Genomic DNA, 56,123 nt, shown 5'->3' with positions numbered 1-56,123 from the left:
TTATCGGTGTCCACCGTCGCCAGATCGACGATGTCGCCATAGTCGGCGGTCTTGACCTCGGCGTCGATTTTCAACTGCTTCACCACATCGGTGACCCAGCCCGCGCCAAAGCTCTCCCAGGCGAGCATCTCGACCTTGCGCGCACCCAGCAGGTTCCACATCGCCATCTCGACCGCGCCAGTGTCGGACGCAGGCACGATGCCGATCTTGTAGTCTGCGGGGATGCCCAGAACCTCGCGGGTGCCTTCGATGGCGGCGAGGAGCTTTTCCTTGCCGACGGCAGCGCGGTGGCTGCGACCCAGAGGCGCGCCAGCGAGTTTGGACAGATCATAGGTGGGGGGTTTGGCGCAGGGGCCAGAAGAAAAACGCGGATTGGCCGGCCGCGATGCCGGTTGTGCAATAGCCATAAATGCTACCCTTCCAGATAAGCGCCCCTCGTTGGGGAGGGGTGTCCCACCAACAGCGATATGCGGGGGTGCGATTCCGCGCAACTGGGAAAATCGACCGTTTGCGCCGCTTTGGAAAATTTTTGCGACCCCGGATGACGCCAATCGGAAACTTTGGCGGATAGCTGCGGAAGGCCCTCAACAATGACAGGTAGTTGTTGCCGGCAGAGTCCAACTGTGATTCAGTAGTGAGGCCCGCCGACGTTTCATGCTTAATCCGGGAAGATTAGCAGCCCTTTTTGGGCTTAGAACGTCGGTGTGGCTTAACCGGTACCGTTTTCGGTCCAGGCTTTTTGGTTGCTCTTTCGGTTCGCGTTACCGTCTTGCACGTTTTGACCATTTCACATCACCTCCTTTCGGTAGCAGATGCTACAAAATGTAGTGTGTGCCGACGGGCCTCAGTCAAGATGATCCCTGAAGCACCGTCATTTGACAACCCCCTATTCGTTCACCAAGTGTTCTGGTGGCTTTCCTCAAAGTAGGCGGTAAACAACCGAAAAGGTTCAGAAATCGCCCCCTGCCTCGCGAAGGAGTTAATCATGTTCGTCGCCACCCTGCTCGTGAACCCTGCCAATCCGACGCTAGAGCCTTCATTGGTCGAGTCGCTGAGGAACGCTTGGGGCGGTGGTGAGGCCCACTGGCTGAACCCCGGCATTGCGGCGGAGTTCACGCTGGAAGCGCTTCCCGACAATCAATGGGAGGTCTGGAGCGATCTGCAAGGCATGGGCGTCGATCTGGTCCTGCAACCCACTGAGGGACGGCGCAAGAAGATGCTGCTGGCAGATATGGACTCAACCATGATCCAGCAGGAGTGCATCGACGAACTGGCGGATGAAGCGGGTGTTGGCGCGCGGGTCAAAGACATTACCGCCCGCGCCATGAACGGCGAATTGGATTTCGAGGGCGCGCTGACCGAACGCGTTGGATTGCTCATGGGCCTTTCCGAATCTGTGATCAGTGAGGTTCTGGACAACCGCATCACCTTTATGCCGGGGTGTCGCGCACTCTTGGCAACGATGAAAGCCGATGGGGCATACGCGGCGCTGGTTTCTGGTGGATTTACCGCCTTTACCGCGCGTGTCGCGGCAGAACTGGGGTTTGACGAAAACCGCGCCAATACTCTGATCGTCGCGGAGGGCACGCTGACAGGCGAGGTGGGCCACCCAATCCTTGGCCGCGAAGCCAAGGTCCAAGCGCTCGAACAGATCACTGCGCGCCTTGGTATTTCCGAGGCAGACGTGATTGCGGTCGGCGATGGGGCCAATGATCTTGGCATGTTGACCCGTGCGGGGGCAGGCGTCGCGCTGCACGCCAAACCCTCGGTCGCGGCAGAGTGCAACATCCGCATCAATCACGGTGACCTAACGGCTCTCTTGTATGTGCAGGGCTATAGCCGGGACGCTTTCAAAGGATAATTGAATGTTCGAAGTCACCTTCGAGGTGCTGCTGCTGTTGATGGCAGCGGGCTTTGCCGCTGGTTTTATTGACGCGGTCGCCGGTGGCGGCGGGCTCATCACAGTGCCCGTCCTGCTCATTGCGGGGGCAAACCCGGTCACGGCGCTTGCGACCAACAAGATCCAGGGGCTGTTTGGCGCGGCCACGGCGGCGATCACCTATGCCCGCGGCGGCCATGTGGATCTTCGCACACAATGGAAACCTGCGGTAATCGCGTTTTTCGCCTCCATCGGCGGGGCGCTTTTGGTGTCGGTGCTGCCGGTCAATCTGATCCGCTACGCCCTGCCGGTCCTTTTGATCGGAATCGCAGTGTTTTTTGCCACCAAGAAGGGGCTGAATGATGTGGACCGCGCACGCCGTTTGTCGCCTGCGGTGTTTGCGGCCACCATGGTACCGCTTTGTGCAGCATATGACGGTTTGTTCGGTCCCGGTGCGGGCAGTTTCTATATGCTCGCCTTTGTGGGGCTTGCAGGCTACGGAGTGCTCAAGGCGACCGCGCACACAAAGCTGTTGAACTTAGCGTCAAACGCGGGCGCGCTGGCGGCTTTTGCGGTTGTCGCAACACCGTGGTGGTTCACCGGCCTCTCCATGGGTCTTGCTCAGATCGCAGGTGCGCGAGTTGGAGCGGGACTTGCTCAAAAACAGGGGGCAAAGGTGATCAAGCCGCTGTTGGTTCTGACGACCGTCACCCTTGCCCTGAAACTGATCTGGGATCTTCTGTAATCTGCTAAGTCTGGGCAGTTAGAACTGCAGGCCGGCGGCGGGGCGCATGTCGCCACAGTGGATGCCGTTCCAATTGGTAATTGGCGCACTCATATAGGACTTGGCCGAGGGGCTGTTGCCATCGAGCGCGCCAAGACTCACCAGTAAGGTTGTGATCGCGTTCTCAGCCGCGCGCGTGGTGCCATCCACGACTTTCAGTGCGATCCCCAGCTCTTGCTCGGGGAGGATGGCAACAAACACGCCCTCCGCCCCTGTTTTTACGGAAACCTTACCGCCCATATCCCGCATCAAAGCCGTGCAGGCGCGACCTTCGCCAGCCACCAGCTCCGGATGTAGTGCCATGGCTTCGCGCAACTGTACCGCCGCATCATCGGCGCGCCCGTTGCGGGTGTGTGCCGAAGCAAACCAGCCCATGGCGCGCGCAAGTCCTGTAATGCTGCATGCAAAATTAGGCGCAGAGCACCCGTCTATGCCATATGTGGGGCTGGTCTCTCCGGTGGCTTCTTCAAACGCCTCTTGGCAGGCCTGCTGTACCGGGTGGTCGATCTCCACATACTCAGATCCCGCTCCCAAGTGCTGAGAGAGCGTTAGGAAACCTGCGTGCTTTCCCGAGCAGTTGTTGTGGATTTGGCACGGGCTGTCGTCATGTTTGATAAGACTATGCAGCACCTCACTGTCACGCGGTTTCTGTGCGCCGCAGCGCAGGTCACCCTCACCAAGGTTCAACTGTTCAAGCCAATTGCTGACCCGGTCAATGTGGATGCGCGCGCCGTTATGAGAGGCGCAAGCCAGCGCGAGTTGCTCGCGCGTCAACCCGTAGCGCGCCGCAGCCCCCGAGGTCAAAAGCGGAAGTGCCTGTACCATTTTACAGGAACTGCGTGGATAGATCACCTGTTCCGGGTTGCCCCAAACGCGCACAACCTCCCCTTTGCCGTTGCAGATCACGGCATGGCCGAGGTGCTGGCTTTCGAGCAGGCTACCCCGCCAAATTTCGGTAAAAGGTGCAGGGGCGATCGGACTGGTCATAGGCTTGGCTCTTTGTTTTTAGGAATTTTAATCGCAGCAGACATTCAAAACCCCGGCTTTTCAAGGAAAAGGCGGCAAAAACCTGCCAAACCCAGCAATTGCGCATGGCCCTCGTTCCGCTAATATGCTTGTGTCAAGGATCATGAGGCATGGGCACAGACGGTGTGCAAAACACCGCACACAAGGCCCGGAGACAATTGAGGAAGACAGTCTTGGAGGCGGGACGTATGGCATTGAAACTCCGTCGCTTAGCAGGCGCGCTTATGCTGGCTGGCATGGCCACCACCGCAAGCGCACAGCAAGCAACGACAGATAACCGCGTGGGTGCGCATGTGGATTGGAGCGTCTTTGAAGAGACCTCTCCGCGCGAGTGCATAGGCGTCTCGGCACCGAAAGAAACGGTGAACACCCGCGATGGCCGCGTGGTCGCCGTGCGTCGCAGTGAAATTCGATTGTTTGTGTTTTATCGCCCGGATGGCGGCAACAAAGGTCAGGTTACCTTTACCGGAGGCTATCCTTTCGCCCCCGGTTCTACAGTGAATATGAAAATCGGTGATTCCGAATTTGAGCTGTTCACCGAAGGGGAATGGGCATGGCCTGCAACGCCGACCGATGATGCCAAGATCATCACCGCGATGAAGCGGGGATCAGATGCATCGCTAACCGCACGATCCTCGCGGGGGACGCAAACCAAAGATACCTTCTCTTTGCTTGGCTTCACTGCAGCGATTGAAGACGCAGAGAAGCGCTGTTCCGGCTGAGGCGCAAGCGATCAAGACCGACATGAGGCGGCGAAGCGCGGGCTTCGCCGTTTTCTTTTGCGAGGCGCTGCCTCGCGCTCCGGGATATTTTGGGTTAGAAGAGATACGTGGCCTGTTGCCCCATGCATAGCAGGGTTGAACGAGAATCCTTTTGATCTTGGGCCGATCTCCTATATAGAGCCGCATCCAGCCCCGTTTTGACACAAGCCAGCGAGACCCGTCTCATGACAGCCTCAGCGCCGATCACCCAAGATGTTCTGACCCTGCCCCGCAAGGAGCCGGAAGGTGGCAAGATAAACCTTGTCGGCCTGACCCGTGACCGCATGCGGGAAGTGCTGATGGAACATGGCACGCCGGAAAAACAGGCGAAAATGCGGGTCGGTCAGATCTGGCAGTGGATCTATCAGTGGGGCGTGCGTGATTTCTCTGAGATGACCAACCTCGCCAAGGCGTATCGCGCCCAGCTTGAGGAAACATTCGAGATCCGCATTCCTGAGGTTGTGTCGAAACAAGTCTCAACCGATGGCACCCGAAAGTATCTGGTGCGGATCAATGGTGGCCATGAGGTCGAAGTGGTCTACATCCCAGAAGATGATCGCGGCACGCTGTGTATTTCGTCGCAGGTGGGATGTACGCTGACCTGTTCCTTCTGTCACACTGGCACCCAGAAGCTGGTGCGCAATCTGACGCCCGCTGAGATCATCGGTCAGGTGATGATGGCGCGTGATGATCTGGAGGAATGGCCGACGCCCGGCGCACCCAAAGACGAGACTCGTCTGTTGTCCAACATTGTGCTGATGGGCATGGGCGAGCCTCTCTATAATTTTGAAAACGTGCGTGATGCGATGAAGATTGCGATGGACCCCGAAGGGATATCGCTGTCACGCCGTCGCATTACCCTGTCGACCTCAGGCGTGGTGCCCGAAATCGCCCGTACTGCAGAAGAGATCGGCTGCTTGTTGGCGATTTCGTTCCACGCCACCACCAATGAGGTGCGCGACGTGCTGGTGCCAATCAACCGGCGCTGGAACATTGATGAGCTTTTGCAGTCCTTGGCGAATTACCCCAAAGTGTCGAACTCCGAGCGGATCACCTTTGAGTATGTGATGCTGGATGGGGTGAATGACTCTGATGAGGATGCGCACCGGCTGTTGGAGCATATCAAACGCTACAACATCCCGGCAAAGATCAACCTCATTCCCTTCAATGAGTGGCCCGGAGCGCCCTACAAACGGTCGTCAAACAACCGTATCCGGGCATTTGCGAACATCATCTATCAGGCCGGTTACGCCTCTCCGATCCGCAAGACGCGTGGTGACGACATCATGGCGGCCTGCGGTCAGTTGAAATCCGCCACAGAACGCGCTCGCAAGAGTCGTAAACAGATCGAAGCCGAGGCGGGCATGGGCCAAAACTGAGCCTCGCCAACACAACTGAGATCCTCCGAGGCGCTGCGAATAATCGCAGCGCCTTATTCTTTCCCAATTTTAGCAAAATTTGCGCCACCTGAGGCCGACAGTCTCAGAATCAGAAACAGTACACGGAAACAATCTCCGGACAGCAAATAGAGCAAAGGGCAGAATGATGATTGGACAACAGACCGCGCAAATGGATGATGGTATTCTCTCGTTGGTACGTGAGGAACGGCGTAAAGCACTGAGCCCGCGTGAATGGCAATTTCGCCTGCGTGGCTATGGATATGCCATCCGCGACGAGGACGGCACACAGGTGCTGACGCGTCTGCCGCGCGGTGAAGCCGTCGGAGTTTTGCCTGCGGACATGAGCTGATCGGTCGTCAGGTTTTCCAAATTCTTATGGTCTGACGCGCTCCCGACGTTCCCACAAACGTTCCCATCCCACCCACAAGGGAAAACGACATTTGACCATAGGTTTCCGCCCTTTCGGGCGGACCCGCGCGCCGGGCCCCATGGGCCCGGCGCGCGGTCGTCTGGCGCTACTCTTGCGACCAAATTTCAGGTGTTGCGGTGACGCTTAGCGCTCGCGACCGGGCAGGTTTTGACGTGCAGGGACCGGGTTCCATGCGTCAATCGCCTCGATCGCCTCATCTGCACTTTCGACAAATTTAAACAGATCAAGATCCTGTTCGGAGATGGTGCCCGCGTCCGCCAGCGCCTCCCAATTGATGATCTTCTCCCAGAAACTGCGACCAAAGAGCAGGAACGGCACCGGTTCCATGCGACCTGTCTGGATCAGCGTCAGCGCCTCAAACAGCTCATCCAGGGTGCCAAATCCACCCGGAAAGACGCAGATCGCCTCCGCACGCATCAGGAAATGCATCTTGCGGATCGCAAAATAGTGGAAGTTGAAGCAAAGCTCAGGTGTGACAAATTCATTCGGAGCCTGCTCGTGTGGCAACACGATGTTGAGCCCGATAGATTCACCTTCGGCATCTACCGCGCCACGGTTTCCAGCCTCCATCACACCGGGCCCACCTCCTGTCACAACCACATGACGACGCCCGCCAGAAGCCTTGGACTTCTCGGTCATCTTGCGCGCGAACTCGCGTGCCTCATCATAGAAATGACTAAGATCCGCGAGCGTCTGAGTACGCGCTTTATCCTTGTCGCGAGGGGCCGGTATGCGAGCGCCGCCGAACATCACGACGGTGCTCTCGATGCCTTTTTCATCAAGCATCAGCTGCGGCTTCAGCAGTTCCAACTGCAGCCGCACTGGGCGCAGTTCCTCACGGCACAAGAAACCCTCATCCGCGAAGGCTAGCTGATAGACTGGCGACTGGGTCTGCGGCGTAACGGGTACATGTTCGGCGCGGCTACGGTCTGCGCGGGCATCGGGGAAACGGCTATTGCGGTCGTCACTCATATCAAATCTTGCCTGTTCTTTGATCCAAAAGGTCAGACCCTGTCATAGCCCGAGCGCCTTCCTCAGGCCAGCGCTCAAATCCTGTCATCTATCCCCTTGCCTCCTGCGAGCATTTCCCTAGGGTTCGCCGCAAACGCACTGAGACGAGGTACGACGATGGATTGGACAACCCAGATTTCCGGCGCGCACAGCAGAATTGCCGCGCATGTGGTGGAAACCCCAACCGTCTCGGTGCAAAGCTTCGGCCTCGCCTTCCCGGTAGAGTTGAAACTCGAACATCTTCAACATGCGGGCAGCTTTAAGGCGCGCGGCGCATTCAATACGTTACTGTCAAATCCCGTCCCCGAGGCAGGTCTGGTTGCAGCGTCTGGCGGCAATCATGGCGCGGCCGTCGCCTTTGCTGCGCGAGCATTAGGGCACAATGCCAAAATCTACGTGCCGGAAATTGCCGGACAGACTAAGATTGACCTGATCCGCTCGACGGGTGCGGATCTGGAGGTTGTTCCCGGAGCCTATGCAAATGCGCTGGAGGCCGCACAGGATTGGGAACTGCAGACAGGTGCCATGCAGATCCATGCCTATGATGCGCCCGCAACGGTCGCGGGACAGGGCACTCTTTTTGCGGAATGGGAAGAGCAAGGGCTGGATGCAGACACCGTGCTGATCGCGGTTGGTGGCGGCGGTCTCATTGGAGGCGCATTGGGGTGGTTTGAGAACCGTCGCAAAGTGGTTGCGGTGGAACCTGCTACGTCCTGCGCACTAAAAGCAGCCCTGATGGCAGGCAAGCCTACTAATGTTGATGTTAGTGGCATTGCCGCCAATGCGCTGGGCGCTCGGCGGATCGGCGATATCTGTTTTGATCTTGCTCACAACGCGCGCACTCCTAGCGTAATTGTTCCGGATGCCGCCATTGAAGCGGCGCAACATGCGCTCTGGCGCGACCATCGCCTGCTGGTGGAGCCTGCGGGGGCCACGGCTCTGGCCGCATTGATGTGCGGCGCGTATCTGCCCGCACGTGGTGAGAAAGTCGCGGTGCTCTTGTGCGGTGGCAATATTGACCCTGAACCCCTAAGCGATCCCGCCACACAACTTGATGTCTCCTTCACCTAAGGGCCGGAAAGTCTTGCGGCATTGGTCATCGCACCCTATCGAACGGACATGAGTGAAACCGCCGTCGACAAGATATTTCGCGCCTTGATGGAACGGATCGTGACCGGCGATCTGCCCGCGGGTGAGAAACTGCGGCAGGACCATATCGCGCGCGATTTTGAAGTGAGCCATGTGCCGGTACGCGAAGCTTTCTTGCGACTGGAAGCAAAAGGGCTTGCAAAATCAGTGCCCCACAAGGGGATGCGTGTCACCGAGCTGGAACCCACAGAGATCAGAGAAGTGATCGAAATGCGGGTTGCCTTGGAGGTTCTGGCACTGACACATGCCCTGCCCCGCCATGATGATCAGACCTTGGCAGAAGTGGACGCAGCCCGCGTCGCCTGCGACGGCGCGCGTGACATGATCACTTGGGATCGCTGCAATCGCCGGTATCATTTTGCATTGCTCGTGCCATGTGGGATGCCACGACTGCTGTCATCGATCGAAGACCTTCATATCACTGCGGCCCGGCATCTCTTTGCCTATTGGCGTGACCGTTGGGTGTCGCGCCCAGACAGCGATCATGCCGCTCTACTGGAAGCTGTCAGGGCACAGGATTTGACACTGGCCTGTGATATCCTGCGCCGCCACCTGCGGCGGGTCAGCTAAAGATAGCCCCCACACATCTGCTTACCTGCCGCTTCACCCGCGCGTATGGGCGTGTTCAGGGCATGACGCATGTGGCTTTTGCGGCTATAAGCGCCCGAATCCAACAAAAACCCGGAGCCGGAACACATGTCCAACGCGCAGCTGGAAACCGCAATCGAGGCCGCCTGGGAGGCCCGTGACACCATCACCCCCGCCACCAAAGGCGAAACCCGCGACGCTATTGAGGCAACCCTTGCCGCACTCGACAGCGGCAAACTGCGTGTGGCGGAAAAACAGGACGGCGGTGACTGGCACGTGAACCAGTGGGCGAAAAAAGCCGTATTGCTGGGCTTTCGCCTGAAAGACATGGAAGAGCAATCCGGCGGCCCGCAGGACTCTGGCTGGTGGGACAAGGTCGACAGCAAGTTCAAAGGCTGGGAAGCGTCTGACTGGCAATCCGCAGGCTTTCGCGCGGTGCCGAACTGCATCGTCCGCAAATCCGCCTATATCGCCCCCGGTGTGGTGCTGATGCCGTCTTTCGTGAATCTCGGCGCCTATGTCGACGAAGGCACCATGGTTGATACCTGGGCCACAGTCGGCTCCTGCGCGCAGATCGGCAAAGGCGTGCACCTCTCTGGCGGTGTCGGTATCGGCGGCGTTCTGGAACCGATGCAGGCTGGTCCAACCATCATCGAGGACAACTGCTTTATCGGCGCGCGTTCTGAAGTGGTCGAAGGTGTGATCGTGCGCGAAGGTTCCGTGCTCGGCATGGGGGTCTTTATCGGCCAGTCCACCAAGATCGTTGACCGCGAAACCGGCGAAGTGATGTACGGCGAAGTACCGCCCTATTCCGTCGTGGTCGCAGGTTCCATGCCCTCCAAGAATGGCGTCAATCTCTATTGCGCGGTGATCGTGAAGCGCGTGGACGAAAAGACCCGCTCCAAGACTGGTATCAACGAGCTTTTGCGCGACTAAATCCGCATCAAAAGCGGACCCATCACAAGCAAGTGATATGGCAGGCAGCTTCGGCTGCCTGTTTTTTTATTTCTCAAATTATTGTTTCTGTAGAATATTATTAAAGTTACGGTAGATTATTGAGTGGGCCGTCAATAACCGCCCGGCTGAAATAGGCTGAAGGAGGCACACCAATGTCCGAGTCTTGGAAACCCACAGACTACCCCTCGCTAAGCCCCTACCTCGTCTGCCACGACCCGGAAGGCACGATATCATTTCTGCAAACGGTGTTTCATGCGCATTTATTACGCCGCTATGATCATCAGGATGGCAGTTTAATGCACGCCGAAGTGCGGATTGATGACAGTATCATCATGATCGGTGGCTTACCTGATGCCGATGACAATGACGCACATGTGCATCTTTATGTCCCTGACGTGCAGGCCACATTTGATCGCGCTGTTGCTGCTGGAGGAGAGATCATTCAGGAGCCGCTGCGCAAACGGGGCAGCGACGATATCCGTGGCGGCATAAAGGGGCCGAGTGGCACAACCTGGTGGTTGGCAACTCAGACCCCTCTTTGAGCGCACGAGTACAAGCCTCATGCATATGCGCAAGAGGGTGATCCCTCTTGCGACAGTCTTATCATTCGAGGATGCCGGGCAGGTTCAAACCATGCTCTTTGGCGCAGTCTTTGGCGATGTCGTATCCCGCATCCGCATGACGCATGACACCTGTGGCAGGATCGTTCCACAGAACCCGACCGATGCGACGATCTGCGTCCTCGGTCCCGTCACAGCAGATCACCACGCCGGAGTGCTGCGAAAAGCCCATACCGACGCCACCGCCGTGGTGCAGTGACACCCATGTCGCGCCAGATGCGGTGTTCAGCAGTGCATTCAACAGCGGCCAATCCGACACCGCGTCAGAGCCATCCATCATCGCCTCGGTCTCACGGTTCGGCGATGCCACAGAACCAGAGTCGAGGTGGTCGCGGCCAATCACAACCGGCGCGGACAACTCGCCATTGCGCACCATCTCGTTGAACGCGAGGCCAGCCTTGTGGCGGTCGCCCAGACCAATCCAGCAGATCCGCGCCGGCAGGCCCTGAAAGGCGATCCGCTCATCCGCCATGTCGAGCCAACGATGCAGGTGCTCGTTCTCGGGGAACAGCTCCTTCATCTTGGCGTCAGTCTTTTTGATGTCCTCGGGATCACCCGACAGCGCACACCAGCGGAACGGGCCAATCCCCTGGCAGAACAGCGGGCGGATATAGGCGGGCACAAAACCGGGGAAGGCAAAGGCGTTCTCAAAGCCCTCTTCCAGCGCCATCTGACGGATATTGTTGCCGTAGTCGACTGTTGGGACGCCCATATCGTGGAACGCCACCATCGCCTCAACTTGCGCCCGCATCGAGGCACGCGCGGCTTTCTCGACTGCCTTTTTGTCGGTCTCGCGCTTCTCTTTCCACTGTGCCATGGTCCAGCCCTGCGGCAGGTAGCCATTGACCGGGTCATGTGCAGAGGTCTGATCGGTAACGATATCGGGGCGCATGCCGCCCGCTTTGGCGCGCTCCACCAGTTCGGCGAAGACATCCGCCGCATTGCCCAAAAGGCCCACGGATTTCGCCTCGCCCGCCTTGGTCCAGCGGTCGATCATCTCCAGCGCCTCGTCCAGCGTCTCGGCCTTTTCGTCGAGGTATTTGGTCCGCAGGCGGAAATCGATCGAGTCAGGGTTACACTCCACGGCCAGACAGCAGGCACCAGCAAAAACAGCCGCCAGCGGCTGCGCGCCGCCCATGCCGCCGAGACCACCGGTCAGAATCCATTTGCCCGTAAGATCGCCCCCATAGTGCTGACGACCCGCCTCGGCGAAGGTCTCATAGGTGCCCTGCACGATGCCTTGGGTGCCAATGTAGATCCAGGACCCGGCGGTCATCTGGCCGTACATCATCAGGCCTTTTTTATCGAGCTCGTTGAAGTGATCCCAATTGGCCCAATGCGGCACCAGATTGGAGTTTGCAATCAACACACGGGGCGCGTCCTTGTGGGTCTGGAAAACGCCAACAGGCTTACCCGACTGCACCATCAAGGTCTGATCTTCATCCAGATTCTTTAGCGTTTCGACGATTAGGTCGAAATCCTTCCAGGTGCGCGCGGCGCGGCCAATGCCGCCGTAGACCACCAATTCATGCGGGTTTTCAGCCACATCGGGGTGCAGGTTGTTCATCAGCATCCGGATTGGTGCCTCGGTCAGCCAGGACTTTGCGGTGATCTCGGTGCCAGTGGCCGGATAGATGTCGCGGGTATTCTTGCGGGGATCGCTCATGCGGGCCTCCATTCAGTCAGATCGGTGAGAATTTGAGTCAGATGCGTGCGCAGCCGGTCGGCGCGGGCGGGGTCATAGCTCCAGGGCGGGGTCTCGTCGCAATAGGTGGCTTGGGCGAGTTCCATCTGGATCGCGTGCCAGCCCTCGCCGGGACGGCCATAGTGGCGCGTGGTCCAGCCCCCCTTGAACCGACCGTTCAGCACAGAAGAATACCCCTCCGCACGCTGACAGTGATTAAAGACCATCACCTCAAGATCGCGCGCGCAGGTGGTGCCGAGGTTGGTGCCGACGTTGAAATCCGGTAAGCGGCCATCAAACAGGAACGGAATGTCACCCCGGATCGAGTGGCAATCATACAGAATGGCAAAGCCGTGGATGCCTGCGACCCGTTCCATCTCTGCCGTGAGCGCGGCATGATAGGGTGCGTGATAGGTCTCGCGGCGGCGGGCGATTTCCGTCTCATCCGGCTCACGAGTCCAGATCGGGTTGCCATCAAAGTCTGTCAGCGGCACCAGCGTGGTGGTGTTCTGACCGGGATAGAGGCTGACGCCTGCGGGATCACGGTTCACGTCGATCACATAGCGATGGATGGGGGTGCGCACGGTGGTCACTCCCTCCACCAGATCCGCATAAAGGTCGTGAATATGCCAGTCCGTATCGGCAAGACCAAGACCACGTTCGTTCAGATCCTTGGCAACCTCTGCGGGCACCTCGGTCCCCGTATGCGGCAAACCAAGGACCAGAGGTGAGGAACCTTGCGTGACCTCGATCATACCGCGACCTCCACACCTGCGGCCTGAGCCACGCGACCGGCGCGCACCATGGCGCTGGCGGCTTCGATCTCAGGCGCGAGGTAGCGATCTTCGCCTAGGCTGGGGATTTCGCCACGCAGCATGGTCAGCAAATCCTGCAACCGGGCGGAGGTTTTGAGTGGCGCGCGCGCCTCCACACCCTGCGCGGCGCAGAGCATTTCCACCCCGAGGATCACCGAGAGGTTCGCTGTCATCTTCGCCAGACGCAGCGCGCCGTGGGCCGCCATCGATACATGATCTTCCTGGTTTGCAGAGGTCGGCGTGGAATCGGTCACGCAGGGGTTTGCCAGATGCTTGTTCTCGCTCATCAGCGCCGCGGTGGTGACCTCCGCGATCATGAAACCGGAGTTCAGGCCGGGGTTCGGCGTCAGGAAGGGCGGCAGATCGTGGCTCAGGGTAGGATCGACCATCAAGGCGACCCGGCGCTGCGCAATCGCGCCGATCTCTGCCACGGCGAGCGCGATCTGATCGGCAGCGAAGCCCACATATTCGGCGTGGAAGTTACCGCCCGAAACAATCCGACCAGCCTCGACCAGCACCAGCGGGTTATCGGTCACCGCGTTGGCCTCAATCTCCAGCGTGCGCGCGGCCATGCGCAGCACGTCAAGTGCCGCGCCCACCACCTGCGGCTGACAGCGGATGCAATAGGGATCTTGCACGCGGGTATCGCCCTCACGGTGGCTTTCGCGAATTTCCGACCCGTCCATGATGTCGCGCATCACCTGCGCCACATCGATCTGCCCGGCATGACCACGCAGCGTGTGGATGTCGGCCACCAGCGGTGCGGTGGAGCCCATGATCGCATCGGTCGTCAGAGACGCAATTGCCATGGATGCCCGCGCCAGATCCAGCGCTTGAAACAGCCCAGCCAGTGCGCAAGCGGTCGAGAACTGCGTTCCGTTGATAAGTCCAAGGCCTTCTTTCGGCCCCAACACGATGGGGTGCAGGCCGGCGCGTTTCAACGCTTCGGCTCCGGACAGACGTTCGCCTTCAAACGTCGCCTCACCCTCACCAATCATTGCCGCAGTCATATGCGCCAGCGGAGCAAGGTCGCCCGATGCGCCCACAGATCCTTGCGACGGCACAACCGGGGTCACTCCACGCGCCAGCATCTCCTCAATTTGGTTGATGACCAACCAGCGCACACCCGACGCACCGCGTCCAAGCGACAGAAGCTTCAACACCATCATCAACCGCACTTTGTCTTCGGCCAATGGCTCACCGACGCCGCAGGAATGGCTGAGGATCACGTTCCGCTGAAGTGTCGCGGTATCTTCGGATGCGATCTTGGTCGAGGCCAGTTTGCCAAATCCGGTGTTGATGCCATAGACGGGCGCCTCACCTGCCGCAGCCTCGGCCACCATCGCGGCTGCCGCTTCGACACCTGCGCGGGCAGAGGCTGCCAGACGTGCGGGGGTGCCATTGCGCCAGATCTGCTCCAACGTGGAGAGGGTTACGGTGCCGGGGATCATCTCAATCATGTGCGAACCTCCAGTTTGCCGCCCATGACGCGGGCATGCAGCGGGTTAAATCCAATGCGATAGGCTAGTTCTGCCGGGCGAGCGACGTCCCAGACCACAAGATCTGCGCGCAGACCGGGCGCGATACGTCCCCGATCCGACAGGCCCAGCGCGCGGGCGGCATGTGTCGTTACCCCGGCCAATGCCTCTTCGGGTGTCAGCCGGAACAGGGTGCAGCCCATGTTGAGCGTCAGGAGCAACGAGGTCAGCGGTGAGGAACCAGGGTTACAATCAGTCGCCAAAGCCATGGGCACGCCATGGGTGCGGAAATGCTCCATCGGTGGCAATTGCGTTTCCCGGATCGTGTAGAAAGCACCGGGTAAGAGCACTGCAACAGACCCGGAGGCCGCCATCGCGCGGGCGTCTTCCTCGGTCGCGTATTCCACGTGATCGACGGACAATGCGCCGCGCTCCGCCGCCAGCTTGCTGCCCCCTTGATGGGACAGTTGCTCAGCGTGAAGCTTCACCGGCAGTCCCAGCTCGGCTGCAACGTCAAAGACACGCGCCATCTGTTCGGCAGAAAAGGCGATGCCCTCGCAAAAGCCATCCACCGCATCCACCAGACCCTCGGCATATACAGCGCGCAAGGTCGGCAGACAGACCTCATCCAGATATTCATCCGCACGGCCTGCATATTCCGCCGGGACCGCATGCGCGCCGAGGAAGGTGGTCTTGACCGTTACATCCCGCAGTTCGCCCAAACGGCGCGCCGCGCGCAGCATGTTGAGCTCAGTGTCGCGATCAAGCCCGTAGCCGGATTTCACCTCGACCGAGGTCACACCCTCAGCAAGCAGCGCATCCAGACGAGGCAGCGCACCAGCAACAAGCGCGTCCAGATCCGCCGACCGGGTTGCCGTCACCGTGGATACGATACCGCCACCCGCCTTTGCGACTTCCTCATAGCTTGCCCCATTGAGGCGCATTTCAAACTCGCCCGCGCGGTCACCGCCAAAGACAATATGCGTGTGGCAATCGATCAGCCCCGGCGTCACCAACCGTCCGCCCAGATCCTCATGCGGCCAAGTTTTATACTCCGCCGGAAGGGAGTCTTCAGGACCGCACCAGACGATTGCAGCGCCATCGATGGCGACGGCCCCCGCTTCGATCATCCCATATGGCGCGCCCGGCTCCATCGTTGCCAGCCTGACTCCACTCAACACGTATTTGTCGCGCATCTCGCCCCCTCAGAATCCTCTTGCTCCACAAACGGTATGCGCTTATTCTCATTATGTCTATACATAAGAGGGCCAGATGCAGACAATTTTTGCCGCAACCGCCTGCCTGCCCGAGGGCCGGGTTCAGGATGTCCGCCTGACCGTTGAAGGCGGCAGCATCACACGTATTGAGAGCGCCGCCATCGCCGCACCCGGAGATATGCGCGTCGATGTCCTGCTGCCGGCGCTTGCGAACTTGCATTCTCATAGCTTTCAGCGCGCCATGGCTGGCCGCACAGAATATCGCGCGGGTGGGCAGGACAGTTTCTGGACATGGCGGGAGCTGATGTATCGCTTCCTCGACCACCTCACGCCCGAACAATACGAGGCCGTGGCGGCGCTGACCTTCATGGAGATGCTGGAGGCTGGCTACGCGTCTGTCGGCGAATTCCACTATGTCCATCATCAGCCCGGCGGTGCGCCCTATGAGAACCTCACCGAACTCAGCCAGCGGGTGATGGCGGGCGCTCAACACACCGGCATCGGCCTCACACATCTGCCTGTGCTCTACACCTACGGTGGTGCAGAAAAACAGCCACTTGCGGGCGGGCAGCTGCGGTTTGGCAATGATGTTGAGCGTTTCTCGCGTCTTGTCACCGAGGCCCGCGGTGCGGCGCAAGAGCTCGGGGACGACACGCGCGTCGGTATCGCGCCGCATTCCTTGCGGGCCACCTGCCCCGAGGATCTTGCCGCGGTGTTGCCGGTCGCCACCGAAAACCCCATCCATATCCACATCGCCGAACAACCGCGCGAGGTGGCCGAGATCAAGGCATGGCTCGGCGCGCGCCCGGTGGAATGGCTACTCGCGAATGCACCCGTCGATCACCAATGGTGCCTGATCCATGCCACCCATATGACCGACGAGGAGACCCGGCGCATGGCAAAGTCCGGCGCCGTGGCGGGCCTCTGCCCCGTGACAGAGGCAAACCTCGGCGATGGCCCTTTCAATGGACCGGAGTTTCTGGCGGAGGCCGGGCGCTTTGGCGTTGGCTCGGATTCCAACGTGCGGATTTCATTGGTCGAAGAGTTGCGGACGCTTGAATACTCACAACGCCTCCGCGATCTGGCGCGCAACGTGCTGGTTCCCCACGAAGGCTCCGTCGGTGAAACGCTCTATCTGGGCGCGGCCAAAGGTGGGGCACAGGCGCTTGGCCGGAACGCCGGACGGCTGGAGGTTGGCGCGCTTGCGGATCTCGTTGCGATTGACCGCAACCATCCCGCCCTGTTTGGCTTACCAGAGGCGCAAATTCTGGATGGGTTGTGTTTTGCCGCTGATGACCAAACCGTCACCGATGTCTGGGCGGCCGGTCGTCACATGGTGCAAGAGGGACGCCACATCGCCCGTGACGCCATCGTCAAAACCTACCGAACGGCAATCACATCGCTTCTTGCAAAGCTTTGATCTGAACATGCAGCACCGTGCCCTCGACCACACCTTGGGCCGGTGCCTCCAACTCGCAACCTTGGGCGGCGACGAAATGATCCCTGCCAAGGTGAAGCGCGCCGTCGATCACAAAGACCAGATCACCCGCCTGCCCAGCAAAATCCCCTTGATGCACCTGAGCCTTCACCTGCACGTACTGAGGGTCACAGATCACGTTCACGGCACGGCACGGGCCATCAATCAGCTGCGCCTCCAATGCCAAACCTCCGTCAAACTCCAGCGGTGTCAACGGCTTGGCCTCTCGCTCCGCGTCTGTGCTGTGCAAACGCAGCCCTCTACCGGCGATGATGGTATGAACACGCCACAGCCCGGAAAACGCAGAAAACGGCCCATTTTGCGCAATCTCCGCAAGGCTCAGACGCCAGATCATGCCGTCCGCCCCTTCGCGCACCGCAAGCTCTCGCGTGGTGCCGCCACCGTTCTTCCATGGCATCGGTTCGATCTGCGCAGCGTCAAAGCGCATGGGCTCTCCTTTACAAGTGCAGTTTAATGCAGACATAATGACATTTAGCCAGAGTTATTATTCAGCGCGGAGCCCTGAAGTGCAACAACAGAAGAAAACCAGCTTTCAGGATGTGCGTGACGAGGTTATGCGCCGGATCGAGGCAAGGGTCTGGGATCAGGGCGCGCTCCTGCCGACCGAGGCCGATCTGGCAGAAGAGTTTGGCTGCGCCCGCGCCACTGTCAACCGCGCACTGCGCGAACTTGCAGACCGCGGCATTATTGATCGCAAGCGCAAGAGCGGCACGCGTGTTGCGACGCTCCCGGTCAAACAAGCCAAACTAGAAATCGCCACCACCCGCCGGCTCGTGGAGGAGCGTAACGCCACCTATCGCTATGCGCTGGTATCCCGCAAAATACAGGCTGCGCCCGGGTGGCTCAGTTCACAAATGAACCTGCCTGTCGACACGCGGGTTTTGCACATGGAAGTGATGCATTACGCGGACGGCCAGCCCTTTCATTTTGAGGATCGCTGGATCAATATTGCTGCAGTTCCTGACAGTGAAGCAGCAGATTTTTCCGAAAAGCCTCCGGGTGAGTGGTTGCTGGCTGCGGTGCCGTTCTCCAATGCGGAGGTCAGCTTCTTTGCCAGCGCAGCGGACTCTAAAATTGCGGATTACATGGCCTGCGCCACGGGCACTTCACTGTTTCAGATGGAGCGTTCCACTTGGTTTCAAGAGCAGCCCGTGACCTTCGCCCGAATGAGCTTTCATCCCGGTTACCGCATGCGCAGCCGTTACTGACCCTCTCCAAGCAACGCACGCGTTTCATATGATTTGAGCGTCGGGCGTTTCATGTTCTGATAAGTTTGCCATTTGTCGCCCATCAGATCGAAAAACTCTGCCCGCGTCTCGGCATCCAACCCGCCAAGACTGGCGGCACCCGGATGGTAGCTTTCGCTTTCCAGACCGTTGCCGCGGATGATTTCATGCTGATCGAACAGGAGATGGAAATAGGTCACAACCTGCCCATCCGCGCGGCGCTGGATGGTTTTGTCGTTGATCAGATGATGTGCCGGAACCAGCACCTCTTCCTGTCCAAAGAGCATCTCGGCCGTTGCCGAACACAGCAACACGCGATGACTGGGTGAAAGCTCAATTGCGTCATGACGGCCCAACGCATTGGCAGCGATACGCACCGGAGCGTGCTTGCCGAGAGCTGTGCGCGTACTGCGTCCGATCCAGCGCAGCTGCTGACCACCATTATCGCGGGTTAGAACCGTCATACCGACTTCAAGTTCTTCGACCGCGACAGGCCCATCGGATGTGTCGATCAACGTCCCGGCTACGAAACAAGGGGTGGTTGTCAGATCGACAAACCCGACGTCGGTGTTTCCTTCGTCATCTGCAACTGTGTAGGTGAAAACCGAGGTTTCGTCCTCATCCACATCTGCCTGACCGGTGATCTCGAGAGTGCCATCAGCGTTTAGGGTGATAATTTCACCATTCGCCAGCGTTACCGAGCTGCCTGCCGTCACCGGCTGGTTGTTAATATGGGTGATCGTAAGCTGCGCGCCGTTGCTTTGATCGTCGTTCGACAGCACGTCGAGGGTGGTGGAATCGCCTTCCTGTACCGTCACCTCATCGTCACCAGCGACCAGTGCAGTCTGAACCGAGTCTCCTGCAATCAAGAGGTTGGAATCATAAGACGCATCGCCACCGTCAGCGATGGCAATCTTGATGTGGTTTGTGACCCCGGGGTTTACCGGCGCTGTCAACTTTAGAGTAACGGTAAACCCGTCCATCTCGGTGTTGTACGGATCAGAACCAGCCGGGTTATCAACATAGAGATCCTGATTGGACGTGTTGTTGATGTTGTTAATGGTGACGTTGCCATCACCCACCACCAACTGCGCCTCGACACCGTTGACCCAGACCGAGACCGCATCGTTATACCCAGAATTGACATATTCGAGGTATTCTTCCGACGAGAAAACAAATTGCATCGTCAGGTTCGAGCCTTCGGGTACGAAGTCTGCCTCAAACACGGCGGCGTCATATGTGGTGCCGCCTGCAATCGCGTCTAAGTCCGAATCCCCTGCGGTGCCGTGACTTGTCGATCGCCCCGACGAGGTATTCGTATTGGTGCTGCCCGAACTGTTAGTAAAGTCGGTTGCCCGTCCAGTGGACAGGATTACACCGGTATCCGAGGGGGTTACCCCCGGAGCAATTGTATCGCCATTGCTGTAAATACCGGATGCGCTGCTCGCACCGGTATAGCTAGCTGACTCGATTTCAATGCCGTTACCGAAAATGGCCTCAGCCATTTGTTCAGCGCTAGCACTGGTATCAATTGGTAGTTCTTGAGCCGTTGGCATAACGCTCTCACCCAAAATTTACGTCTTCACCCCTGCGCAAAATTAGCGCGTGGCGAATTTGACTCTGAAAGGTGGTCAAATTGTGGCAAATTCCCTGTCGGTTTGTAAACAAATTGGTTTGACCTTACCCGGCGCTCCCGTCTAATTCAGGCCCATGACACAGAAAAAGCCCTCCCGTCAGCAGGTCTATACCTTGCTTGTTCAAATCGGCCGCAAAGAGGGCGATGGCCTGCCGCAGGACGCCACCGGCGCTGCCCTCATGGTATATGCCTCAGGCGTTGATGAAGCCGAAGCCGTGCGCGAAACCGTTGCGATCCTCAAGCAGGCAGATACTGCTCCGCTGGATGTGACCGGCTATGGCACAATTGCCGAGCGTGAGGCCGAAGGGCATGATATTCCTCAGGAAGAACGCGATCTCATGCAACGTGCTTTGGATGAGAATGCTGTGATCGTCGCTCAGATGACTCCGTTTTTTGGCGATGAGCTGAGCGCTATCGACGACAGCAACGCGCCGCACTGACTGAACACAACACAGCTATCCAATACGAGTTACGCTGGGTGTGCCAGCGTAACGGACCCGCAGGTTATGCAAGATCAGGATCTGCGCCCGAACCACTTACGATAGATCGTCTCGTAGCTACCGTCTTCCTGCATCTCAAGCAGTGCGCGGTTGAACGGCTCCACCATTTCGGACCCCTGCGGGAAAATGATGCCGTAGTATTCGGTCAGGAACTTGCGCCCCATCACATGCCCGATCCCGGCCCCATCGGTTCTCACATAGTGATTGAGCACCGGTGCGTCGAACACAACGATCCGCGTTTCACCCTGCTCGAAATCCTCCAGCATTTTGTCGAGCCCCGGAAAGGCAACATAGTCGATTTCACGACGGTCCAGAAACCCGGCGGCGGTTGATCCCTGAATGGTTCCAACCCGTTTGCCATAGAGATCATTGACCGAGTTCACCGACCCGTTGATCGCCTCAACCGTCATCGCAGCAGTGATCTTGGCCACAAAGACCGAGACCACGAACAGCGAAGACAGGACCAAAAGAACGCCGAAGATGCGGCCCAGAAAGCTGCGCGGCACACGTTCTTCGAAGCCACCGTTGACCACCAGATTGAGCGCCCACCAAAAGGATGGAAACCATGCATCCTTGAGCGGTCGATCGAAATAGGGCTGTGCGCGGCGTTCAAACATCCACATCAACATGCCGCCCACCAACAAGAGCACAAAGGCGATCCCAATGGCTGCAAAGAGATCCCACGACAGCAGTGCTGACATCAGGCTCGGTTCAGATACGTCCTCCTGATGCAGCATGATCTGCAGACCGCTTTCAAAGATTGGCTGGCTGAAATCCATCACAGCCTCACGGCTCGCAGTGATTGAGATATTGGCCGCAGCCATATCCGCTTCGCCGCGCTCAACCTCTTCTAGCATCTGAGCAAAACTGTCGACGCGGTTAATCTGAGTATCCCATCCCAGTCGACGTGAGACCTCGCGCAGCAGGTCCATTGTGAACCCAGCCTCTTGCCCGCCAACTGGCATCGAAAATGGCGGACGCGTGACAGTATTCACCACCACTTCCTGCGCGCGGAGCGGCAGGGCGGGCAGGGTCATCAACAAGGTGATGAAACAGAACCAGAAGGAACGCAGGGTCATGGAGCGGATCTCGCTATAAACAGTGAGTCTGCCTTAGAGGGGCTGTGGGCGATTTTTCAAGCCCCCAGTGCTCAGGCGGTGCGATGTTCTGCAAGGATTGCGGCATCAAACGCGCGCACGACAGGGTACCGAGGCTGGGCATGCTCAGGAAGCGCATTGCGATCCAATTTTGACAAAAGGCTCGCAGCGAGCGCGGAGCGGTCGCGCCGGATGCGGCCCAAAAACAGGCTCTCCACCCCCAAACCTGCGGCGAGAGGAACCTCATGCCCCGGTAGAACAACCTGAGTGTATGTCACAAGCGGCCCCGACGGCGTCACCCGATTGGCAGTTCGTGTTGCCGCAAGCATTTCCGCCGGAGCGAGCACCGCCTCGCAGCCAAAGAGATATTCAACCTCCGACCCGGTCAGCACCATCCGTTGGAAAGGCGCAACAGTGATGTCCTGCGTTAGGCCAAAGTAGGGCGCGCGCAGCCTGACAGGGCAAAAACTACCGTATGCAGGCACTTCACGCTCGATCATATGCAACACGGGAACCAAATCTCCATTGGCACAGCGCAAGAGATCCCCCCGGCGCACCGCCCCGATTGGGCGCAGACCGGTTTCCGTCTCGACGGGCGTGTCGGCAAACAGCCCCGGCATAGGGCCAACCGGCTCTGGCTTCGACGACAGCGCGATATATTCAACACCCGGCGCAATATAGCTTTGCGGAGCTCCCTCTAGCAGAGCTTGCACATCCGCGAGTCGCCATGGACGCGGTGACGGAATATCCGCTATCTCTGCGCGTCCCCCCTCTGGCCACTCAAGCGCCAACTGACCACAAAACGCCGGAGCGTCCCAGTTATAGGTCAGACGCACCCGGTCCGCGCGACCTCGCTTGGTGGGATTTACTGTCTTGTGCAAAACCGCGCCATATTGCTCCAGCACCAAATTGATACCGCCACCCGGAACTGCCGACAGCTGAAAGCGCATCGGCCAGTCGCCACCCCGCTCAAACAGGATCAGGGGTTCGGGTTTGCGAAGCTCGGGCAGGCTGACCTCAAGCACGAGCGCACCACGCGCCAAAAGCGCATCAGCTTCGCGCAGCAAAAGGCAGCTATGCTCCCCCTGCGGTGTCAGCCCGGCCGGGTCAAAATACTGCGCCTCGCGATGCCACAGGCCCAGCCAGCTCATTCTTGCGTACCCTTGGGGGCGCCGTCATCTTGCCGTCTGTCACCTGCCATCATGCACCTCGCCGCGCGTCAATGTCGTGCCCCGGGCGGCACGTTAATCGGCCTTTTTGGTGCCCGGGGCGTCCCTCAGTTTCAGTTCCGATGTTCCCGGTCAGGGACGCCGCGCGGCGCAGGTCAGAAAGGATGCGGCAAGTTTCATCGGTGAATCGGAGATTCAACGGCGCACATCTGTTCGTTTTGTCATCCTGCTCGTCGCACGTCCGGGCGATCTTCTCGCCGTCCCGTTCCATGCCTCGGTCTGTTATTCCGCCCACCTTATCACGCCCTAACGGACCTGTCAGGAGCCCGATTGTTTGGGATACGACCACACGAGCATTTCCGCCACAGGTTCCAGTACATAGCGATGGCAATTGCACCTCTACGCCAATTCGCGCTAGGTCATCTTCGATATTTCAGGAGGACACCGCATGACCGCCACCGATCCCGTCCAGTTGACCGCAGACCTTGTGCGCTGCCCTTCGGTCACCCCCACTGAGGGCGGCGCTCTGGTGCTGCTGGAACGCCTGCTAAGCGGCGCAGGCTTCGCTTGCACGCGGGTGGACCAGGGAGAGGTCTCCAACCTCTTTGCACGCTGGGGCGACAAGGGTCATGCAAAGACATTCGGCTTTAATGGCCACACCGATGTCGTTCCCGTCGGTGACGCAGCCGCGTGGACCCATGACCCGTTTGGCGCCGAAGTCGTGGAGGGGGTGATGTATGGTCGGGGCACCACCGACATGAAATCCGGCGTTGCGGCCTTTGCCGCCGCCGCCATCGACTTTGTGCGCGAGACACCGCCCGATGGCGCGGTCGTTCTGACCATCACCGGCGATGAAGAAGGCGACGCGGTAGACGGAACTACCGCTTTGCTCGATTACATGGATCAGGCAGGCGAAAAGATGTCTGTCTGTCTGGTGGGGGAACCCACCTGCCCGAACCATATGGGGGAGATGATCAAAATCGGCCGCCGTGGCTCTATGACCGCATGGTTCACGGTAACGGGCGTGCAAGGCCATTCGGCCTATCCACACCGCGCCAACAATCCGCTGAATGGCCTGTCACGTCTGATGGATCGGCTCGGCAGTCATCAGCTTGACGAGGGATCCGAGCATTTTGACGCTTCAACACTGGCCATCGTCACCATTGATACAGGCAATCCTGCAACCAATGTGATCCCCGCCCAAGGCCGCTCAGCAGTCAATATCCGCTTCAATGATCTCCACTCGGGCACATCGCTCACCAACTGGCTACAAAGCGAAGCAGACAAAATAGCCGAAGAATTTGGTCTCAAGGTCGAAATGAAGATCCAGATCTCTGGCGAGAGTTTTATCACCCCTCCCGGCGATCTGTCGGAACTGGTCTCAAAGGCAGTGCAGACCGAAACCAACCAAGTGCCCGAACTATCGACGACGGGTGGCACATCTGATGCGCGTTTCGTCAAAGCACATTGTCCGGTGGTGGAATTTGGCCTTGTGGGCAAAACCATGCATCAGGTGGATGAGAATGTCGAAGTGGCGCAAATCCACCAGCTGAAATCTATCTACACTCGCATTTTGACGGATTATTTCGCATGAGCCTTTCGATTGACGTGACACAGGACCTCGAAGCCTGTCTGAAGCTGCGGTTTGAGGTTTTTGTGGATGAGCAAGGCGTTCCGGTCGAAGAGGAACGTGACGCGCTGGATGACACCGCTACGCATCTGTTGGCGTTGCAGGATGGCACTCCCGTGGGAACCGCACGGATCGTGTTTCAGGATGACACCGCCAAGATCGGGCGGGTCTGTGTGGTAAAAACTGCGCGCGGGACAGGGCTTGGTGCAAAACTGATTGAGGCCTGTGTCAATGTTGCCCGGAACCAAGCTGGGATCACCCGAGCCAAACTCGGTGCACAGACGCATGCCATTGGCTTTTATGAGAAACTTGGATTCGAGGTCTACGGACCTGTTTATCTCGATGCGGGCATAGATCACCGGGATATGGTGAAGCCCTTATAAGGCCTTCATCCGACTGCGCCGGGTCAAAGGCTCGGAGTGCGTATAGCCAGAAAGCGTTTGATCTTTTGAGCATGACGTCCCGTGCGCGCCATGCTACGGCAGAGCTATGGCGCGTATACCGACAAAGGCCGAGATTCTGGAATGGATCTCCGCCCACCCGACCCAGACTTCTAAACGTGACATTGCCAAGGCTTTTGGCATCAAGGGCGCTGAGCGGATCGACCTCAAGCGCGTTCTGAAGGAATTGGAGGCCGAAGGGCACCTGGAAAAGCGCAAGCGCAGTTACACCGATCCGGATCGTTTGCCGCCGGTTACAGTCCTGCTTGTCAAAGCCCCTGATGACAATGGCGATCTCTTTGCCCAGCCGCTGGAATGGCATGGCGAAGGGGTGGAACCCATCGTGATGGTAATCCCACGTGCGTCTGATCCGGCTTTGGGTGAAGGCGACCGTATCCTCGCACGCCTGACCGTGGTGCAGGAAGAGGATCACAACTATGAGGCCCGCCTGATCCGTCGCATCGGGACCAACCCGAAGCGCATTCTGGGTATTTATCGCCAAGGGTCAGAAGGCGGGCGTATTGTTCCCATCGACAAAGCGGGCTCGAACGAGTGGCAAGTGCCCGAAGCAAACACGCATGGCGCGAAGGACGGCGAATTGGTCGAGGCAGAGCTTGCCGGACCAAAGGCCCGCATGGGTTTGCCCAAAGCGCGCATCGTCGAACGGCTCGGCGATCCGTCCGCCCCCAAGGCGGTGTCGCTGATTGCAATCCACCAGCATGGCATTCCCGATCACTTCCCCGATGCGGTTGTTGCCGAGGCTGACAGCGCCAAACCAATGGGCCTCAAGGGGCGCGAAGATCTGCGCGACCTGCCGCTGATTACCATCGACCCTGCCGATGCCCGCGACCACGACGACGCCTGCTTTGCCCACGCGGATGAAGATCCCAAGAATCCCGGTGGCCATGTGATCTGGGTCGCGATCGCCGATGTCGCAGCCTATGTGACGCCCGGTTCGGCACTGGACCGCGAAGCACGCAAACGCGGCAATTCCAGCTACTTCCCTGATCGGGTGGTACCGATGCTGCCGGACCGGCTTTCGGGCGATCTCTGCTCTTTGCACGAGGGTGTGCCACGTCCCTGTCTGGCGGTGCGCATGCAGATCGACGCCGAGGGCAACAAGTTCGCGCACCGGTTTGTAAGAGGGCTAATGAAATCACAGGCCTCCTTGCACTACGGCGAGGTGCAAGACGCCATGGATGGTCGCGTCACCGCGCGCACGGAGCCATTCCTGGACGACGTCATAAAACCACTTTATGCCGCCTACGAAGCGTTAAAAGCCGCCCGTGCGGCACGCCAGCCACTGGATCTCGACCTGCCAGAGCGCAAGATCGTGCTCGACGACAAAGGTAAGGTGGCATCCGTCAATTTCCGTGATCGCCTCGATGCGCACCGGCTGATCGAGGAATTCATGGTGCTGGCCAATGTGGCTGCCGCCGAAACCCTGATCAAAAAGCGCCAGCCGCTGTTGTTCCGGGTGCATGAAGAACCCGCTCAGGACAAACTGGACGCGCTGCGCGACACGGCGCAGGCGGCGGGTCTGAACCTTGCCAAAGGGCAGGTGCTACAAACTCGGCACCTGAACGCATTGCTGAATGCTGCTGCGGGAACCGATGATGCGGAACTGATCAATATCTCCACGCTGCGGTCGATGCAGCAGGCTTATTACTACCCGGAGAATTTCGGCCATTTTGGTCTGGCGCTGCGCAACTATGCGCATTTCACCTCGCCGATCCGCCGCTATGCCGACCTGATCGTTCACCGCGCCCTGATAACGGCCCATGGGTGGGGCAAAGACGGGCTTTCGGCTGACGAGGTCGAACGGCTGGAAGACACTGCGACGCATATTTCCGCGACCGAGCGGCGCTCGATGCTGGCGGAGCGTGATACCACGGACCGCTATCTTGCATCCTATCTAGCGGAACGCGTGGGCAATGAGTTCACCGGTCGAATCTCCGGCATCGCTCGCTTTGGCGCATTTGTGAAACTGGATGAAACCGGGGCCGACGGATTGGTGCCAGTGCGCTCAATCGGACGGGAGTATTTCCACTTCGATGCGCAGGCTGGCACATTGATGGGGTCTGACACCGGATTGATCATAACCATCGGCCAGCGGGTGACGGTGCGCCTGACCCAGGCTGCACCGGTGACCGGCGGGTTGGAGCTGGAATTGCTGGCCCTTGAAGATGCGGAACTGCCAAAAGGGCGCGGCGATGCCGGCAAAGGCGGTCGACGTCGCAGCCCTGCGGGCCGCACCGTGTCTCGCAGCAAGGCCGCAAAATCAAAGCACAAGGCGGCCAAGGTAAAACGCAAGGTGACCCGCAAACGCAAATAACCCGGTCACGTTGCCCGTGTCTGCGATTCACACCTGAGGTATTGCGCTCCGCTTTGCGGATCGCCGGGGGGCAGGCCGCGCCTTCGGCGCGGCCTGCCCGGCCCAAGGGGCGCCCTTGTATTTCAATGCAAAGGCGACGCGCGGGAGCGCCCCCGGCCCCTATCAGATGTCATCAACTGCGCCAAACTTACGCCGCCTGCGGGAGTGTCAGCGCGCCCTGCTCCATCACGCGGAAAACATAGGCCAAGAGTTTACCGTGGCCCTGTGTCACCTCAACTGCCTGCGGCGCAGCAGGTGCACGGGACAGGGCCTCAATCATCGGCGCGGTAGAACAATCGGCGGCGGTCATCTGATCTCCAAACAAGAAACGCTGATCGCCCAAGATACTCTCAATCGCCGTTAAATCCTGCTCCAGTCGCTTCAAACGCTCCGCCCGGTCGAACCGCGAATGCCCTGTGAAGTGCAGACCGTCCAAAACTTTGGCGCGAAACCCATTTACTGGTTCTTCCGGCACACCAGCAAAAACCGTCTGCAGCATCCCCGCCCAGCCGTCATCTTCGAGCCAACGAGCACACATAAGCTGCAACCACAGCGACTCGTCCACCACGCGGATGAGCGCGCGTGATTGACCCTTTTGAACAGCACTGAGCCCTGCATCGAACTCTGCGCCCCGGTCCTCAAGAAAACGACGGATACCTTCGCTGTCCGGGATCAATGTGCCCGTGTCATCACGCACCACCGGCAGTTTTGTATGGGGCATCCGTGCGAGTTCAGCAGGGTCGTGCACATCCTGCCGCTGCCACTCCTCACCGGACATCTGCAGCAGCAGCGCCGCTTTGGTACAAAACATGCTGTAGCTGTAAAAGCCGTCGCCACCACCGTGGGTCAATAGGGTCAACATCATCTCTCTCCATTTGGGATGTGATGAGGATGTGCTACACGGGCCTATTGACAGATTTTGTCATTAGGGGAAGGCACACTCAACGGATGACCAAGACAGAACGCCTCTTTCGTCTGATGCAAACCCTTCGCCAGCTGCCACCACCAGTGACAGCGGAGCAACTCGCACGGGATCTTGGCGTTTCGGGTCGGACCATTCACCGCGATATCGATGCGCTTCGGGCTTTGGGTGCCGTGATCGACGGGGCCGCAGGATTTGGGTTCACCCTGATTGAGGATGCGACTCTGCCGCCGCTCGGGTTTGGAGCCACAGAGCTGGAGGCGCTGGTCTTGGGTCTGTGCGAGGTTCAACAAAAGGGTGATCCCGATCTGGCAGAGGCAGCCCGGACCGCCCTCAGAAAGCTTCGCGCCCGCCTGCCGCAAAGTCAGGCCGACAGGCTGCAACACGCTGTACTTTCGGCACATAGCTTTGCCCCTCCCCTCACCCCGATGGTGGACGCCGCAGTGCTGAGGCAGGCCACATGGGATGAGCGCCAAGTTGGGTTTGATTATGTGGATGCCAAAGGCGACGCGACCCAGAGGCAGGTAAAACCGCTTGGGCTGGTCTATTTCGACAAGTCCTCAGTCCTGGTTGCATGGTGCCTGTTACGGCAGGACTTCCGTGTGTTTCGTCTGGACCGCATGCGTTCATTGGTGGTGACTGAAATCTCCTTTCGGCCCCACCGCGTCAGACTCTACCGCGAGGCACTCGAACATTTGCGCAACCAGACCTACAGCTGACCGGCGAGGCTATGCTGAGGGACGCACTGTCGCATCAGAGCGCTTTTGCACCGACGCCTCTCGCGTTACAGTTGAGACAAGAAACAGAGCAGGTGTTGAGGTTGATTATGCGCAGCTGGATAAGGACAGCGCTGTGGCTCGGGGCCGTTTTACCCGCAGGTGCGGCGCTGGCAGCGACTGAAAACAAGATCGAATTGCAGGGCACACCACGACCGCTGGAGCGCCCTGCCCTAGACAATAGTGATGCGGCAGCTCCGATACAGCTTGCCTCGGCAACCACGTTGCGACCTGTCGCCCGTACGAATGTGGCGACGGCTGCCGAGAAGGCTCTTGCGACTGCGGGTGAAACCAGTGGTAGCGCAGCCTTTCCGGCGTGGATCAAGGAGTTCCAGGTGCGCGCGCAAGCGCAAGGCATCAGCGCATCGACACTCCGGCGCGCGTTTGAAGGGGTGACGTATGACCCCTCTGTCATCAAGCGCGATCGTAACCAGTCTGAATTCAGCAAGACAATCTGGGAATACCTCGACAGTGCGGCCTCGGACAGCCGGGTCAGCAATGGCAACAAGGCGCTGCATGCCCACCAAGCCAAGCTACAACAGATCGAGAAACACTATGGTGTCGACAAGGAGATCGTTGTTGCGGTCTGGGGACTAGAAAGCAGTTACGGCACTTTCCGAGGGGACATGGATATCATCCGCTCGTTGGCAACGCTGGCTTATGACGGGCGGCGCGGTTCTTTCTTTGAGCAACAACTGATCGCCGCGCTAAAAATCCTGCAGGCGGGGGATGTAGACCCACGTTCCATGACCGGCAGCTGGGCGGGAGCGATGGGGCACACGCAATTTATGCCCACATCCTACCTCGACTATGCGGTGGATTTCACCGGTGACGGCAAACGTGACATCTGGTCGGACACGCCCACCGACGCACTGGCCTCCACAGCTGCTTATCTGAAAAAATTCGGATGGGTCACAGGCCAGCCATGGGGAGTCGAAGTCGTTTTGCCGCGCGATTTTGATTTCACACTCGCCAATCGCAAAATCAAAAAGAGTCCGGCTGACTGGGCAAAACTCGGCGTGCGCGCGATGAATGGGCAGCCCGTGGCAAATCACGGCGACGCGTCAATCCTGCTGCCTGCAGGTGGCAAGGGCGCAGCTTTCATGATTTTCAAGAATTTCTCGGTGATCGAGCGATACAACACGGCGGATGCCTATGTCATCGGTGTCGGTCACTTGAGTGATCGGCTGAAAGGTGGCGAGAAGATCAAAGGCAGCTGGCCACGCGGCGACCGGGCACTGACATTCTCGGAGCGTAAAGAGTTGCAACAACGTCTGACACGCGCCGGGTTTAGCACGGATGGCATTGATGGCCGCATAGGCCCCAATACAGTGGCCGCCGTGCGCGCCTATCAGAGCGCAAAGGGGCTGATGCCAGATGGTTATGCCTCGCTGACGCTGTTGGAAAAGCTCCGGTAACACCCCAATACTCCCCCAATCCGGCGCGATACGAAAAAGCCCCGCTCGATGGCGGGGCTTCTTTCTTGTCGTGAGGTAGGTCAGCTCGGGCTCATGCCGCGCAGTCGCTCACTACGCCGCCGCAGCATTTCCACTGTCGTCAGCAGGCAGATCGAGATCGCAACCAGAATAGTCGCCACCGCAAGGATTGTGGGAGAGATTTGTTCGCGCAAGCCAGTAAACATCTGCCATGGCAGGGTTTTCTGCCCAGCAGAGCCAACAAAGAGCACCACAACCACCTCGTCGAAGGAGGTGATGAATGCAAATAGACCGCCAGAGATCACACCCGGCAGGATGAGCGGCATCTGCACCCGGAAAAACGTGGTGACAGGACCAGCCCCCATGTTTGCGGCCGCACGTGTCAGAGAGCGATCAAAGCCCACAAGCGTCGCGGTCACAGTGATGATCACAAAGGGAATGCCCAGCGCGGCGTGCGCCAACACAACGCCAAAATACGTGCCCTGCAAACCGATGCGGCTGTAGAAGAAGTACATGCCCGCAGCAGAGATGATCAGTGGCACGATCATCGGTGAGATCAGGATCGCCATAATCGCACGACGGAAGGGCACATGCGGCTGGCTCAGGCCGATGGCGGCCAAAGTACCAAAGCCCACCGACAGAAGCGTCGCCATCGGAGCAATCGAAAGTGAATTCCAAAGCGCCTGTTGCCAGTCCGCGTTGGTGAAGAAGTCACGATAGTGCTTCAGCGAATAACCCTCGGGATCAAACCGCAGCATCTCGGGCGTGAAGGTAAAGAAGTTCTCCGCGTTGAACGACAGCGGCATCACTACGAGGATTGGCGTGATCAGGAACACGAAGATCGCGCCACAAATCACCCGAAAGCTGTAGTGCCACAGTACCTGCCCCGGTGTCAGATAGGGAGCAAGAGTGGAGCGGTAGCGCGAGGTTGCGAGCCAGAAGATGAACCAGCCCGTGAACCAACCAAAAAGCGCGCCAATCACCAGAGCAGGAAACCCGCCGATGAAAAATCCTGCCACCGCAAAGACGGCCAGAACAGCCCAGCGGATCGGTTTTTCCTGTGCGGTGAGCGACGTGAAGACAAAGCCGAGGACGCCCAGAAGGACCGCCCCGATAATCAGGCCCAGAAAGCCCGATCCCTGAGCCGTGCCGACGAAGAGGCCAAAGAAGGCCCCTGCGCCGGCCGCCACTGCGGCGGTGAAAGCGGGAGTTTGGTTTTGAACAGGTGTAAGTGCCATGTTTGTCTTATCCCAGCTTCACATTGTCGATGCCGACGATCTTGTCATAGGCCCAGTAGAGCAGCAGAACCACCACGAGGAGGATCGTGCCCAGTGCCGCCGCAAGACCCCAGTTAAGAGACTGCGAGATGTGGAAGGCGATCCGGTTCGAGATGAACACGCCCTTCGTACCACCAACCAGTTCCGGCGTGATGTAGTAACCAATGGCCAGAATGAAGACGAGGATTGAACCCGCCCCGATGCCCGGTACCGACTGCGGAAAGTACACTCGCCAGAAAGCCGTCCAATTGGTCGCCCCCAGCGATTTCGCAGCCCGCAAATAAGACGGGTTAATTGTCTGCATCACCGAATACATCGGCAGGATCATAAACGGCAGCAGGATGTGGGTCATCGCCACAATAGTACCGAATTGGTTGTTGATCATCACCAGACGGTCATTGTCTGCTACGATCCCCAGCCAAACCAGAACGTCATTGATAACCCCCTGTTGCTGCAACATGACTTTCCACGCCGATGTCCGCACCAAAAGTGAGGTCCAGAACGGCAGCAGCACGAGGATCATGAGAACGTTCGCGGTGCGTGACGGCAGATTCGCCAAAATCCATGCCACCGGATAGCCAAGCACGATACAGCTGACCGTGATAGCAAGCGACATGATCATAGTGCGCAGGAACAATGTACCATAGATGCGCTGCAGCTCAGGGCGCAGTTCAGGACCGTCATGGCCTTTCTGAAAATCGGCAGCATTCAGGAAGTAACCGTTCGTGTACTTGCTGGAGTAGGTCTTGATGGTGCGCCAGACTTCCGGATCTGCCCAATCCTCGTCTATGTCCACAAATGCATCGCGGGTAGACATGGTTTGCCACTCGGGCGACTGGATCGCTGCTGCGGCAGTTGCAAGACGTGCGGCAGTGTCTCCTTCAAACGCAGAGGCTGCATCGGGGTTGTCCGCCAGATCATGGTACAGCGCCATATAGACCGGCGCCCATGGCTCCTCTTTGGTCGGGCTGTCCTGATCTTCTGTCTGAATAGTGCGCGCCCACGCAGTATAAGCATCCGTCGCGCCGGGCAAAACCTCGGCCGCAGCGGAAGAGTACTCAAACCGGGGTTCATCTTCGCCACCGGCCGATGCAGCCCAGCTTGGATCTGCAAAAAGCGCGATCAGCGCCTGCGGCTCTTCCCACGCCGGGTCTAGCTCAACGAATTGGTCCAGATAGACCTCGCCCATGTCATCGACTTTGCGGCCTGCCTTGCGAAACAGCGAGGAGATACCCGCGTTCTCATAGTTCAGACGCGATCCGACACGGGTGTGGACCTTCTTTTCGGCGGCGACAACCAGATCATAGGCCAAGGCGTCAAACGTCGACTCTGGCGGTGCCTCGCCGCCGTCAGCGTCATAGGTTTGCACCGCTGCGGTTGTGCGCGGCAGCGTCTCAGAGACGATGCTGTTCTCAACTGATCGGAACAACATGTCGCCGATCGGGAGAATGAATGTCAGCAGAACAAAGAGAAGGAGCGGTGCGATCAAGGCCAGCGCGCGCATCTTCTGCATCCGGAGCGCCCGTGCGAGGCTACGCTTTAGCGGCGTGCCATCTGCAGCAAGGACCGGTCCGGTATCGGTTGTGTCGCTCATTTAAGGGAGCCCCCCGGGGTGTTGGTGCGGGTATTATTATTATCTTTGGTGGAGAGAGGGCCAGAATGCCCGGCCCCCTCCCGGATCCGTACTCACATTACGTGCGAGAGATTATTGAGCCAGCCACGCCTGGAACTTTGCGTCCATATCGTCGCGGTTGTCTGCCCACCACTCGTAGTCATAGATGTGCACGTTGGTCGCGTTGGCCGGGTCGGTCGGCATATGCGGTGCCATGTCGATACCCAGTTCTTCGTGCTTACCCACCAGCGGTGCAGAGGATGCACGCGCAGGACCGTAGGAGATGTATTTCGCCTGATCGGCCAGACGCTGGGTGTCTGTGGCGAACTTCAGGAAGTCCATCACGCGCGCTTTACGATCTTCAGGCAGGCCTTCCGGTACGATCCAGCCATCCAGATCGAACGACTGCATGTCCCAAAGCATGCCGATGGGCTGGTCCTGCTCTGCAATCGCAGAGAACAGACGGCCATTGTAGGTCGAACCCATGACAACTTCACCGTCCGCCAGCAGCTGCGGTGTTTCAGCGCCAGCGCTCCACCATACGACGCTATCCTTGATCGTATCGAGTTTGGCCAGCGCGCGCGCTACGCCTTCGTCGGTGTCCAGAACGTCATAGATCTCGTCCTTGGCAACGCCGTCGCAGAACAAAGCCCATTCCATGTTGTCGATCGGACGCTTCTGCAGCGCACGCTTGCCCGGGAAGGCTTCAAGGTCGAACACGTCGCAAACGGAGCTGGGCGCCGTGTCACCTACCAAATCGGTGCGGTAGCCGAATGTGGTGGAGTAAACGATCTGCGGAACAAAGCAGTCAGAGACAAGCAAGTCACCGAAGTCGTCAGACGCAGAGGTACCGTCAGGGGCTGCAGCAAGGTCTTCGTCCGGGTCGATTTCCATTGCCAGACCTTCGTCGCACAGGCGCATCGCATCAGAAGCGACAACGTCAACCAGATCCCAGGTGACGTTACCCGCTTCGGACATCGCCCGCAGCTTTGCGGTGGCTTCAGCAGAGCTCTCATCCCAGACAACGGTCACGTCGGGATTCATTTCCAGATAAGGCTCAACGTAAGCTTTCAATTGGCTCTGCTGGTAGGCACCGCCCCAGGACACCAGGGTCATTTCATTCGCCATATCCGCAGCCAAAGCCATCGGCGCGCAGAGTGCGGTCGTGGCGGCCAGAGCCGACAGGTTACGCAATTTCATAGTGTATTCTCCTTGTTGAGACACTGAATCTTTTAGTTTGAGTTTCAGATGTGGGTCCCCCGATCCGTTTTTTCGCCGGGGGTTCCGATGCGCTGCCGGTCGCGATCAAGCGTCCAGAGCGCGGCAGTCTTCGGGCAGCCAGCCGATTTCAATCTGCTGGCCGGGCTGAAGACGAACCTGATCAGGGGCGTTCCGGGTTTTGATGATGAACTCATCATTGCCCGCCACACGCAGGCGAGTGCGGAAGATGTCACCCATGTAGATGAACTCCAACACTTCCGCCTTGAGCGTATGTACGCCTTCCTGCAGGCGTTCCTTGTTATATTCCACACGTTCCGGGCGGATCGACACGCGGGTGCGCTGACCGACTTCGGACACGTTGATGGGCATGGCATCGATCAACTCGCCACCATCGAGCTGCACCAAGGCACGGCCTTCGCCAATTTCCTTGATCACACCTTCAAGCGTGTTGTTCTCGCCGATGAACTGCGCCACGAAACTGTTCGCAGGCTCTTCGTACAATTGGTCCGGCGGTGCGAGCTGCTGAATGCGACCATCGTTGAACACGGCAACGCGGTCCGACATGGTCAGCGCTTCAGTTTGGTCGTGGGTCACGTAAACCGTGGTGATTCCCAGCTGGTGCGCCAAGTGGGTGATTTCGAACTGCATTTTTTCACGCAGCTGCTTGTCGAGCGCCCCAAGTGGCTCGTCCATCAACACCAATTCAGGTTCAAACACCAGCGCGCGTGCAAGGGCGACACGCTGTTGCTGACCACCGGAGAGCTGCGCTGGACGACGGCCTCCGAAGTCCCCCATCTCCACCATATCGAGCGCGCGTTTGACTTTTGCTTCGCGCTCGGACTTGCCCAGTTTGCGAACCTCGAGCGGGAAACTGAGGTTCTCGGCAATCGTCATATGTGGAAACAGGGCGTAATTCTGGAACACCATCCCGATGCCACGTTTGTGCGGTGGAATGTTGTTGATCGACACCCCGCCCAGCCGGATGTCGCCGTGAGTGGCGGTTTCAAAACCTGCCAGCATCATCAGACATGTTGTCTTTCCCGACCCCGACGGTCCCAGCATGGTCAGGAATTCGCCCTTGGGCATGGTGAGGTTTAGATCTTTGACGACGAGTGTCTCACCGTCATAGCTCTTTTGCACGCGTTCGAATTCAACGAACGCGTCAGTATTCGACGCATCGGCCAAATCAGGCTCCCCGTTTATGTTCTTATTTGTGGCGGATTTGCTCCGCTCTTGATGACTTAGTGTAAGCACAGTGCCGTTCCACTGTGCAACCGGCACGCATATGTCCGGTTCAGCTTCGCAGTGGGTTTCTTAACACTCTGGGACGATCACTCGACGCACCCGGTAGTTTTACGACCCAAACTAGATCTTTTGCGTCATATTGGGATAATTTTACCGGTGAGTACAACAGGGCTGGCGAGGTTTTTTTAGACGAATGCATAAAAAAGGGGCCACTCAAGGCCCCTTGTGATGAATTCGAATCACCAAACTGAGTGATCAAGTTGCCGATTTCAGCAGGTCTTGTGCCTGAAGTTCGGCATAACACTCGTCCAGTGATTTGGTCGCCCGTGCGATCAGCGTGTCAATTTCTTCCGGTGTGATCACCAGCGGCGGTGAGATAATCATCCGGTCGCCCACATGACGCATCACCAAATTGTTGGCAAAGCAGCGCTCACGACAGATGAAGCCAACAGTGCCTGCATCAGAGGCGAAGGCTGCGCGCGTTTCTTTGTTCGGTGTCAGGGCAATGGACCCCATCATACCGACAATCTTCGCTTCTCCGACCAGCGGGTGGTCCGTCAGCGCTTCCCATTTCTCCTTGAGATAGGTCGCGGCCACGTTCCGGACGTGATCCAATACGTTTTCTTCTTCGAGAATACGCAGGTTCTCTAGGGCCACAGCAGCGGCCACCGGGTGCCCGGAATAGGTATAGCCATGATTGAACTCATCCTGCGCAATCACACCTGCCACCTCGTCGGAGACAATAGATCCACCAATCGGCGCGTAACCTGATGACAGCCCTTTGGCGATGGTCATGATGTCGGGGCGAATACCCATTGTCTCAGAACCGAACCAGTTCCCGGTGCGGCCAAAGCCACAGATCACCTCGTCTGCAATCAGCAAAATTTCATATTTATCACAGATACGCTGGATCTCGGGCCAATAGGTTGCGGGCGGCACGATAACACCACCAGCACCCTGCACAGGTTCCGCAATAAAGGCCGCGACCCGATCTTCGCCCAGTTCGAGAATGGCTTTCTCCAACTCTTGCGCGCGCTGAAGACCAAAGTCATCAGGGCTGGTATCGCCCCCTTCGGCCCACCAATGCGGTTGGTCGATGTGGTGAATATCCGGAATCGGCAGACCGCCCTGAGCATGCATGGCCGACATACCACCAAGAGAACCAGAGCCCACCGAGGAACCGTGATAGGCGTTTTTACGTGAGATGATGATGGATTTGGTCGGTTTGCCCTTCATCGCCCAGTAATGACGCACCATGCGAATGTTGGTGTCATTAGCCTCGGAACCGGAACCGGCAAAGAACACATTGTTCAGATCGCCCGGCGCCAGTTCAGCGATCTTTGCCGCGAGCGCAATGGCAGGCACATGGGTGGTCTGAAAGAAGGTGTTGTAATACGGCAGTTCGCGCATCTGGCGCGCTGCCACCTCGGCCAGTTCGTCGCGACCGTAGCCAATATTGACGCACCAAAGTCCCGCCATCGCATCAAGGATCTCGTGACCTTCGCTATCGGTCAGAGTGACGCCATTGGCGCGCGTGATGACCCGCGCGCCCTTCTGCGCCAGACCGCCGTTTGCGGTGAAAGGGTGCATGTGGTGCGCCGCATCCAGCGCCTGCAGTTCTGCGGTCGGCAGATGGTTGGTAATCGTCGTCATTGATGACACTCCTGAACGGGAAGCTTTCGTCCAGAATATGATCAAAAATCACACTGTCAATCGAATCAGTTGATCGGAGTCAGCCCCGCTCGAACCTGCTCCATGCCCTGCAAGACGTCCCGTTCCATCGCCAGCGCGACAAGATCCGCATCTTTTTTACGCAGGCCTTCAAGGATGTCTTTATGACGGTCTGGAAAGCTCTGTGTGCCAAAGCGTCCGCAGACCACCCGAAGCGACGGGCCAAAGCGCAGCCAGAGACGATCCGCCAGATCCGCAAGGATCGGCGCATCCGCATGGGTATTGAGCCTGCTGTGGAACTCGTAGTTGAGCGCCAGATACCCGGCCACATCACCGTTGGCTATGGCGACATCCAATTGCAGATCGAGCGCTTCTAGCGCGTCTACAGCAGGCGCAGGAATACGGGTTGCAGCACGACGGGCCAACTCACATTCCATTGTTTTTCTTGCAAAAATAAGCTCATCCACATCTTCTGCACGAAGTTCAGGAACAGAAACGCGACGATTTCCCTGAAACACCAGCGCCCCGTCAGAGATCAATCTGCGGATCGCTTCACGCACAGGTGTCATGCCGCTGTCCAATGCCTCCACCAGACCCTGAATCGTCACCGCCTGCCCCGGCGCCAGTTCACCAAACAATATCTGCGCCCGCAGACGCTGATAAACTTGCTCATGCGCGGGGAGTTTTGCGGCCCCTTCGACGGGGGAAACGGATGGCGGATTTGGCACATTCACCGGGCTTGGATCCTTCTCATTTTCGGACAGCTTGCACGAAGGAAATACAGATGAAAACATAAAGTGTCTTGCCGGATGAGGCAAAACTTGATCAAAATAGCCCACAGCCGGACGGAAAAGACGCCGGTATGCACAGGGGAGATTCTCATGAAAATCACAACGGCCACCATCGTGTCCGCCATCGCACTCAGCGTCGCAGCCGCCGCTTCGGCTGAGCAAGTGCGCGTCTACAACTGGTCCGACTACATCGACGAATCGCTGTTGGCGAAATTCGAAGAAGAGACCGGCATTGACCTGATCTATGACGTTTTCGATTCCAATGAGCTGCTTGAGACCAAGATGCTCGCCGGTGGTTCTGGATATGACGTGGTGGTGCCCACCGGCTCATTCCTGCAGCGCCAGATCCAAGCGGGTGTGTTCCAGAAGATCGACAAGGACAAGCTGTCAAACTACGGCAATGTCTGGGACGTCATTCAGGATCGCACCGCGCGTTTTGATCCAAACAACGATTATTCGATCAACTACATGTGGGGCACCACAGGCATGGGGACCAATCTCGGCAAAGTGACCGAGGCCCTTGGCGAAGATGCCCCGATCGACAGTCTCTCGCTGGTCTTTGACCCCGCCAACATGGAAAAGCTATCCGAATGCGGCGTGCATTTCCTTGATGCCCCGGATGAGTTGATCCCTGCCGCACTGACCTATCTCGGGCTAGACCCCAACAGCCACGAAAAAGACGATCTGGAGCAGGCAGCAGGCGTGCTGGAAGCCGTGCGCCCCTATGTGCAGAAATTCCACTCTTCTGAATATATCAATGCGCTCGCGAATGGCGATATTTGCGTCGCCTTCGGCTGGTCCGGTGACATTTTGCAAGCCCGCGACCGCGCGGCCGAGGCTGATAACGGTGTGGAAATCGCTTACAACGCCCCATCTGAGGGTGCGTTGATGTGGTTCGATCAGATGGCCATTCCAACGGACGCACCCAACCCGGACGGAGCGCATAAGTTTCTGAACTTCATCCTCGACGCTCAGAATATGGCTGCCGCATCGAACTATGTGTATTACGCCAATGGCAACAAAGCCTCGCAAGAGTTTCTGGCCGAAGACGTGATCGGAGATCCGGCGATCTACCCCTCTGCCGCTGCGATGGAAAATACTTACATCAAAGGTCCATATCCGCAGAAAGTACAGCGCGTGGTGACACGCCTGTGGACCCGTGTGAAATCCGGCACCTGAGACCCATCAGACCGAACCTCCGGCAGGGCGGCGTACACAGGCGCCCTGCCCCGACTGACAGAAGACGACGGGCAGGCTTTGGGCCGCCCGCATGGGGGCAGACTTGGCAATACCGGTATTTGAACCCTGGACCGATCCGCAGGCTAAGCCGCTGATCCAATTCCAGAATGTGACCAAACGCTTTGGCGATTTCACTGCAATCGACGACCTGACCATCGACATTTTTGAGCGCGAGTTCTTTGCGCTATTGGGTCCGTCTGGCTGTGGAAAAACCACAATGATGCGGATGCTTGCAGGCTTTGAAGCCCCAACAGAAGGCAAGATTTTCCTTGCCGGGCAAGATATCGCACCCGTTCCCCCAAACCAACGCGCTGTGAACATGATGTTCCAGTCCTATGCGTTATTTCCTCACCTTAGTGTCTGGGAAAACATCGCCTTTGGCCTGAAACGCGAAGGCCTGCCCCGCAATGATATCAACGCACGCGTCGAAGAGATGCTACGCCTGACCCGGCTGGAAAAATTCGCCCGTCGCAAACCGCATCAGATTTCCGGCGGACAACGCCAACGGGTGGCACTGGCCCGCAGTCTCGCAAAAGCACCCAAACTGTTGCTCTTGGATGAGCCGCTCGGCGCACTCGATAAGAAACTGCGCGAAGAAACCCAGTTCGAACTGATGGACATTCAGGAAAAGACCGGCACCACCTTTGTGATCGTTACCCACGATCAGGAAGAAGCCATGACAGTGGCGAGCCGGGTCGCCGTGATGGACAATGGCAAGGTGATGCAAGTCGCCACACCTGCAGATATTTACGAGGCACCAAATTCCGTCTATGTCGCTGATTTCATTGGCGACGTTAATCTGATCGAGGGCACGGTTACCGCAACTGGTGAAGGCGTATACGCGCTGCACTGGCGCGAGGGTGCCGCACCTTTGGTCGTAAAATCCCCCAACACAATCTCTGATGGCGAAACCGCACATCTGGCGATCCGCCCTGAGAAAGTCACCATCAGCGCCGACAAACCCGAAAGCGCCGATAATGCCGTGCAGGGCAAGGTCTTGGATATCGCCTATCTCGGCAACCTCTCGACCTACCACGTCGAACTGCCCACCGGCGATGTGATCAAGGCACAAACCGCCAACACCCGCCGCATTTCGCGTCGTGCCTACACATGGGAAGACACCGTCTGGCTGTCCTGGACAGCCACCGGCGGCGTCTTGCTGGGTGAGTGATGCGCCGTTTTTTCCTGATCGCTGTTCCCTACGTCTGGCTCTTGGCACTGTTTTTGGTGCCCTTCATCATCGTCCTTAAAATCTCGCTCTCGGATGCGGCTATCGCGCGCCCCCCCTATGTCCCACAGTTCGAGTGGGCTGAGGGCATTCGCGCGTTCTTCGCAGAACTGGATTTTGAGAACTTTACATGGCTCATCGAGGACGACCTTTACTGGAAAGCCTATCTCAGTAGCCTTCAGATCGCGCTGACATCGACCCTGCTAACGCTGATCGTGGGCTACCCCATCGCCTATGGCATGGCGCGCGCGCCCGAAGAATGGCGACCGACGCTGATGATGCTGGTGATTCTGCCGTTTTGGACCTCATTCCTGATCCGTGTCTATGCGTGGAAGGGCATCCTGTCGAACGAAGGCTTCCTCAATCAGTTCCTGATGTGGACCGGCCTTGTATCCGAACCTCTGCAGATCCTGAACACCACCACCGCCGTCTATATCGGCATCGTCTACACCTATCTGCCGTTTATGATTCTGCCGATCTATGCGGCGCTGGAACGGATGGACGACAGCCTGATCGAGGCGGCCGAGGACTTGGGCTGTTCGCGCCTATCGGCGTTCTGGCTGGTGACCATACCCCTGTCCAAAGGGGGCATCATCGCGGGCTGTTTCCTCGTCTTTATCCCGGCAATGGGCGAATTTGTGATCCCTTCGTTGCTCGGCGGATCTGACACGCTAATGATCGGCAAAGTGCTGTGGGAGGAGTTCTTCTCCAATCGCGATTGGCCGGTGGCAAGCGCGGTTGCAGTGATCCTGCTATTGATCCTCGTGGTGCCGATCGTTTTGTTCCAACGCAATCAGCAAAAAGAACAGGAGGGCGACGCATGAAACGTCTGAGCGCATTCAATGTGGTCTCGCTGACGCTTGGCTTTGCCTTCCTCTATATTCCGATGCTGATCCTGATCCTGTTTTCCTTCAATGAAAGCAAACTGGTGACGGTCTGGGCAGGCTTTTCGACCAAATGGTACGGCGAGCTGATGCAGAATGAGGCCATGCTGCAAGCCGCATGGGTTACCGTAAAGGTTGCAGTATTCTCTTCAACCATCGCCACCGTGCTTGGAACCATGGCGGCTTACGTCATGGTGCGCGGCGGACGCTTTATGGGCCGGACGTTGTTTTCCGGCATGATCTACGCGCCTTTGGTCATGCCTGAAGTGATCACCGGCCTGTCGCTCTTGTTGCTGTTCATCGGCATCGGCTTGGACCGTGGTGTGCTGACAATTGTGCTGGCACATACCACGTTTGCCATGTGTTACGTTTCCGTTGTGGTCTCTTCACGGCTTGCGACATTTGATCGTTCTCTGGAAGAGGCGGCGCTGGATCTCGGATGCTCTCAAGCACAAGCATTCCGCTTGGTCACACTGCCAATTATCGCACCTGCCGTGGTCTCCGGCTGGCTTTTGGCCTTCACCCTGTCGCTTGATGATCTGGTGATCGCTTCTTTCACAACCGGCCCAGCCGCGACGACCCTGCCGATCAAGATCTTCTCGGCCGTGCGGCTCGGTGTCAGCCCGGAGATCAATGCGCTCTCGACCATTATGATCGGCATCGTCACTGTCGGCGTGATCAGCGCATCGCTCATTAGCAAACGAGCATTGGTGAAGCAGCGGCGCGAAGAACAGGAAGCGGTGCGCACCGCATGATGCGCCGCATCTTTTCCGACTACGCCTATGGGGCAGGTCCACGCAGCACCTGCTGGTGGGATGAGACCTGCTCTGCGCCCATCTGGCCACAGCTTCAGGGGGATCAGACCGTTGATGTGGCGATCATCGGTGGCGGTTTCACCGGGCTTTCGGCCGCACTGCATATGTCGGAGGCGGGGCTGAGGGTTGCAGTCCTGGAAGCCGAATCACCCGGTTGGGGCGCATCAGGGCGCAATGGCGGATTTTGTTGCCTCGGCGGCGCAAAGCTTGGCGCGCGCGCCATGTCGCGCCTGCACGGCAGTCAGGAAACACAGGTCTATCAGGCGGGCGAGGAGGCCGCCGTCCACTTGGTAGAACAGCTGATCGCCCGCCATGGGATTGATGCGGATACACATTCACAGGGCGAAACCGTCATGGCGCATTCCGCCAAGGCCCGCACCGCTCTGATGCGAGAGGCGGAAGACACGCGATCCGAGTTCGTCGACGCCCCTCAACTGGCTGCCCAGGGTCTGGGCGGAAACTTTCACGGCGCGCTCACCACCCCTGTAGGTTTTGCGCTCAATCCACGTAAATATCTCTTTGGTTTGGCAGATGCTACACAATCAGCAGGTGCAGATCTCTATCAGAACAGCCCTGCGATCAGCCTGCACCATGACGGCAAACACTGGCACGCTGTCACGCCAAGAGGTCAGTTGCGCGCCGCACAGATGGTCATCGCAACCAACGGATATTCCAGCGAAAACCTGCCCGATTGGCTCGCCGGCCGCTACATGCCAGCACAGTCCACAGTGATGGTCACGCGGCCCATCACACCGGACGAACAGGCGATGCAGAGTTGGACATCGGCGCAGATGACCTACGACACACGCCATATGCTGCATTATTTTCGCCTGATGCCGGATGGGCGATTTCTGTTCGGGATGCGCGGAGGGCTGACGTCTTCACCCCGCTCCGAGCAAAAGATTCGCGCCCTACTGCGTAGCCATTTTGAAGGGTTGTTTCCGAAGTGGAAGCATGTGGAAACCACACATAGCTGGTCTGGGATGGTCTGCCTTTCGCGAAACCTCGTGCCTTTTGTGGGGTCCGTTCCAGAGCATCAGGGTTTGTTCGCGGGGCTTTGCTATCACGGCAATGGTGTTGCCATGGGCAGCTATTCCGGCGCGCTTCTGGCGCAACTCGTACAGGGTAACACCCCCGATATGCCCTATTCAAAGGTCCTGCAGCGCCTGCCTCGCTTCCCGTTGGGGCGCGCCAGACGTCTGCTGATGCCGCCTGCCTATGGGCTCCTGAGCCTGCTCGATTGAAGCTCGGCCACTTCCAGATCACACGCCTCCCGATCCCCGCGCCACGCACAATACGCCGCCATCCGCCAGTGGAACCAAGGTTTCAGCGCGTAATAGCGCGCCACCACCCTGCGATCCGGATAAGCTAAACCAAACTGCGCCTCTTCCTCAGATGACAACACACGCCCGCGATAAAGGTGCTGCATTGCGGGAGAGAGAAACATTGCCAAATCTTCTGCCGGATCACCCAGCTGCGGACATTGCCAGTCGATCAAAGTCAAAGTGCCATCATGAGCCACGAGATTCCCGGGTACCGGATCGCCATGGATCAGGCAAACCTGCGATGTCGGCGGCACCACACCCCGCGGGGCCATCGACACTAAACCTGCGTCCGTAGAACACTGCGCAAGAATCTCACGCGTTTGCTCTGTCAACGCACGAGATCCATTGCGGCCTGCTGGAAGATCCGGAAGCGCCGTTTGGTCATGCAGAATGCCCAACAACCGCGCTACATGACCCGCATCTTCATGCCAGCGCGAACCCGCGACATGACGATAAATAAGCCATGCCCGCCCCTGCCACGTTCCATGCGCCAGATAACGGGGTGCCATACCGGTTCCATTGAGCGCCAATAGCACAGATCTTTCGCGTCCCCACTCATTGGCAAATAGCGGGTTCTGACAGCCCTCTCGATAGAGTTTCACCACTCTGTCGCCTGACCGCCAGACATAGTTGCTGCGTCCACCCGTCAACACAACAGGGGCAGACATAGACCAGCCCTGCTGCGCCAGATGGCGAAACAGGGCTGTCTGGATCTCGTGTTGCGCAGATAGAGGCAAGAACGCTCCGCTGAACGGATCACCACCTGCCCCGGCGATCATGAGGCCCGGTTAATGCTGCGGATCAGGAACTGCCAGACGGCGTATCCGGGTCACGCAACGCAGTAACCGAGGTGGCGAGGATGGCGCTTCCGCTCTCGAGGATCAAGGCCACTTCACCATTCACGTTTTGAGTTTCCTCAACAACGCCATAGACTTCCGCAACTTCTGAGAGGATCACTTCACCCTTGGACGAGCTCTCAATCACAAAGGTATAAGATCCCTCGGGCAAGGTTTCGCCCTCCCCGTCCTTACCATTCCACTGGTAAGGCTCGGCAGAGACAGGCAATTCGACCCGCCCAACCTCATTTTCCTCGGCGTCATAGATGACCATTTCCACCTTATCCGCGACTGCAGCCGGATTCGGTGCCACAGAAATAGGAGTCGATCCATCAAAGTGAGCCGCGGCTTGCGCACGCACTTCTTTGCCGACCCAACCGGTCAATTGAGACATGTTGGAAAGCGACAGAGCCGTCAGCATACTGGTCAGCGTTTCATTGGTCAGAACCTGCTGTTCGACCGACGAGAACTGAGCCAGCTGCGCTGTGTAATCAGACGAATCCATCGGCTCCAGTGGATCCTGATACTTTGCCTGAGTCGTCATCAGCCGCAAGAACGTTTCAAAATCTGATGTGAGCGCGCTGGTCGCAGATTGTTTGCCTGCGGCCGCGCCGCCATTGGCCGTTTGCTGGGTACCTGCGCCTGTAACTGGAGTGGTCATGCTCTTATATCCTTATATCCAGCCGGTCGGCTGCGATGTTCAATTGTTGTGACAATGGAAGGCCAGACTGCGTCTCCTCGACAGCGTCGCCTTCACCCTGAAGACCCGATCCACCTGCGCCGCCATTGCCATCACCATCTTCGGATTGGCCCGCCTGCGCGTCAGAACCAAACTGGAAAGAGATGTCAGAAAAGCCCATTTCTTTGAACTCGCGGGCCAAATCCTGAATATGCCGCCGCATCAGATCTTCGGTTTCCGGGCGTTCCGCATTGATGGTGACCGTGACACCCACATCAGTGGTCATCACGCGCATGTTCACATGCCCCAACTCACGCGGGTTCAGAGTCACGTCCACATTGCGCTTGCCGCCAGTCGCGACGGCTTCTGCAAGTTGTTGTGCGACATGACGCGGTGTTTCAGCACGAAAGCTAGACGCCCCTGATCGCACCGATGCCTCCGCCAGCAGCTGTGGCAGAGCAAAGCTTTCTGCTCCACGCTGGGTTAGGATATCCTCACCAACTTTCGCCGCATCGCCTGTGCCCATAAGGCTCGTGACCACGGCGGAGCTTGATTTGAGGACGGTGTCGCTCAGTTGAGCTTGGGCTGTTGCCAAGGTCTGAGCCGTCCCGTTTGCAGCCGAATGCAACTGCCTCGTGTCGCCTGCGCTTATTTGAGCCCGAGCGCTCACAACCGTGGTCGCCGCCTGAGCCTGCACTGCAGTCAGAGGCATATCCCGAGCACGAATTTCTTCTTTGCCCACCTCAACTGGAGGAGCTGTTTTCAAAGCCTCGGCTGACGTCATAGCTTGCGTTTGAACGACCGGCTGCCCTTTCGTCTCAGGTGGCGTCGGACCGATCACTCGCTGCTGACGCACCTCTTCACGCTGCGCGTTCAAAAGTACGGACGTTCCATTGCGTTCCTGCGTATCAGACAGAGGACCTGCACGGGTGGCAATGGGCTGACTGTCTTCAATCTCCGCTTCTGCCTGTGGCATCGTGCGAGGCAAAGCTTCTGTTTTAGAAGGCGTTTCGACTGCCGATTCTTCAGTTACAGTCGATGTCTGCGCAAGCGGCGCTTGTACTGCAACTGCCCCGGCCTCTGCTACTATTTCAGCAGCATCGCTCTCTTCTGATGTGTGAAACTCGGGATCTGTCTCCGTATGCACATCTGAGGAGGTCTCGCCCTCTTCGGCCGTGCTGTTACCCACAACAAGCGGGTCAGCTTCAGCATCTTTATCAGATGACTCAAAGGGGAAGGTCTCCTCAGAAGCGGGTGCTGATTCAGATTCAGGTGCTGGTTCATCAGCTAACTGATCACCATTCACCTCTTGTGACTTAGCCTCTTCACCAGTTGGGGCGTCTGCCTCAACTGTTCCTTTGGAGGAGTTTTGATCTTGTTCGTTTGCTTTGCGGGCGAGGACGGACTCGAATGAATCACCGCCCCGGCGCGCCGGGTCTGTTCGCTTTGACGACTCAGCAGGCGTACTGCCAACTGATTGAGTCGTAAGGATTTTCGTAATCATGATCCACCGGATGTTCTATCTCGTGTGCATCCTGAATAAATGAAATCGGTTACGGCATTTTTAACCGCTTTTCGCGAAACTGAAAAATATCGAAGAATTCGACACAGTATCAGGACTGAGGCAAAATGCCCGTAACACATGTTTCGACGCCCGTAACGGCGGTCCCATATCCGCAAGCCAACGATCCAAAAGATCAAGCGTTGCGGCAGGCTGCGATTGATCTCGAAGCCTCCTTTCTTTCTGAAATGCTCAAAGCCGCTGGTCTCGGAAAAGCGCCTGAAGCCTTTGGTGGCGGCGCTGGTGAAGATCAGTTTGCTGGCCTTCTGGTCAATGAGCAGGCACGCGCAATGGCAGAAGCTGGCGGCATTGGGCTCGCAGAATCAATCTACAACTCACTGAAGGACTCTCAAGAATGAGCGCACTTACCGATCAAACCCCGCAAGCCATTATCAATGCGCTCGACACGCTGCTGGAAGAAGAGCGCGGTGCATTGACCAATGGCGAACTCCATAAACTTGAAGATATTCTCGCACGCAAAGAAGATCTGTTTGATCGCCTCAACAACATCACGGATCTGGAAAGCGGCGCACTCGAATCCGTGCAAAACAAAGTCACCCGCAATCAAGCTCTGCTCGGCAGCGCGATGCAGGGCATCAAGGCGGTCGCAAACCGTATGTCTGAACTGCGCAAGGTGAGAAAGGGTCTGGAGGTGTACAATCAATCTGGTCAACGCACCCGTTTTGCCACCACAGGCAGCCTGAAACTGGAGAAGCGTGCGTAACGCCGTCAGAGGTCTGGACAATTTTAAAAATGCAAATTGCGCCTTTAGCACTCTCTTAGCACCTAATACGCCAATGTCACCTTGCATCTCAAGCGAGGTGGCGCGGAAACCGAACGGTGAAGCACAGTCAGAACGACGACAGAGAGAGCTCCGGCAACGGAGCTGGGATTACCAAATCAAGGGCTAAAGTGCCCTAAATCAAAGGAACTCATGCTATGTCCAGCATTCTGACGAACAATGGTGCAATGGTTGCTCTGCAGACCCTCAAGTCTGTGAACACCGACCTGAACGACACCCAGAAAGCCATCTCCACCGGTAAGGAAATTGGCGTTGCGAAAGACAACGCAGCCGTTTGGGCGATCTCCAAAACCATGGAATCCGACATCGCGGGCTTTGAAGCGATCGAAGAAGGCCTGTCCATCGGCGAGGCAACCGTTGCCGTCGCATCCGCAGGCGCCGAACAGATCGTCGAAAAACTCACCGAAATCAAAGAACTGATCGTCTCCGCTCAGTCCGAAAACGTTGATCACGGCAAGATCCAGGACGACATTTCGTCCAAGGTTGATCAGGTCGCCGCAATCATCTCCGCTGCACAATTCAACGGCGCCAACCTGCTGGCGTCCGATGTTGACGGCAACGGCGCGACCAACGTAGGCGTTCTGGCCTCGCTGGACCGTGTCGGCGCAGGTGGTACAGTCTCCGCAGTTGAAATCACCATCGACTCCGTCGATTTTGAAGGTGATCTGGATCTTTCCTCTTCGCTGACCGCGATCACCGACACTGCCTCTGCAGCCTCTGCACTCGCTGAGATCGAGACCTTCCTGCAGACAGCTATTACCGGTGCTGCGGCTCTTGGTGCCGACTCCGCTCGTCTCGACGATCAGTCCGAATTCGTAAGCAACCTGGTCGACTCCATGACCATGGGTGTCTCGACAATGACCGACACCGACATGGAAGAAGCATCTGCTCGCCTCTCGGCCCTGCAAACCCAGCAGGAACTCGCAGTGCAGTCGCTGACCATTGCGAACGAAGCGCCGGGCTCACTGCTGCAGCTCTTCCGCTAAATCCGCCTTTGAGTTGGGGCGCTTAACAGCGCCCCAACTACCTTACTTCTCTGAGAATCAGTGAAAAATAATACGTTAGGATAACACGTGAATGCCCTTCTAAAGGCGAAGAGCGCCTATGCGGCGGCAAAAGCCCCGACCCGTACAGCACGGAACACCGAGTATGAAATCCTTGCCCGTATCACACATCGAATGATCGTGGCGAATGGCAAGGGCTCGGATGGATTCAAGGATCTTGTCGCAGCGGTTTCCGACAATCGCAAACTCTGGACACTCTTCACTTCGGATTTGGCCAAGGACGGCAACAAACTGCCGGACGAGTTGAAACAACGCCTGTTTCATCTGGCTCGCTTCACGCGTGAACACAGCAGCAAAGTTCTGGCCCGTAAGGCGTCAGTGCAGCCGCTGGTCGAAATCAACACAGCCATCATGCGTGGCCTTAGAAGCGGAGCGTCCTGAAAATGAGTGGATTGGTCCTTAAACTCGCCCCTAAAGAGCGTGTCCTGGTCAATGGAGCCGTAATCGAAAACGGAGATCGCCGCAGTCGCTTGTCGATCGTCACCCCTGATGCGCATATCCTGCGCCTACGGGACGCGATTCATCCAGAACAAGCGAATACGCCGGTACGCCGGGTTTGCTATGCAGCACAGCTGGTGCTGTCAGGTGATGTCGATCCCGAAGAGGATCGTCTGCCAATGCTGCGGCGGATCGAAGAGTTGAGCCAGGTCTTCACCGACCCGGACAGCCGTGCGGCCCTGTCAGAAGCAACCGAAGCTGTGATCAGCAACAACCACTACCGTTGCCTCAAAGCATTGCGTGCTTTGTTACCCCGGGAGGAACGGCTCATGGCCGTCAGAGCGCAATGACCTATACACCGCTCATTCCTTCATCAGGGGTTGCGGGCTGGAATTTTCTGCAATCGACCTATGACCGGCAATACGATGCCTTCGTCAAGTCGGGAAGCTTGAAAAACGACAGTGAATACTTCGCCGAGAACATCGGCGGAGTTACCTCCAGCGAGGATTTACTGAACGACCGCCGCCTGCTTCAGGTGGCGGTTAAGGCGTTTGGTCTTGAGGAGGAGATCAACTATCGCGCCCTGCTGCAACGTGCGCTCAACGAAGGCACATCTGCCAGCGATGCGCTTGCCAACACGATGAATGACGAGCGCTACGTTGAGTTCTCCAACGCATTTGGGTTTGGTCCCGGGCAGTCCCCGATGACCAGCGACAGCAAAGCCATGCAGGCGGTGATTGACAAGTTCCAGTCTGCCTCGTTTGAAGAAGCCGTTGGCGAAGTTGATGAAACGATGCGCACGGCTTTGTTTGCCAAACGCGCCATGATCGAAGTCTTCGGCGAGCCGGACGAAGACGATGTATCACAACTCAGCGTGAAAGAGCGTGCGCTGCGAGAATTTGATCTCTCGATGAAAGAGATCAATGGGAAGGGCGATGACGTACCCGGCGTAACCTCTGTCGAGGATCAATGGCAGGACATCGTTCAGCGCGATACGTTGCGAGAATTCTTTGACACAACATTACGTATCCCGGCAGGTGCTGCGGGCCTCGAGGAAGATGAACGTATCCAACTCTACCGCGAACGCGCACAGGTTGTTTTTGGCACCGAAGATCCGACCGTGTTCTTCTCTGGAGAGAATAAGGGAATCATCGTTTCTGCGTTTAAAACACGCGCCACGGTTGACGGAGATGACGCAGCTGAAATCGCCAAGATCGCAAAACTATCAGAGCATATCCTTGATCAGATGGTGTCTCGCGACGCCGCATTGAATGAGGAATGGGACTTCATCTCGCGCCAAGAGCCATTGGCAGAATTTATGAAAGTTGCCCTCGAACTGCCTGACGATATCGCGACGCGCAACACCAGTGACGCGATGCGGATTTATCGGGAAAAAGCGATCGAAGTGTTTGGTACCGATGATCCAAACATCTTTGCCAGTGCCGCCAACTTGGACGCTACGTTGAACACGTATCGAGAGAATGCGGCCGAAGCCGGCATGAGAAGCAGTGAAATTTCGGGCAATCTCCGCACCGTAGAAACGATCCTGAAATTCTCATTTGGTAAGGAAGATGCGGTTGACGGAGGAGACACAGATGCGGCTGACACTGCAGCAGTTGACGCAGGTTGGTACAGTATCATGGGCCAAACAGGTGTGCCTCGTTTCCTGAATACGGCTCTTGATGTGTCGTCAGGGCTTGAACCGGGTGAGACCTTTGAAGCGCTGACAGTCGAAGAGCAGCTTGCAATCTATAAAGAAAAAGCGGTCGAAATTTTCGGGACCGATGATCTCAAGGAACTGACCGGCCCCTACCAGATGGGCGCCGTGAGCGAGGCCTACAGAACCAACGCCGAGGCCGCTGGTGAAAGCGAATTTTTCATCACCTATTACTCTCAGATCGCTGAACGGGAGTTAGATATCCTGTTCCAAAGTGATGAAACCGATGCTGAAAAAGAATTTGAAGAGGCATTGGAAAAATTGCGGACTATGAACGACGAAGATGATGGCCCCAGCGCCAATTCGCAATGGTACACGATCATGGGCCAGCAAGCGATGACAGAGTTCATGCAGGTCGCTCTTGGCCTACCCAAGGAAGTCGGACAAATGGATATCGATCAGGCTGTTGGGGTATATCGGCGCAAGGCAGAACAAGTGCTGGGCACTGACAAACCTTCAGAGTTCATTTCTCGCGATAAGATGGATGAGCTGGTCAACATGTACCTGACGCGCTCGCAAATGAACAATATCAGCAGCGGATACAGCTCTGGTAGTGCGGCATTGATGATGTTGCGTAGCTGAGCCTTCAAAGTCTGACAAAATGAAAAACGCCCCAGTTTCATGGGGCGTTTTTCTATCTGATCGGCTAAATTTGAATTGATGTTGGGCAGCCATGGCTCAGCTGTGCCGCCCTTGCAGGCCAGTTGCTACCGCTTCAGGCGATCAAATACCACTATCGGCCGCCGCCAGCACGCCGCAACAAGAGCGCCAAACGGTTGAAACTTCCTTGGGTGCCGTCGGTTTCGTTGCGTCCAAAAAAGGAATCTAGCTCCGGCCAGATTTTGACCGCCTGATCCAGCACTAGGTCATTGCCTTCTGAATACAGGCCCGCACGGATCATCACCTCGGATTGCTCATAAGCGCCAAGGAACTTGCGGACCGCCAAAATCATCTCGTTTTCTTCTTTTGTCGCTGCCGCAGGCAGGCTGCGCGAAACGGAGCGTGAAACATCGATGGCTGGGAATCGCCCGCGTTCCGCAATCTCCCTGTTCAGTACAATGTGGCCATCCAAAACCCCGCGCAGAATATCGGCAATGGGTTCATCCATGTCGGAGCCGGCGACAAGAACGCTGAATACCGCAGTAATGTCGCCCTGACCTTCCAGGCCGGGTCCAGCGCGTTCGCAAAGTCCCGTAATCAATGGCGTCACCGAAGGCGGGAAACCACGAAGGGCTGGTGCCTCACCAGAAGCAACAGCAATTTCACGATGAGCTTCAGCAAACCGCGTAATGGAATCGGCCATAAAAAGTACGTTTAAGCCCTGATCACGGAAATGTTCTGCCACTGACATCGCCGACCACGCGCAGCGTCTGCGTACCAAAGCAGACTGATCAGAGGTTGCCGCCACGACAACCGCACGCTTCATCCCCTCCGGCCCAAGTACCTCCTTAACGAAGTGATTCACCTCGCGCCCACGTTCGCCAATCAATGCCATAACAACGACGTCGGCTTCCATGTTTTGCGCCAACTGCGCCATCAAGGTTGATTTCCCGACACCCGATCCCGCAAAAAGACCAATCCTCTGGCCTGTCACGATGGGAAGCACCGTATTGAGGATGGCAAGCCCGGTCGAGAGGCGCTTGCCCAAGCCACGACGGGCTGCGGCTTTGGGAGGGCTTTCCATCAGATCACGGCTCTCGACCCCACGCAGCATAGGTTTGCCGTCCAAAGGCTCGCCAAAGGGATCAATGACGCGGCCGATCCAGCTGTTATCCGGCGCAAATTCAGGTGTTTCAAAGAGAAGCACCGCATCCCCTATGGAGGCACGTTCCGGCGCAGTATCCGGCAACATTCGAATATGATTGGCACCGATCGCCAGCACCTCGCCATGGAGATCATCCTTTTTGCCGCGCCGGAGAACAAGTCGATCCCCAATGCGAGCCTGTGTCTCAAGGCCGGACACTTCGATCTCGCCACCCGAAATACCTGTCACCCGCCCCATGGGGGCAGCAAGGCGAGTATTGGCCAGTTCCTGACTGAGCGCCTGGATCGATTTCATCATCTGCGGGTTCTCCAACATTCCTCTGAAAACAATTTCTAAAGGAATCAGGGTTAAGCCTTGATTGAAATTGATCGAGGGAGAAGCCCCGGTGTTCGAAAGACTGAATGTTTTTAATATCGCCTATTCAATGGCGACTCATGCGGGCAAGCGTCAGGCGCTTGTCTCGGAAAATATCGCAAACGCGGATACCCCCGGGTATCTCGCGAAGGATATTAAACCCTTCAAAGAAGTCTTTGCTGCAGGCGAAGCGCAGGGCGACATGATTGCCTCGCGCAGTTCGCACATCAATGGCGCAAATGGCTCAGGGTTTGATTGGGCGGTCACCACGGACGATTCGGCCGTAGACCCCAACGGTAACTCCGTCTCACTTGAGGAGCAAATCCTCAACGGTATCGAAGCCAAGCGGCAACATGACCGCGCATTGGCTGTGTACCGATCATCCATGAACGTGCTGCGCGCCAGCCTTGGCCGCAGCTAATCAAGGAGACTGAGAAATGAGCGACTTTTCCAAATCCCTGTCCGTCACAGCCAGTGGCCTGCGCGCTCAAGCTGCGCGCCTCACCCATGTATCGGAGAACATCTCTAACGCAGATACTCCGGGCTACCGCCGCAAAACCGTATCCTTTCAGGCGGTGCGTGATCTGGAAACGGACGTAAGCCAAGTCAAAGTCGGTCGCGTTTCGCTCGACCGTAGTGAACTGGAGCAAGTTTACGACCCCTCTCATCCACTGGCCGATGAAACTGGCCACTACGAGGGGTCGAATGTCGATCTGATGATCGAAATCGCGGACGCGCGCGAAGCGCAGCGTACCTATGAGGCAAACCTGAAAATGTTCGATCAGACACGACAAATGTCGTCCTCCCTGATGGATCTTTTACGCCGCTAACCTGAACAGATTGGAGATCCAGAATGGATATTCGTTCGCTTACCGCCACCTCCGGCTATGCCGCAGCTCGTCCCGCTACTAAGGTTGATCCGGACTACAACCCGGCCTCCCTGCAAGAGCAGGCCAAGACCAGCTTTCAAGACTTCACCAACACGCTCGCCCACAGCGAGCAGGTTTCGGTCCAGTCCATGACCGGCGGCGCAGACCCCCATCAGCTGGTACAGGCGCTGGCCCAAACCGAGCTTGCAGTCGAAACCGCAGTAACGGTGCGCAACAAGGTCGTCGAAGCCTATCAGGAAATCCTGCGGATGCCGGTCTAAGCCATGCTGACCGAAGGCATATTCTACGACACTTTGCGTCAGGGAATTCTGGCGGCGATTACTATGTCGCTGCCCATTCTCATCACCGCACTGGTGATCGGCCTAACGGTTGGTCTGTTTCAGGCGCTGACGTCCATTCAGGAAATGTCGCTGACGTTTGTTCCTAAGCTCACGGGCATCCTCGTCGTTTTCTGGCTGACGATGGCAACCATGACGCAGACGCTCGTCGCCTTCTTTACTGGTCATATTATTCCCCTCATTCAGGGAACAGGAGGACTGTAATGGGTTCTATCGGCTATACCACGTTGTCGCGCCAGTCCGGGTTGCTGAACGAAATGCAGGCCGTGGCGAACAATATCGCAAACTCTGCGACAACCGGCTATCGCTCGGAGGGGTTGATCTTCTCGGAGTATGTCAAATCAGCTCCAGGCCAAGAAAGCCTCTCGATGGGGCGTGCGAATATCCGCAACACCTCCCTCGAACAGGGCACAATGAGCCAGACCAATGGCAGTTTTGATCTCGCGATTGAGGGCGATGGTTTCTTCATGGTGGAAACACCTGCGGGCAACCGGCTCACTCGGGCGGGGAACTTTACCCCCAATGCTGAAGGTGATCTCGTGACGGCCGATGGCTACCGGGTTCTGGATGCAGGCCAGGCGCCGATGTTCGTTCCGGGTGACGCAGAAAGCATCTCCTTTGGTGCGGATGGAACGCTAAGCGCAGATGGACAGCAGCTTGGTCAGATCGGGCTATTTGTCCCTGATGAGGAGGCTCAAATCCTGCGCGAGGACGGCGTGATGTTCCGCGTGGAAGGAGAGACATTGCCGGCTGCAGGCGCGCAGGTTCTGCAAGGGTTCCTTGAAGGGTCGAACGTCAACACCATCCACCAACTGGCCCGGATGATCGAAGTGCAGCGTGCTTATGAAATGGGGCAAAGCTTCCTCGATAACGAAGATAAGCGCATCCGCGCGGCCATCGACAACCTTATGAAATCATAGGAGATAACCATGCGTGCACTCAAAATCGCCGCCACGGGGATGAGCGCGCAGCAACTGCGCGTCGAAACGATCTCCAACAACCTCGCCAACATGAACACCACCGCCTACAATGCGCGGCGGGCTGAATTCGCGGATCTGCATTACCAACAGATCTCACGAGCTGGCACCGTGAATGCTTCTGACGGCACTGTCCTGCCGACAGGTGTTCAGGTCGGCCTCGGTGTACGTCCCGCTGCGGTTTCCGTTTATCTCAATCAAGGCGCTTTGTCGCAGACTGGCAATGAGTTGGATGTCGCCATCGACGGCAACGGCTATTTCGAGGTCACCCTGCCATCTGGCGAAACCGCCTATACCCGTGATGGTTCGTTCAAGCGCTCTGCCGAAGGATTAATCGTCACCAATGACGGCTATCCGGTGTCGCCCGAAATCACCATTCCGGAGGATGCAAATTCCATTTCGATCAACGCTGAAGGCGAAGTTTACGCCTATTTCAACGATACGGTCGAAGCAGAGCTGCTTGGTCAGTTGACCCTGTCGGGTTTTACCAATCCCAAGGGGCTTGAGGCAGTGGGAAGCAACCTCTTCAAACAAACTGAGGCCTCAGGCCAGCCCAACACGACTGAACCCGGTGCAGACGGTGTCGGAACCCTGCGCCAAAAGTATCTCGAAGACAGTTCGGTTGATGCCGTGCGCGAAATCACTGAGCTGATCGAAGCCCAGCGCGGTTACGAGATGAACTCCAAGGTGATTTCCGCCGTGGACCAGATGATGTCTGCAACCACACAGGTACGCTAAATGAAACTCCTGCCCATCCTCATCGGGATTCTCTTTGCTCAATCCGCACTGGCCGACATTCTGGTGCCCGTGCGGACCATTCGAGCCAAGGAGATCATCGCAGCCGAAGACCTCGTTTTCAAAAACGTCGAGGCCCCCGGTGCGCTGAGCAGC

General features: G+C 57.6%; 57 protein-coding genes (2 of these 57 only partly in view). 35 read left to right on the top strand and 22 right to left on the bottom strand.

Annotation, left to right across the window (positions count from 1 at the left end; translation table 11 throughout):
• On the bottom strand, positions 1-407 hold the start of the coding sequence (locus QNI81_RS14675) for a phosphoserine transaminase (RefSeq protein ID WP_126136062.1). The gene continues 739 nt to the left of window position 1, outside the view; the window shows 407 of its 1,146 coding nt (coding positions 1-407); the start codon lies at positions 405-407; its stop codon lies off the left edge, out of view.
• 578 nt (positions 408-985) lie between these two features.
• Between QNI81_RS14675 and serB the strand changes: the two genes are divergently transcribed.
• Positions 986-1,861 (top strand): phosphoserine phosphatase SerB, encoded by an 876-nt coding sequence (gene serB, locus QNI81_RS14670; RefSeq protein ID WP_283966968.1) that lies wholly within the window; start codon positions 986-988, stop codon positions 1,859-1,861.
• Positions 1,862-1,865: 4 nt separating this feature from the next.
• Positions 1,866-2,624 (top strand): TSUP family transporter, encoded by a 759-nt coding sequence (locus QNI81_RS14665; protein WP_283966967.1) that lies wholly within the window; start codon positions 1,866-1,868, stop codon positions 2,622-2,624.
• Between the two features lie 18 nt (positions 2,625-2,642).
• On the opposite strand, the gene QNI81_RS14660 is transcribed toward QNI81_RS14665, so the two are convergent.
• Entirely contained in the window at positions 2,643-3,650 is a 1,008-nt protein-coding gene (locus QNI81_RS14660; protein ID WP_283966966.1) for an asparaginase, read from the bottom strand.
• 227 nt (positions 3,651-3,877) lie between these two features.
• Here QNI81_RS14660 and QNI81_RS14655 point away from each other — a divergent pair, with 227 nt between their 5' ends.
• The 3 genes from QNI81_RS14655 (at position 3,878) to QNI81_RS14645 (ending at position 6,199) form a co-directional block, all read left to right on the top strand.
• A complete protein-coding gene (locus tag QNI81_RS14655; protein ID WP_005608792.1) occupies positions 3,878-4,411 on the top strand; it encodes an invasion associated locus B family protein in 534 nt (177 codons plus the stop codon).
• 224 nt (positions 4,412-4,635) lie between these two features.
• Positions 4,636-5,829: a dual-specificity RNA methyltransferase RlmN gene (gene rlmN, locus QNI81_RS14650; protein WP_126136058.1), complete on the top strand. Its 1,194-nt coding sequence runs from the start codon at positions 4,636-4,638 to the stop codon at positions 5,827-5,829.
• 163 nt (positions 5,830-5,992) lie between these two features.
• Positions 5,993-6,199: a hypothetical protein gene (locus QNI81_RS14645; protein ID WP_005676094.1), complete on the top strand. Its 207-nt coding sequence runs from the start codon at positions 5,993-5,995 to the stop codon at positions 6,197-6,199.
• 204 nt (positions 6,200-6,403) lie between these two features.
• On the opposite strand, the gene QNI81_RS14640 is transcribed toward QNI81_RS14645, so the two are convergent.
• Positions 6,404-7,252, bottom strand: coding sequence for an LOG family protein (locus QNI81_RS14640; protein WP_009177592.1), 849 nt, complete (start codon positions 7,250-7,252; stop codon positions 6,404-6,406).
• A gap of 156 nt (positions 7,253-7,408) precedes the next feature.
• On the opposite strand from QNI81_RS14640, the gene QNI81_RS14635 reads away from it, so the two are divergent.
• The 4 genes from QNI81_RS14635 to QNI81_RS14620 all read left to right on the top strand — a co-directional run bounded on the left by QNI81_RS14635 (position 7,409) and on the right by QNI81_RS14620 (position 10,527).
• Positions 7,409-8,362 carry a threonine/serine dehydratase gene (locus QNI81_RS14635; RefSeq protein ID WP_009177546.1) on the top strand — a complete coding sequence of 318 codons (954 nt, stop codon included), beginning with the start codon at positions 7,409-7,411 and terminating at the stop codon, positions 8,360-8,362.
• 48 nt (positions 8,363-8,410) lie between these two features.
• A complete protein-coding gene (locus QNI81_RS14630) occupies positions 8,411-9,010 on the top strand; it encodes a GntR family transcriptional regulator (RefSeq protein WP_283966965.1) in 600 nt (199 codons plus the stop codon).
• Between the two features lie 126 nt (positions 9,011-9,136).
• Positions 9,137-9,964, top strand: coding sequence for a 2,3,4,5-tetrahydropyridine-2,6-dicarboxylate N-succinyltransferase (gene dapD, locus QNI81_RS14625; RefSeq protein ID WP_283966964.1), 828 nt, complete (start codon positions 9,137-9,139; stop codon positions 9,962-9,964).
• A gap of 173 nt (positions 9,965-10,137) precedes the next feature.
• Entirely contained in the window at positions 10,138-10,527 is a 390-nt protein-coding gene (locus QNI81_RS14620) for a VOC family protein (RefSeq protein ID WP_065333554.1), read from the top strand.
• Between the two features lie 61 nt (positions 10,528-10,588).
• On the opposite strand, the gene hutU is transcribed toward QNI81_RS14620, so the two are convergent.
• From hutU to hutI, 4 genes are read right to left on the bottom strand one after another with little or no spacing between them, the layout of a single operon-like run.
• Positions 10,589-12,271 carry a urocanate hydratase gene (gene hutU, locus QNI81_RS14615; RefSeq protein ID WP_283966963.1) on the bottom strand — a complete coding sequence of 561 codons (1,683 nt, stop codon included), beginning with the start codon at positions 12,269-12,271 and terminating at the stop codon, positions 10,589-10,591.
• Positions 12,268-13,044, bottom strand: a complete 777-nt coding sequence (gene hutG / locus QNI81_RS14610; protein ID WP_283966962.1) for an N-formylglutamate deformylase — start codon at positions 13,042-13,044, stop codon at positions 12,268-12,270. The genes hutU and hutG overlap by 4 nt, the downstream gene beginning before the upstream one ends.
• On the bottom strand, positions 13,041-14,564 hold the full coding sequence (gene hutH, locus QNI81_RS14605) for a histidine ammonia-lyase (protein WP_283966961.1): 1,524 nt from the start codon (positions 14,562-14,564) through the stop codon (positions 13,041-13,043). Before hutH ends, hutG begins: the two co-directional genes overlap by 4 nt.
• A complete protein-coding gene (hutI, locus tag QNI81_RS14600; RefSeq protein WP_283966960.1) occupies positions 14,561-15,778 on the bottom strand; it encodes an imidazolonepropionase in 1,218 nt (405 codons plus the stop codon). The genes hutH and hutI overlap by 4 nt, the downstream gene beginning before the upstream one ends.
• Positions 15,779-15,854: 76 nt before the next feature.
• Between hutI and QNI81_RS14595 the strand changes: the two genes are divergently transcribed.
• Positions 15,855-17,219 (top strand): formimidoylglutamate deiminase, encoded by a 1,365-nt coding sequence (locus QNI81_RS14595; protein ID WP_283966959.1) that lies wholly within the window; start codon positions 15,855-15,857, stop codon positions 17,217-17,219.
• Here QNI81_RS14595 and QNI81_RS14590 read toward each other — a convergent pair.
• Entirely contained in the window at positions 17,194-17,724 is a 531-nt protein-coding gene (locus QNI81_RS14590; RefSeq protein ID WP_283966958.1) for a HutD/Ves family protein, read from the bottom strand. The two genes, QNI81_RS14595 and QNI81_RS14590, sit on opposite strands and share 26 nt — an antisense overlap.
• 37 nt (positions 17,725-17,761) lie before the next feature.
• On the opposite strand from QNI81_RS14590, the gene hutC reads away from it, so the two are divergent.
• Entirely contained in the window at positions 17,762-18,505 is a 744-nt protein-coding gene (hutC, locus tag QNI81_RS14585) for a histidine utilization transcriptional repressor HutC (protein ID WP_283966957.1), read from the top strand.
• On the opposite strand, the gene QNI81_RS14580 is transcribed toward hutC, so the two are convergent.
• Entirely contained in the window at positions 18,499-20,079 is a 1,581-nt protein-coding gene (locus QNI81_RS14580) for a choice-of-anchor L domain-containing protein (RefSeq protein WP_502999232.1), read from the bottom strand. The two genes, hutC and QNI81_RS14580, sit on opposite strands and share 7 nt — an antisense overlap.
• Positions 20,080-20,233: 154 nt before the next feature.
• Here QNI81_RS14580 and QNI81_RS14575 point away from each other — a divergent pair, with 154 nt between their 5' ends.
• A complete protein-coding gene (locus QNI81_RS14575; protein WP_009177674.1) occupies positions 20,234-20,599 on the top strand; it encodes a DUF8846 family protein in 366 nt (121 codons plus the stop codon).
• A gap of 74 nt (positions 20,600-20,673) precedes the next feature.
• Here the strand turns inward: QNI81_RS14575 and QNI81_RS14570 are convergent, their stop codons facing one another.
• Together QNI81_RS14570 and QNI81_RS14565 are read right to left on the bottom strand one after the other, a co-directional pair.
• Positions 20,674-21,738 carry a transporter substrate-binding domain-containing protein gene (locus QNI81_RS14570; RefSeq protein ID WP_283966955.1) on the bottom strand — a complete coding sequence of 355 codons (1,065 nt, stop codon included), beginning with the start codon at positions 21,736-21,738 and terminating at the stop codon, positions 20,674-20,676.
• A gap of 71 nt (positions 21,739-21,809) precedes the next feature.
• Positions 21,810-22,907 carry a Hint domain-containing protein gene (locus QNI81_RS14565; RefSeq protein ID WP_283966954.1) on the bottom strand — a complete coding sequence of 366 codons (1,098 nt, stop codon included), beginning with the start codon at positions 22,905-22,907 and terminating at the stop codon, positions 21,810-21,812.
• A gap of 466 nt (positions 22,908-23,373) precedes the next feature.
• Here QNI81_RS14565 and dapE point away from each other — a divergent pair, with 466 nt between their 5' ends.
• The 3 genes from dapE (at position 23,374) to rnr (ending at position 27,330) form a co-directional block, all read left to right on the top strand.
• Complete coding sequence (gene dapE / locus QNI81_RS14560) at positions 23,374-24,519, top strand: succinyl-diaminopimelate desuccinylase (RefSeq protein WP_283966953.1); 1,146 nt, start codon at positions 23,374-23,376, stop codon at positions 24,517-24,519.
• The gene (locus tag QNI81_RS14555; RefSeq protein ID WP_110365090.1) at positions 24,516-24,938 is read left to right on the top strand and encodes a GNAT family N-acetyltransferase; all 423 of its coding nucleotides are present in this window, start codon (positions 24,516-24,518) and stop codon (positions 24,936-24,938) included. The genes dapE and QNI81_RS14555 overlap by 4 nt, the downstream gene beginning before the upstream one ends.
• Positions 24,939-25,044: 106 nt before the next feature.
• Complete coding sequence (gene rnr / locus QNI81_RS14550; RefSeq protein WP_283966952.1) at positions 25,045-27,330, top strand: ribonuclease R; 2,286 nt, start codon at positions 25,045-25,047, stop codon at positions 27,328-27,330.
• Positions 27,331-27,517: 187 nt separating this feature from the next.
• On the opposite strand, the gene QNI81_RS14545 is transcribed toward rnr, so the two are convergent.
• Positions 27,518-28,234: a glutathione S-transferase family protein gene (locus QNI81_RS14545; protein ID WP_283966951.1), complete on the bottom strand. Its 717-nt coding sequence runs from the start codon at positions 28,232-28,234 to the stop codon at positions 27,518-27,520.
• 83 nt (positions 28,235-28,317) lie between these two features.
• Between QNI81_RS14545 and QNI81_RS14540 the strand changes: the two genes are divergently transcribed.
• Positions 28,318-29,010 carry a helix-turn-helix transcriptional regulator gene (locus QNI81_RS14540; RefSeq protein ID WP_283966950.1) on the top strand — a complete coding sequence of 231 codons (693 nt, stop codon included), beginning with the start codon at positions 28,318-28,320 and terminating at the stop codon, positions 29,008-29,010.
• Positions 29,011-29,117: 107 nt separating this feature from the next.
• Complete coding sequence (locus tag QNI81_RS14535) at positions 29,118-30,485, top strand: lytic murein transglycosylase (protein WP_283966949.1); 1,368 nt, start codon at positions 29,118-29,120, stop codon at positions 30,483-30,485.
• Between the two features lie 80 nt (positions 30,486-30,565).
• Here the strand turns inward: QNI81_RS14535 and QNI81_RS14530 are convergent, their stop codons facing one another.
• The 6 genes from QNI81_RS14530 to QNI81_RS14505 all read right to left on the bottom strand — a co-directional run bounded on the left by QNI81_RS14530 (position 30,566) and on the right by QNI81_RS14505 (position 38,323).
• Entirely contained in the window at positions 30,566-31,741 is a 1,176-nt protein-coding gene (locus QNI81_RS14530; protein ID WP_283966948.1) for an ABC transporter permease, read from the bottom strand.
• Between the two features lie 7 nt (positions 31,742-31,748).
• Complete coding sequence (locus tag QNI81_RS14525; protein ID WP_283966947.1) at positions 31,749-33,374, bottom strand: ABC transporter permease; 1,626 nt, start codon at positions 33,372-33,374, stop codon at positions 31,749-31,751.
• Positions 33,375-33,485: 111 nt separating this feature from the next.
• Entirely contained in the window at positions 33,486-34,592 is a 1,107-nt protein-coding gene (locus tag QNI81_RS14520; RefSeq protein WP_065331464.1) for an extracellular solute-binding protein, read from the bottom strand.
• A 105-nt stretch (positions 34,593-34,697) separates the two neighbouring features.
• Positions 34,698-35,798, bottom strand: coding sequence for an ABC transporter ATP-binding protein (locus QNI81_RS14515; protein ID WP_009177852.1), 1,101 nt, complete (start codon positions 35,796-35,798; stop codon positions 34,698-34,700).
• 315 nt (positions 35,799-36,113) lie between these two features.
• The gene (locus QNI81_RS14510; protein WP_283966946.1) at positions 36,114-37,511 is read right to left on the bottom strand and encodes an aspartate aminotransferase family protein; all 1,398 of its coding nucleotides are present in this window, start codon (positions 37,509-37,511) and stop codon (positions 36,114-36,116) included.
• Between the two features lie 65 nt (positions 37,512-37,576).
• Positions 37,577-38,323 (bottom strand): GntR family transcriptional regulator, encoded by a 747-nt coding sequence (locus QNI81_RS14505; RefSeq protein WP_283966945.1) that lies wholly within the window; start codon positions 38,321-38,323, stop codon positions 37,577-37,579.
• An 87-nt stretch (positions 38,324-38,410) separates the two neighbouring features.
• Between QNI81_RS14505 and QNI81_RS14500 the strand changes: the two genes are divergently transcribed.
• The 5 genes from QNI81_RS14500 to QNI81_RS14480 all read left to right on the top strand — a co-directional run bounded on the left by QNI81_RS14500 (position 38,411) and on the right by QNI81_RS14480 (position 43,730).
• Positions 38,411-39,499, top strand: a complete 1,089-nt coding sequence (locus QNI81_RS14500) for a polyamine ABC transporter substrate-binding protein (protein ID WP_065330202.1) — start codon at positions 38,411-38,413, stop codon at positions 39,497-39,499.
• A gap of 91 nt (positions 39,500-39,590) precedes the next feature.
• Positions 39,591-40,730: an ABC transporter ATP-binding protein gene (locus QNI81_RS14495; RefSeq protein WP_172599649.1), complete on the top strand. Its 1,140-nt coding sequence runs from the start codon at positions 39,591-39,593 to the stop codon at positions 40,728-40,730.
• On the top strand, positions 40,730-41,611 hold the full coding sequence (locus QNI81_RS14490; RefSeq protein WP_005607984.1) for an ABC transporter permease subunit: 882 nt from the start codon (positions 40,730-40,732) through the stop codon (positions 41,609-41,611). Before QNI81_RS14495 ends, QNI81_RS14490 begins: the two co-directional genes overlap by 1 nt.
• Positions 41,608-42,426, top strand: a complete 819-nt coding sequence (locus QNI81_RS14485) for an ABC transporter permease (RefSeq protein WP_009178010.1) — start codon at positions 41,608-41,610, stop codon at positions 42,424-42,426. Before QNI81_RS14490 ends, QNI81_RS14485 begins: the two co-directional genes overlap by 4 nt.
• Complete coding sequence (locus QNI81_RS14480; protein WP_283966944.1) at positions 42,423-43,730, top strand: NAD(P)/FAD-dependent oxidoreductase; 1,308 nt, start codon at positions 42,423-42,425, stop codon at positions 43,728-43,730. Before QNI81_RS14485 ends, QNI81_RS14480 begins: the two co-directional genes overlap by 4 nt.
• On the opposite strand, the gene QNI81_RS14475 is transcribed toward QNI81_RS14480, so the two are convergent.
• The 3 genes from QNI81_RS14475 to QNI81_RS14465 are packed head-to-tail and all read right to left on the bottom strand — an operon-like array spanning position 43,703 to position 46,830.
• Positions 43,703-44,590 (bottom strand): phosphotransferase, encoded by an 888-nt coding sequence (locus QNI81_RS14475; protein WP_283966943.1) that lies wholly within the window; start codon positions 44,588-44,590, stop codon positions 43,703-43,705. The genes QNI81_RS14480 and QNI81_RS14475 overlap by 28 nt on opposite strands.
• 22 nt (positions 44,591-44,612) lie before the next feature.
• Positions 44,613-45,308, bottom strand: a complete 696-nt coding sequence (locus tag QNI81_RS14470) for a flagellar hook assembly protein FlgD (RefSeq protein ID WP_283966942.1) — start codon at positions 45,306-45,308, stop codon at positions 44,613-44,615.
• A 4-nt stretch (positions 45,309-45,312) separates the two neighbouring features.
• Entirely contained in the window at positions 45,313-46,830 is a 1,518-nt protein-coding gene (locus QNI81_RS14465) for a flagellar hook-length control protein FliK (protein WP_283966941.1), read from the bottom strand.
• 125 nt (positions 46,831-46,955) lie between these two features.
• On the opposite strand from QNI81_RS14465, the gene QNI81_RS14460 reads away from it, so the two are divergent.
• The 6 genes from QNI81_RS14460 to QNI81_RS14435 all read left to right on the top strand — a co-directional run bounded on the left by QNI81_RS14460 (position 46,956) and on the right by QNI81_RS14435 (position 51,490).
• The gene (locus tag QNI81_RS14460; RefSeq protein ID WP_005607969.1) at positions 46,956-47,246 is read left to right on the top strand and encodes a rod-binding protein; all 291 of its coding nucleotides are present in this window, start codon (positions 46,956-46,958) and stop codon (positions 47,244-47,246) included.
• On the top strand, positions 47,243-47,611 hold the full coding sequence (locus QNI81_RS14455) for a flagellar protein FlgN (protein WP_005607966.1): 369 nt from the start codon (positions 47,243-47,245) through the stop codon (positions 47,609-47,611). The genes QNI81_RS14460 and QNI81_RS14455 overlap by 4 nt, the downstream gene beginning before the upstream one ends.
• 215 nt (positions 47,612-47,826) lie before the next feature.
• Complete coding sequence (locus QNI81_RS14450) at positions 47,827-48,675, top strand: flagellin N-terminal helical domain-containing protein (protein WP_126136030.1); 849 nt, start codon at positions 47,827-47,829, stop codon at positions 48,673-48,675.
• An 87-nt stretch (positions 48,676-48,762) separates the two neighbouring features.
• Positions 48,763-49,134: a flagellar biosynthesis regulator FlaF gene (gene flaF, locus QNI81_RS14445; protein ID WP_005607961.1), complete on the top strand. Its 372-nt coding sequence runs from the start codon at positions 48,763-48,765 to the stop codon at positions 49,132-49,134.
• Between the two features lie 2 nt (positions 49,135-49,136).
• Positions 49,137-49,541: a flagellar biosynthesis repressor FlbT gene (gene flbT, locus QNI81_RS14440; protein ID WP_005607958.1), complete on the top strand. Its 405-nt coding sequence runs from the start codon at positions 49,137-49,139 to the stop codon at positions 49,539-49,541.
• A complete protein-coding gene (locus QNI81_RS14435; protein WP_283966940.1) occupies positions 49,538-51,490 on the top strand; it encodes a DUF1217 domain-containing protein in 1,953 nt (650 codons plus the stop codon). Before flbT ends, QNI81_RS14435 begins: the two co-directional genes overlap by 4 nt.
• Before the next feature lie 151 nt (positions 51,491-51,641).
• Here the strand turns inward: QNI81_RS14435 and QNI81_RS14430 are convergent, their stop codons facing one another.
• Positions 51,642-52,970 carry a FliI/YscN family ATPase gene (locus QNI81_RS14430; protein WP_065321589.1) on the bottom strand — a complete coding sequence of 443 codons (1,329 nt, stop codon included), beginning with the start codon at positions 52,968-52,970 and terminating at the stop codon, positions 51,642-51,644.
• Between the two features lie 88 nt (positions 52,971-53,058).
• Here QNI81_RS14430 and QNI81_RS14425 point away from each other — a divergent pair, with 88 nt between their 5' ends.
• The 7 genes in view from QNI81_RS14425 to flgA are tightly spaced (at most 23 nt apart) and all read left to right on the top strand, a layout consistent with a single transcriptional unit that may run on beyond the window.
• A complete protein-coding gene (locus tag QNI81_RS14425; protein ID WP_046002044.1) occupies positions 53,059-53,448 on the top strand; it encodes a FlgB family protein in 390 nt (129 codons plus the stop codon).
• A 16-nt stretch (positions 53,449-53,464) separates the two neighbouring features.
• The gene (gene flgC / locus QNI81_RS14420) at positions 53,465-53,857 is read left to right on the top strand and encodes a flagellar basal body rod protein FlgC (protein ID WP_005607937.1); all 393 of its coding nucleotides are present in this window, start codon (positions 53,465-53,467) and stop codon (positions 53,855-53,857) included.
• Positions 53,858-53,880: 23 nt separating this feature from the next.
• On the top strand, positions 53,881-54,177 hold the full coding sequence (gene fliE, locus QNI81_RS14415) for a flagellar hook-basal body complex protein FliE (protein WP_005607934.1): 297 nt from the start codon (positions 53,881-53,883) through the stop codon (positions 54,175-54,177).
• 3 nt (positions 54,178-54,180) lie between these two features.
• The gene (locus QNI81_RS14410) at positions 54,181-54,459 is read left to right on the top strand and encodes a flagellar biosynthetic protein FliQ (protein ID WP_009177988.1); all 279 of its coding nucleotides are present in this window, start codon (positions 54,181-54,183) and stop codon (positions 54,457-54,459) included.
• The gene (locus QNI81_RS14405; protein WP_283966939.1) at positions 54,459-55,175 is read left to right on the top strand and encodes a flagellar hook-basal body complex protein; all 717 of its coding nucleotides are present in this window, start codon (positions 54,459-54,461) and stop codon (positions 55,173-55,175) included. Before QNI81_RS14410 ends, QNI81_RS14405 begins: the two co-directional genes overlap by 1 nt.
• 9 nt (positions 55,176-55,184) lie before the next feature.
• Positions 55,185-55,970 carry a flagellar basal-body rod protein FlgG gene (gene flgG, locus QNI81_RS14400; RefSeq protein WP_005607928.1) on the top strand — a complete coding sequence of 262 codons (786 nt, stop codon included), beginning with the start codon at positions 55,185-55,187 and terminating at the stop codon, positions 55,968-55,970.
• On the top strand, positions 55,971-56,123 hold the start of the coding sequence (gene flgA / locus QNI81_RS14395) for a flagellar basal body P-ring formation chaperone FlgA (RefSeq protein ID WP_065325526.1). It continues 264 nt past the right edge of the window; only the first 153 of its 417 coding nucleotides appear in the window; the start codon lies at positions 55,971-55,973; the stop codon falls past the right edge of the window.

The organism is Tritonibacter sp. AK171 (assembly GCF_030127025.1).
Classification (GTDB): domain Bacteria; phylum Pseudomonadota; class Alphaproteobacteria; order Rhodobacterales; family Rhodobacteraceae; genus Epibacterium; species Epibacterium mobile.
This window is presented reverse-complemented; position numbering and strand designations above follow the sequence as displayed.

What these genes read in the sequence shown, in the direction of transcription:
- serB (WP_283966968.1), top strand. Translation starts at nt 986, where the DNA reads ATGTTCGTCGCCACCCTGCTCGTGAACCCTGCCAATCCGACGCTAGAG.
- QNI81_RS14665 (WP_283966967.1), top strand. Translation starts at nt 1,866, where the DNA reads ATGTTCGAAGTCACCTTCGAGGTGCTGCTGCTGTTGATGGCAGCGGGC.
- QNI81_RS14660 (WP_283966966.1), bottom strand. Translation starts at nt 3,650, where the DNA reads ATGACCAGTCCGATCGCCCCTGCACCTTTTACCGAAATTTGGCGGGGT.
- QNI81_RS14655 (WP_005608792.1), top strand. Translation starts at nt 3,878, where the DNA reads ATGGCATTGAAACTCCGTCGCTTAGCAGGCGCGCTTATGCTGGCTGGC.
- rlmN (WP_126136058.1), top strand. Translation starts at nt 4,636, where the DNA reads ATGACAGCCTCAGCGCCGATCACCCAAGATGTTCTGACCCTGCCCCGC.
- QNI81_RS14645 (WP_005676094.1), top strand. Translation starts at nt 5,993, where the DNA reads ATGATGATTGGACAACAGACCGCGCAAATGGATGATGGTATTCTCTCG.
- QNI81_RS14640 (WP_009177592.1), bottom strand. Translation starts at nt 7,252, where the DNA reads ATGAGTGACGACCGCAATAGCCGTTTCCCCGATGCCCGCGCAGACCGT.
- QNI81_RS14635 (WP_009177546.1), top strand. Translation starts at nt 7,409, where the DNA reads ATGGATTGGACAACCCAGATTTCCGGCGCGCACAGCAGAATTGCCGCG.
- QNI81_RS14630 (WP_283966965.1), top strand. Translation starts at nt 8,411, where the DNA reads ATGAGTGAAACCGCCGTCGACAAGATATTTCGCGCCTTGATGGAACGG.
- dapD (WP_283966964.1), top strand. Translation starts at nt 9,137, where the DNA reads ATGTCCAACGCGCAGCTGGAAACCGCAATCGAGGCCGCCTGGGAGGCC.
- QNI81_RS14620 (WP_065333554.1), top strand. Translation starts at nt 10,138, where the DNA reads ATGTCCGAGTCTTGGAAACCCACAGACTACCCCTCGCTAAGCCCCTAC.
- hutU (WP_283966963.1), bottom strand. Translation starts at nt 12,271, where the DNA reads ATGAGCGATCCCCGCAAGAATACCCGCGACATCTATCCGGCCACTGGC.
- hutG (WP_283966962.1), bottom strand. Translation starts at nt 13,044, where the DNA reads ATGATCGAGGTCACGCAAGGTTCCTCACCTCTGGTCCTTGGTTTGCCG.
- hutH (WP_283966961.1), bottom strand. Translation starts at nt 14,564, where the DNA reads ATGATTGAGATGATCCCCGGCACCGTAACCCTCTCCACGTTGGAGCAG.
- hutI (WP_283966960.1), bottom strand. Translation starts at nt 15,778, where the DNA reads ATGCGCGACAAATACGTGTTGAGTGGAGTCAGGCTGGCAACGATGGAG.
- QNI81_RS14595 (WP_283966959.1), top strand. Translation starts at nt 15,855, where the DNA reads ATGCAGACAATTTTTGCCGCAACCGCCTGCCTGCCCGAGGGCCGGGTT.
- QNI81_RS14590 (WP_283966958.1), bottom strand. Translation starts at nt 17,724, where the DNA reads ATGCGCTTTGACGCTGCGCAGATCGAACCGATGCCATGGAAGAACGGT.
- hutC (WP_283966957.1), top strand. Translation starts at nt 17,762, where the DNA reads ATGACATTTAGCCAGAGTTATTATTCAGCGCGGAGCCCTGAAGTGCAA.
- QNI81_RS14580 (WP_502999232.1), bottom strand. Translation starts at nt 20,079, where the DNA reads ATGCCAACGGCTCAAGAACTACCAATTGATACCAGTGCTAGCGCTGAA.
- QNI81_RS14575 (WP_009177674.1), top strand. Translation starts at nt 20,234, where the DNA reads ATGACACAGAAAAAGCCCTCCCGTCAGCAGGTCTATACCTTGCTTGTT.
- QNI81_RS14570 (WP_283966955.1), bottom strand. Translation starts at nt 21,738, where the DNA reads ATGACCCTGCGTTCCTTCTGGTTCTGTTTCATCACCTTGTTGATGACC.
- QNI81_RS14565 (WP_283966954.1), bottom strand. Translation starts at nt 22,907, where the DNA reads ATGAGCTGGCTGGGCCTGTGGCATCGCGAGGCGCAGTATTTTGACCCG.
- dapE (WP_283966953.1), top strand. Translation starts at nt 23,374, where the DNA reads ATGACCGCCACCGATCCCGTCCAGTTGACCGCAGACCTTGTGCGCTGC.
- QNI81_RS14555 (WP_110365090.1), top strand. Translation starts at nt 24,516, where the DNA reads ATGAGCCTTTCGATTGACGTGACACAGGACCTCGAAGCCTGTCTGAAG.
- rnr (WP_283966952.1), top strand. Translation starts at nt 25,045, where the DNA reads ATGGCGCGTATACCGACAAAGGCCGAGATTCTGGAATGGATCTCCGCC.
- QNI81_RS14545 (WP_283966951.1), bottom strand. Translation starts at nt 28,234, where the DNA reads ATGATGTTGACCCTATTGACCCACGGTGGTGGCGACGGCTTTTACAGC.
- QNI81_RS14540 (WP_283966950.1), top strand. Translation starts at nt 28,318, where the DNA reads ATGACCAAGACAGAACGCCTCTTTCGTCTGATGCAAACCCTTCGCCAG.
- QNI81_RS14535 (WP_283966949.1), top strand. Translation starts at nt 29,118, where the DNA reads ATGCGCAGCTGGATAAGGACAGCGCTGTGGCTCGGGGCCGTTTTACCC.
- QNI81_RS14530 (WP_283966948.1), bottom strand. Translation starts at nt 31,741, where the DNA reads ATGGCACTTACACCTGTTCAAAACCAAACTCCCGCTTTCACCGCCGCA.
- QNI81_RS14525 (WP_283966947.1), bottom strand. Translation starts at nt 33,374, where the DNA reads ATGAGCGACACAACCGATACCGGACCGGTCCTTGCTGCAGATGGCACG.
- QNI81_RS14520 (WP_065331464.1), bottom strand. Translation starts at nt 34,592, where the DNA reads ATGAAATTGCGTAACCTGTCGGCTCTGGCCGCCACGACCGCACTCTGC.
- QNI81_RS14510 (WP_283966946.1), bottom strand. Translation starts at nt 37,511, where the DNA reads ATGACGACGATTACCAACCATCTGCCGACCGCAGAACTGCAGGCGCTG.
- QNI81_RS14505 (WP_283966945.1), bottom strand. Translation starts at nt 38,323, where the DNA reads ATGTTTTCATCTGTATTTCCTTCGTGCAAGCTGTCCGAAAATGAGAAG.
- QNI81_RS14500 (WP_065330202.1), top strand. Translation starts at nt 38,411, where the DNA reads ATGAAAATCACAACGGCCACCATCGTGTCCGCCATCGCACTCAGCGTC.
- QNI81_RS14495 (WP_172599649.1), top strand. Translation starts at nt 39,591, where the DNA reads ATGGGGGCAGACTTGGCAATACCGGTATTTGAACCCTGGACCGATCCG.
- QNI81_RS14490 (WP_005607984.1), top strand. Translation starts at nt 40,730, where the DNA reads ATGCGCCGTTTTTTCCTGATCGCTGTTCCCTACGTCTGGCTCTTGGCA.
- QNI81_RS14485 (WP_009178010.1), top strand. Translation starts at nt 41,608, where the DNA reads ATGAAACGTCTGAGCGCATTCAATGTGGTCTCGCTGACGCTTGGCTTT.
- QNI81_RS14480 (WP_283966944.1), top strand. Translation starts at nt 42,423, where the DNA reads ATGATGCGCCGCATCTTTTCCGACTACGCCTATGGGGCAGGTCCACGC.
- QNI81_RS14475 (WP_283966943.1), bottom strand. Translation starts at nt 44,590, where the DNA reads ATGATCGCCGGGGCAGGTGGTGATCCGTTCAGCGGAGCGTTCTTGCCT.
- QNI81_RS14470 (WP_283966942.1), bottom strand. Translation starts at nt 45,308, where the DNA reads ATGACCACTCCAGTTACAGGCGCAGGTACCCAGCAAACGGCCAATGGC.
- QNI81_RS14465 (WP_283966941.1), bottom strand. Translation starts at nt 46,830, where the DNA reads ATGATTACGAAAATCCTTACGACTCAATCAGTTGGCAGTACGCCTGCT.
- QNI81_RS14460 (WP_005607969.1), top strand. Translation starts at nt 46,956, where the DNA reads ATGCCCGTAACACATGTTTCGACGCCCGTAACGGCGGTCCCATATCCG.
- QNI81_RS14455 (WP_005607966.1), top strand. Translation starts at nt 47,243, where the DNA reads ATGAGCGCACTTACCGATCAAACCCCGCAAGCCATTATCAATGCGCTC.
- QNI81_RS14450 (WP_126136030.1), top strand. Translation starts at nt 47,827, where the DNA reads ATGTCCAGCATTCTGACGAACAATGGTGCAATGGTTGCTCTGCAGACC.
- flbT (WP_005607958.1), top strand. Translation starts at nt 49,137, where the DNA reads ATGAGTGGATTGGTCCTTAAACTCGCCCCTAAAGAGCGTGTCCTGGTC.
- QNI81_RS14435 (WP_283966940.1), top strand. Translation starts at nt 49,538, where the DNA reads ATGACCTATACACCGCTCATTCCTTCATCAGGGGTTGCGGGCTGGAAT.
- QNI81_RS14430 (WP_065321589.1), bottom strand. Translation starts at nt 52,970, where the DNA reads ATGATGAAATCGATCCAGGCGCTCAGTCAGGAACTGGCCAATACTCGC.
- flgC (WP_005607937.1), top strand. Translation starts at nt 53,465, where the DNA reads ATGAGCGACTTTTCCAAATCCCTGTCCGTCACAGCCAGTGGCCTGCGC.
- fliE (WP_005607934.1), top strand. Translation starts at nt 53,881, where the DNA reads ATGGATATTCGTTCGCTTACCGCCACCTCCGGCTATGCCGCAGCTCGT.
- QNI81_RS14410 (WP_009177988.1), top strand. Translation starts at nt 54,181, where the DNA reads ATGCTGACCGAAGGCATATTCTACGACACTTTGCGTCAGGGAATTCTG.
- QNI81_RS14405 (WP_283966939.1), top strand. Translation starts at nt 54,459, where the DNA reads ATGGGTTCTATCGGCTATACCACGTTGTCGCGCCAGTCCGGGTTGCTG.
- flgG (WP_005607928.1), top strand. Translation starts at nt 55,185, where the DNA reads ATGCGTGCACTCAAAATCGCCGCCACGGGGATGAGCGCGCAGCAACTG.